Raw genomic sequence first — 57,671 nt, 5'->3', positions numbered from 1 at the left:
AAACGCAGCGCATGCGGATCCTGCCAGCGATTACCGAGGCCGTCGGCGTAGTCGCCCATGAAACGCGGCTCGATGCACGCGGCGGGGGTGTCGAGGTATTCGGTAGCGCTCAGTAATAGCGCGGTACTGCGGCGGTTTTCCGGGCTTTCTTCGATGAAGCGACTGGCCTCAAGAATGGCCATGACCAGCGCCCGCGCGGTGTTGGGATATTGCTCGACGAATTCGCGGGTGCAGCCGAGGACTTTTTCCGGGTGGTCGGGCCAGATGCTCTGGCTGGTCGCCAGGGTGAAACCGAGATCCTGCTGCACGGCGCTGGCCGCCCACGGTTCGCCGACGCAAAAGCCGTCGATGCGCCCGGCTTGCAGGTGCGCAACCATTTGCGGCGGCGGCACCACCACGCTGTCGACGTCCTGCAACGGATGAATGCCCTGGCTCGCCAGCCAGTAATAAAGCCACATCGCATGGGTGCCGGTGGGGAAGGTCTGGGCGAAGGTCAGTTTTGCGCGGCTTTGGTGCACATGCTGATCGAGCGCTTCAGGACTGTTCACGCCAGCCTGTTGCAAACCATGGGACAGGTTCAGGCTCTGGCCATTCTGGTTCAGGCCCATCAGCACTGCCATGTCGGTCGGGGCGACGCCGCCGATGCCCAGGTGCACCGCGTAAATCAGTCCGTACAGGCTGTGCGCGGCATCCAGTTCGCCGCTGACCAGTTTGTCGCGCAGGTTGGCCCATGAGGCCTGACGTTTGAGGTTCAGCGTCAGGCCGTAGGGCTGGGCGAAGCCCTGGGTGGCGGCGACCACCACCGAGGCGCAGTCGCTCAGCGCCATGAAGCCGAGATTGATCGCGCTCTTTTCCGGCGCATCGCTGCCATTGACCCAGGCCAGCGGCCCCAAGGACGTTTCGTTCATACGCTACCTCAAAAAAAACGTCGTCCCGGATTCTGCGCAGGCAAAACCCGGGGACGACGCCATTGTCCTGGCCTGCGCGCCGTCATTGGTCGGCAGACTGATGAGCGGGGTGGTGCAAGGCATATGCCAGTCGCCTGATTCGCGCAGGCGCCTCGCGCCGGGGGACGATGCCCGGCTATAATCGCCGCCTCTTTTCGCCGCCCGAGTCATTGCCGCCCATGTACACCCTGGCCCGTCAGCTGTTGTTCAAACTTTCCCCGGAAACCTCCCACGATCTGTCGCTGGATCTGATCGGCGCGGGTGGACGTTTGGGCCTCAACGGCTTGCTGTGCAAGGCACCGGCGAAAATGCCGGTGACCGTCATGGGGCTCGAATTTCCGAACCCGGTGGGGCTGGCGGCAGGTCTGGACAAGAACGGCGCGGCCATCGATGGCTTTGCGCAACTGGGTTTCGGTTTTGTCGAAATCGGCACCGTGACCCCGCGTCCGCAGCCGGGTAACCCGAAACCACGAATCTTCCGCCTGCCGGAAGCCGAGGCGATCATCAACCGCATGGGTTTCAACAACCTTGGTGTGGACAACCTGCTGGCGCGGGTCGCTGCGGCGAAATACCAGGGCGTGCTGGGCATCAACATCGGCAAGAATTTCGACACCCCGGTCGAGCGTGCGGTCGACGATTACCTGATCTGCCTGGACAAGGTTTACGCCCACGCCAGCTACGTCACCGTCAACGTCAGCTCGCCGAACACCCCGGGCCTGCGCAGCCTGCAGTTCGGCGACTCGCTCAAGCAATTGCTTGCGGATCTGGCCACGCGCCGCGCCGAACTGGCTCTGCGTCACGGTAAGCATGTGCCGCTGGCGATCAAGATCGCGCCGGACATGACCGACGAAGAAACTGCGCAGGTCGCCCAGGCGTTGATCGAAACCGGCATGGATGCGGTGATCGCCACCAATACGACTTTGAGTCGTGTCGGCGTCGAAGGCATGGAGCATGGCGACGAGGCGGGCGGTCTGTCGGGTGCGCCGGTGCGTGAAAAGAGCACCCATACCGTGAAAGTGCTGGCGGGCGAATTGGCCGGGCGTTTGCCGATCATTGCTGCGGGCGGGATTACCGAAGGTAAACATGCGGCGGAGAAGATCACGGCCGGTGCAAGCCTGGTGCAGATCTATTCGGGCTTCATCTACAAAGGCCCGGCGCTGATTCGTGAATCGGTGGATGCGATCGCCGCGTTGCGAAAATAACACCGGTCCCTGTAGGAGCTGCCGAAGGCTGCGATCTTTTGATCTTGATCTTGATCTTGATCTTGATCTTGATTTGAAAAGATCAAAAGATCGCAGCCTTCGGCAGCTCCTACGGGTTATGTGCTCGGCACAAAAATGCAGGTATTAAAAAGGGCTCCTCGAAGGAGCCCCTGGGCCGTAGCCCGCCGTCCGGGAAGGACGTGCGTGGTTAATTCATTGCAAATTCAGATTGTCGTGTCGGAATAAATGCCCTGTGTCAGCCGACGGCGTGAAGTTCGTTGAGTCTGTGGATTCCCGCAGTGCCGGTCATACCGTCCCAGTTGTCGCCGCGTCCTTCTCGCCAGCCGTTGATCCAGGCTTGACGTACCGACGGTAGAGTAAATGGGCAAAGCTCACGGGATTTGCCACCAACGCCATATTGATATCCGCGCAAAAATGCTCTTTCCAACGGATCACGCTTAAGTCTTCTCATAGGGTGTTTCCCTCACTTGTTGACTGTAGTGTCGCGTTGACCTCAATTGAGGTCTGGCAGAAAAAACCTGCCATCGTGCGGCTCGCTGCCGGCGTGGCGAGCCAAGGTGTTGACGCCGTTGCGACGTCAACCTGTGCTCAGTTCTAACCAATGAGTCACACCGAGGGAATGATCGTTTTGTCATAAGCACGTAACGTAAAGGATGCTATGGCGATAAGTAACCGCGTATTTATTCAACGTTCAATGCGCAAACCCCGGTATGATCGGCGCCCCGCTGACTTAGGGGGTTAATCCTTTAGTGAGAATGACCCACGTTTGCGCTTGGGTAATATTCGACGAAGGGTCGCTTTCAGTCTTTTTGTTGCACCAACTTTTTTATCTGTCCCGGCATCTAAGCTCTTTTAACCCGAGCAGCGGGGATGGAACGGCACACCTTCGTGCCACGCGGGCGCTCTTTCAGAAAAGCGCCTGATTGAAAACCGGGTCGGCAATGCGTTGCCGGCCCACTAGCCAAAGGCTCTGGAATTACCATGTCCGATCGTTTCGAACTCTTCCTCACTTGCCCCAAAGGCCTTGAAGGCCTGCTCATCGAGGAAGCCGTCGGGCTTGGCCTTGAAGAAGCGCGCGAGCACACCTCCGCCGTGCGTGGCATGGCGACCATGGAAACCGCTTATCGCCTGTGCCTCTGGTCGCGTCTGGCCAACCGGGTGTTGCTGGTGCTCAAGCGTTTCCCGATGAAGGACGCCGAAGACCTCTACCACGGCGTGCTCGACATCGACTGGCAGGATCACATGCTCAGCGACGGCACCCTGGCCGTCGAATTCAGCGGCCACGGCTCGGGCATCGACAACACCCACTTCGGCGCGCTGAAAGTCAAAGATGCCATCGTCGACAAACTGCGCACGCCACAGGGCGATCGTCCATCCATCGACAAACTCAACCCGGACCTGCGCATTCACCTGCGTCTGGATCGCGGCGAAGCGATTCTGTCCCTCGACCTGTCCGGCCACAGCCTGCACCAGCGTGGCTATCGCTTGCAGCAGGGCGCGGCGCCGCTGAAGGAAAACCTCGCGGCGGCAATCCTCATCCGTTCCGGCTGGCCGCGAATTGCCGCCGAAGGTGGCGCACTGGCTGACCCGATGTGCGGTGTCGGTACGTTTCTCGTCGAAGCCGGGATGATTGCCGCCGACATGGCGCCGAACCTGCGTCGCGAGCAGTGGGGCTTTACCGCGTGGCTCGGTCACGTGCCGGCACTGTGGAAAAAACTCCATGAAGAAGCCGTCGAGCGTGCCGCCGCCGGTCTGGCCAAACCGCCGCTGTGGATTCGCGGTTACGAAGCCGATCCACGATTGATTCAGCCAGGCCGCAACAACGTTGAACGTGCCGGCCTCAGCGAGTGGATCAAGATCTACCAGGGCGAAGTGGCGACCTTCGAGCCGCGCCCGGATCAGAACCAGAAAGGTCTGGTCATCTGCAACCCGCCGTACGGCGAGCGTCTCGGTGACGAAGCCAGCCTGCTGTATCTCTACCAGAACCTCGGCGAGCGTCTGCGTCAGGCCTGCCTGAACTGGGAAGCGGCGGTGTTCACCGGCGCCCCGGATCTGGGCAAGCGCATGGGTATCCGCAGCCATAAGCAGTATTCGTTCTGGAACGGCGCGCTGCCGTGCAAACTGCTGCTGATCAAGGTTTTGCCGGATCAGTTCGTCACTGGCGAGCGCCGCACTCCGGAACAGCGTCAGGCCGAGCGCGAGCAAGCGGCTTACGACCAGACCCCGGACGAGCCGCAAGAGCGCAAGTTCAACAAGAACGGCAACCCGATCAAGCCGACGCCGGCCCCGGCGCCAGTGATCGAACAGCCGCGCCTGAGCGAAGGCGGGCAGATGTTTGCCAATCGCTTGCAGAAAAATCTCAAGGCGATGGGCAAGTGGGTCAAGCGCGAAGGCATCGATTGCTACCGCGTCTATGATGCCGACATGCCGGAATACGCGATGGCCATCGACCTGTACCACGACTGGGTGCACGTTCAGGAATACGCCGCGCCGAAATCCATCGACCCGGAAAAAGCCTCGGCGCGCATGTTCGATGCGCTGGCGGCCATTCCGCAGGCGTTGAACGTCGACAAGAACCGCGTGGTGGTCAAGCGCCGCGAGCGGCAGAGCGGCACCAGGCAGTACGAGCGTCAGGCGGCGCAGGGCAAGTTCGTCGAGGTCAATGAAGGTGGCGTGAAGTTGCTGGTCAACCTCACCGACTACCTCGACACCGGCCTGTTCCTCGATCACCGGCCGATGCGCATGCGCATCCAGAAAGAGGCGGCCGGCAAACGCTTCCTCAATCTGTTCTGCTACACCGCGACCGCCAGCGTGCACGCGGCCAGGGGTGGCGCGCGCAGCACCACCAGCGTCGACCTGTCGAAAACCTATCTGGACTGGGCGCGGCGCAACTTGTCGCTGAACGGTTTCTCGGACAAGAACCGTCTGGAGCAGGGCGATGTGATGGCGTGGCTGGAAAGCAGTCGCGACGAATACGACCTGATCTTCATCGACCCGCCGACGTTCTCCAACTCCAAGCGCATGGAAGGCATCTTCGATGTGCAGCGCGATCAGGTGCAGTTGATCGACTTGGCGATGGCGCGGCTGGCACCGGGTGGCGTGCTGTATTTCTCCAACAACTTCCGCAAGTTCCAGTTGGAGGAAAACCTCGCCGAGCGTTATGCGGTCGAGGAAATCAGCGCGCAGACCATTGATCCGGATTTCGCCCGCAATACCAAGATCCACCGCGCCTGGAAAATCACGGCTCGTTGACGCTTTCACTGGTTGGATCCACAGAGCCTTGATTTTTAACGGCTCGGGGGATCCAGCGGTGCTGGCTAAATTAGTGGCTAATAGCTATAACTCACACACCGCCAATGGGGTTTTCCCGCAAATCTGGCGGAGTGAGTCGTGCTTATGCCGTTGCACCCCGTGCGCCCGAAAATCCTCGGTTTCATCAGCGAAGACGTTTCAGCCTGGCTGGTCGCGCTGTTGGTATTGCTCGCCGGCGGGATTCTCACCGGGCTGCTCGCATGGGGCACCTTCAACCAGTTTCAGCAACAATCGCGTCAGCGCTTTCAACTGCTGGCCAATGAACGCTACAGCCGCATCGCCGAACGTTTTCAGGATCAGGAGCAACGTCTCGATGGTCTGCGGCGGTTCTTCGCCAACTCCGAATCGGTGTCCCGCGCTGAGTTCGATGGTTACTCTCGACCCTTATTGCTGCGCACCCAAGCCTATACCTACGCGCCGCGAGTCAGCGGTGCCGAACGGACCGCGTTCGAACAGCAGGTGCGTGATGAGGGCCTGAGCGAGTTCACCATTCGCGAACTGGACGCCAAAGGCGAATTGCAACTGGCGGCGCCGCGCGACGAATACGTGCCGGTGCTCTACACGCAAACCCAAAGCCGACTGGCGCCACCGCTGGGCTACGACTTGCTCGCCCAACCCTTGCGCCGCGAAACCCTGCAACGCGCCGACCAGCTCGGCAGCATGGCGGTGTCGCAACCTATGCATCTGGTCGGGATCGAGCCGTCGTACGCGCGTGGTGTGCTGCTGCTGGCGCCGGTCAGTCGCGCTGGAGAGTCGCAGCCGTTCGGCTATGTGATGGCGGTGATCAGCATGCGCCAGTTGCTCGCCGACGGATTGCCCGATGCCCTGCACGATTATCTGTCGGTGCGCATTCTCGACCTGTCGACCCAGGATCAGCACGAAGCGCTGTTCGAATCGAGCAACGAGGCGGTGCCCGGCGATCTGGCGGCGACGCGCTTGCTGCGCATGGCCGACCACGACTATCAGGTCGATATCCTGCCGAGCGAAGCGTTCATGCAGGCCAACCATTCGTCGGTGGGCAGCGTGATCATTCTGGGCGGCTTGCTCAGCGCGCTGCTCAGCGCCTTGCTTTACGTGCTGGTCAGCCAGCGCCAGCGCGCGGTGCGCCTGGTCGAGGTGCGCACCCAGGAGTTGCACGAGCGCGAGCAGGAATTGCGCGGCACCCACGGTCAACTGCGCGGCGTTCTGAATGCCGCCACTCAGGTCGCGATCATTGCCACCGACCTGCGCGGGGTGATCAACACCTTCAACCCCGGCGCCGAGCAAATGCTCGGCTACAGCAGCGCCGAAGTCGTTGGGCGCATGACCCTGGAGAACCTGCATTTACCACGGGAACTGGCGGCGCGTTCGGCCGAGTTGAGTGCGCGCTACGGCAAAAGCATTCCGACTTGCCACGCGATGCTGGTCGAGGGCGGCGAGGTCGGCGGCCATGAAGCGCGCGAGTGGACGCTGGTGCGCAGCGACGGCAGTCATCTGCCGGTGAACATGCTCGCCACCCCGGTGCTTGACGAACAAGGCCTGTGGGTCGGTCATCTGGCGATCTGCATCGACATCACCGAGCGCAAACGCGTGCACGAAGTGCTGGCAGCACGCGACACATTGCTGAAGAAACTCAGCGCCCATGTTCCCGGTGGCATCTACCAATTCAAGATGGAATTCGACGGACGCTTCAGCGTGATCTACGCCAGCGATGGCATCCGCGAAATCTACGAGCTGGAGCCGGATGTGCTGCTGCTCGACTCCGAGGCGATCTTCAGTCGTATCCACCCGCAGGATGCGATTCGCGTGCGCAGCTCGATCCGCGAATCGGCGGAAAACCTCAGTCCTTGGCGCGAGGAGTACCGCGTGCAACTGCCCGAGCGCGGTCTGCGCTGGGTGCGCGGCGAGGCGACACCGGAAGAGCTGCCGGGCGGCGGAGTGCTGTGGCACGGTTATATCTCGGATATCTCCGATCTCAAGCGCGTGGAAGAGGAATTGCGCGCGTTGTCGATCACCGACTCGCTGACCGGCATTCACAACCGCCGCTATTTCCAGGAACGCCTGACCACCGAAATGGCCCGGGTCGAGCGTGGCGGCGGTGAGTTGTCGGTGATCATGCTCGACATCGACCACTTCAAACGCATCAACGATCAGTTCGGCCACGCCGTCGGCGACCGCGTGCTGCAGGCAGTCTGCGAGCGGATCGGCCATCGCCTGCGCCGCACCGACGTGTTCTGCCGTTTGGGCGGTGAAGAGTTCATGGTGCTGTGCCCGGACATCGACGGCGAACACGCCTACATGCTGGCGATGGAGTTGTGGGAAGGTTTGCGTAGCGCGCCGGTGGACGTGGTCGGCTTGGTCACCGCGAGTTTCGGCATCGCCAGCTGGCGCCCGGGGGAGGGCGCAGATGCGCTGTTGCTGCGCGCTGACTCAGGGGTTTACGCGGCGAAGCAGAATGGCCGGGATCGGGTTGAGCGGGAGATGAGCTGAGCCGCTGATGCTCGATACACCACAAACCTGTGGGAGCTGGCTTGCCAGCGATAGGGTTATTCCAGTCAGCATATTCGGTGACTGACAGTCCGCTATCGCTGGCAAGCCAGCTCCCACAGGGTTTTGTGGTGTGGCTTGGATTGGGTTACAGCACCGAAGCGGTCTGCGGCAGTTTCGGCTGTTTGTACAGATCCAGCAGCACCTGATCGAGCACCGACGAGGCGCCGAACGGGGCCTTGTCGTTGAGGATCGCCACTACCGCCCAGGTATTGCCATTCACATCACGGCTGAAACCGGCGATCGCGCGCACGGTGTTCAGGGTGCCGGTCTTGACGTGGGCTTCGCCGCGCATCGCCGTGGTTTTCAGGCGTTTGCGCATGGTGCCGTCGGTACCGGCAATCGGCAGCGAGCTGATGTATTCGGCGGCGTACGGGCTGTGCCAGGCGGCCTGCAGCATGTTGGCCATCTCACGCGCGCTGACCCGCTCGGCCCGCGACAGACCGGAGCCGTTCTCCATCACCAGATGCGGCGCGGTGATGCCTTTCTTCGCCAGCCACTGACGCACCACGCGTTGCGCAGCCCGGGCGTCGTCACCGTCGGCATCGTTGCGGAAACGCTGGCCAAGACTGAGGAACAGCTGCTGGGCCATGGTGTTGTTACTGTATTTGTTGATGTCGCGGATGATCTCGGCCAGATCCGGCGAGTACGCGCGGGCGAGCAGTTTGGCGCCGCTCGGCGTCGGTGCCAGACGATCCTTGCCCTGGATGCTGCCACCCAGCTCCTTCCAGATCGCCCGCACGGCGCCGGCGGTGTAGGTCGCGTGGTCGAGCAACGACAGGTAGGTCTGCGAACTGCAGCCTTCGCCCAACTGGCCGCCGACGGTTACGGTCACGCTGCCATCGGCCTGCGGCACCGGGTTGTAGCGCACGCCGCCGGTGCATTGCTTGGACGGCAGCGCCTTGACGGTGTTTTCGATACGAATGCTGGCAATCGGCGGCTCAACCGAAATCAGTACGCGGCCACCGTCATTGCGCGCGACGAAGCGCAGGGCCTTGAGGTTGACCAGCAATGAGTCGGGCTTGACCAGGAACGGCTTGTTGTCGTCGTTGCCGTCATCGTTGAATTCCGGCAATTGCGGCTGCACGAAGAAGTTGCGGTCGAGGATCAGGTCGCCGGTGATCTGGGTCACGCCGTTGGCGCGCAGGTCGCGCATCAACAGCCAGAGTTTCTCCATGTTCAGCTTCGGGTCACCGCCACCCTTGAGGTAGAGGTTGCCGTTGAGAATGCCGCCGCTCAGGTCGCCGTCGGTGTAGAACTCGGTTTTCCACTGATGGTTGGGGCCGAGCATTTCCAGCGCCGCGTAAGTGGTGACCAGTTTCATTGTCGAGGCCGGATTGACCGAGACGTCGGCGTTGAACACGGTCGGCGTGCCCGGACCGTCGAGCGGCACCATCACCAGCGACAGCGCAGTGGGCTGCAACTTGCTGGCCTTGAGGGCTTTTTCGACGTTCGGGGTGAGGGAAGTGTTGATGGTGGCAGCGGAGACAGGCAGGGCCAGAGGCAGAAGAAGGCCGGCGAGAAACAGTGGACGCAACGATTTGATCATATGCAATAAAACCCTGCAAAAGAGGGGAAAAAAGACGAGGACATGGATGAAAAGGCCCTCAGTGGTCATGAAAGTGTCGGCATTATGCCCCAAGCTGTAACAGCTTGTGCCGTGTCGCGACCGGCCAATCGCTTATTTTTTTACAGGCGGTCAGCCGCAGCGACCAGAGAGTCGGGCAATCGCCGGCTTAAACTGGTAAAGTGCCGGCCGTTATTACTTAAGAGGATTGTTCCAATGGCGACTAACCGTTCCCAGCGTCTGCGCAAAAAACTGTGCGTTGATGAATTTCAAGAGCTGGGTTTCGAACTGAACCTGGATTTCAAAGAAGATTTGGCTGATGAAGCCATTGATGCTTTCCTCGACGCGTTCCTCAAAGAAGCCATGGAAGCCAACGGTCTGGGTTATGTTGGCGGCGACGACTTCGGTCTGGTGTGCCTGCAGAAGCGTGGCTCGGTCAACGAAGAGCAGCGCGCTGCCGTTGAAGCCTGGCTGAAAAACCGCTCCGAGCTGACCAAGTACGAAGTCAGCCCGCTGCTGGACGTGTGGTATCCGGAAAAGCCGATCAACGCGGCTAAGTGATACTGAAAAAACGGCGACCTTCGGGTCGCCGTTTTTTTTCGTGGATCAAAAGATCGCAGCCTCGTTTCACTCGTCAGCTCCTACCTGTTCGCGATCCCCTGTAGGAGCTGTCGAGTGCAACGAGGCTGCGATCTTTGCTTCTAGGCTTTACGCCAATTCAAAATCACCAGCGTCAAAACCCCCGCCACAATCCCCCAAAACGCCGAACCAATGGAAAACAGTGTCAGCCCCGACGCCGTGACCATGAAGGTGATCAACGCCGCTTCCCGTTCCTTCACCTCGTTCATGGCAATGCTCAAGCCATTGATGATCGAGCCGAACAGCGCCAGCGCGGCAATCGACAGCACCAGTTCTTTCGGCAACGCCGCAAACAATGCCGCCAACGTCGCGCCGAAGACCCCGGCAATCCCGTAGAACACCCCGCACCACACCGCTGCGGTGTAGCGCTTGTTGCGATCTTCATGGGCATGCGGGCCGGTGCAGATCGCCGCGCTGATCGCCGCGAGGTTGATGCCGTGGGAGCCGAACGGCGCCAACAGCAGCGAGGCAATGCCGGTGGTGGTGATCAGTGGCGAGGCCGGGACGTTATAGCCATCGGCACGCAGCACGGCGATGCCGGGCATGTTCTGCGAGGTCATCGCCACCACGAACAGCGGAATGCCGATGCTGATGGTCGCGGCCAGGGAGAAGTGCGGCGTGGTCCAGACCGGGGTGGCCACTTCCAGGTGAAAGCCGCTGAAATCCAGCAGCCCCATGAAGCCCGACAGCGCAGTGCCGATCAGCAGCGCCGCGAGCACGGCATAGCGTGGTGACAGGCGCTTGACCAGCAGATAAGTGAAGAACATCCCCAGCACCAGACCGGTACGGTGTTGCGCGGCGACGAAGATTTCGCTGCCGATCTTGAACAGGATCCCTGCCAGCAGAGCTGCCGCCAAAGAGGCCGGGATCTTTTTTACCAGCCGTTCGAAGCTGCCGGTCATGCCGCAGATCGTCACCAGCACCGCGCAGGTGATGTAGGCGCCGATTGCCTCGCCATAACTGACGCCGCCCAGGCTGGTGATCAGCAACGCCGCGCCGGGGGTCGACCAGGCGATGGTGATCGGTGTGCGATAGCGCAGCGACAGGCCGATCGAACACACCGCCATGCCAATCGAAATCGCCCAGATCCACGAGGAAATTTGTCCGCTGGTCAGCCCGGCCGCTTGCCCGGCCTGGAACATCAGCACCAGCGAACTGGTGTAACCGGTCATCATCGCGATGAAACCGGCGACGATGGCGGAAGGCGAAGTGTCGGCCAGAGGGCGCAGGCGGGCGTGGGTGGCGTCGGTCATGACGGCGGTGTTCCTTATACCAATGGAGATGTCCGCCACAACACATCCCCTGTAGGAGCTGCCGAAGGCTGCGATCTTTTGACTTTGATTTTAAGAAGCAAGATCAAGAGATCGCAGCCTTCGGCAGCTCCTACATAAGGGGATTGTGCGTAGAAGGCGGATTCTGCGATCAAGCCTAAACTCAAACGTAACTCAGTGTTGCAATACAGCCGCAGGCGCAAACAGCCGTACAGTCGTGTTGCCACCATTCATTGTGTACAATCGCGCTGTTTTTTACGCGATACTTGCCAGCGACCTACTGTGCCGTATTACAGTCACGGTCTATTCGCCGCAGTTTTCCCGACTCGAGTGCCCATGAACGAACAGTTGCAACCCCTCAAGAAACAACCGCGAGCAGGCAAAGCCGGCCGCAGCGGAACCCAGGACGATATTGTCTACGCGCATATCTTCGAGGCCATCCTCGAACAGCGTCTGGCGCCCGGCACCAAGTTGAGCGAAGAAGCGCTGGGGGAAATCTTCGGGGTGAGCCGCACCATCATTCGCCGCGCACTGTCGCGTCTGGCCCATGAAGGCGTGGTGCTGTTGCGGCCGAACCGTGGCGCCGTCGTCGCCAGCCCGAGCGTTGAAGAGGCGCGTCAGGTGTTTCTCGCCCGGCGTCTGGTCGAGCGGGCGATCACTGAACTGGCGGTGCAACATGCCACTGCCGAGCAGATCGCCGAACTGCGGCAGATGGTCAACGACGAGCGCGACAGCTTCTCCCGTGGCGATCGTGGTGCCGGTATTCGACTGTCGGGCGAATTCCACCTGAAGCTGGCGGAAGCGGCAATGAACGCACCGTTGATCAGCTTCCAGCGCAGCCTGGTGTCGCAGACCTCGCTGATCATCGCCCAGTATGAAAGCGGCAACCGCTCGCATTGCTCGTACGACGAACACACGCAGTTGATCGACGCCATCGAAAAGCGCGACGGCGAACTGGCGGTGAACCTGATGATGCATCACATGGATCACATCGACAGCAAGCTCAACCTCGACGAGGAAGGCGCGTCGGATGATCTGCATGCGGTGTTCTCGCATTTGTTGCAGACCAAGAAGCCGGGGCGTCCAGCGGCCAAGCTCTGATCTGAAACCGAGTCGCCCCAATCGCTGGCAAGCCAGCTCCCACAGGTTTCTCGGTGTATCGCAGATTTGGTGAACCCCACAAAACCCTGTGGGAGCTGGCTTGCCAGCGATAGCTCCCTGACCGGCATCAAAAATCCCCCGGGGTAAACACCACCGGGGATGATCGTTCCCACGCTCTGCGTGGGAATGCCTCTAGGGACGCTCCGCGTCCAGTGACGCGGAGCGTCACGGGCTGCATTCCCACGCAGAGCGTGGGAACGATCAGGGCGAAGAGGTTAGCGCTGATGCACCAGCGCCCCCGCCGCATACGTCTGCGCCACCGTGCGGTCATCCCCCAGCGTCATCAACACAAATAACGTCTCGGCAATGTTATTGGACTGCTTCAAACGATAACTCAGCAGCGGCGTGGCGTTGTAATCCAGCACCAGGAAGTCGGCATCCGAACCCGGTTGCAGGTTACCGATCTTGTCTTCCAGGCGCAGCGCCCGCGCACCACCCAGGGTCGCCAGATACAGCGACTTGAACGGGCTCAACCGCGCGCCCTGCAGTTGCATGACCTTGTAGGCTTCGTTGAGGGTTTGCAGCAGCGAGAAACTGGTACCGCCGCCGACGTCGGTGCCGAGGCCGACATTGAGCTTGTGCTTTTCGGCCATCGGCAGGTTGAACAGGCCGCTGCCGAGGAACAGGTTCGAGGTCGGGCAGAACGAGATCGCCGAGCCGGTTTCCGCCAGTCGCGCGCATTCTTCGTCACACAGGTGCACGCCGTGGGCGAATACCGAGCGTTCGCCGAGCAATTGGTAATGATCGTAGACGTCGAGGTAGCCCTTGCGCTCCGGGAACAGCTCCTTGACCCACTCGATCTCCTTGAGGTTTTCGCTGATGTGGGTCTGCATATACAGATCCGGGTATTCAGTCAGCAATTGCCCGGCGAGGGTCAGTTGTTCCGGGGTGCTGGTGGGGGCGAAGCGCGGTGTCACCGCATAGTGCAAGCGGCCCTTGCCGTGCCAGCGCTCGATCAGCGCCTTGCTGTCGACGTAGCTGGATTCGGCGGTATCGACCAGATAATCCGGGGCATTGCGGTCCATCATCACCTTGCCGGCGATCATGCGCAGATCAAGCTTTTCCGCCGCTTCAAAAAACGAATTGACTGATTGCGGGTGCACGCTGCCGAACACCAGCGCCGTGGTGGTGCCGTTGCGCAGCAGTTCCTTGATGAAAATGTCCGCCACTTCGTCGGCGTGAGCCTTATCACCAAACTGGCTTTCGCACGGAAAGGTGTAGGTGTTCAGCCAGTCGAGCAGTTGCTCGCCATAGGAGCCGACCATGCCGGTCTGCGGCAGGTGAATGTGTGTGTCGATAAACCCCGGTGTGATCAGCGCATCCTGATAATGGTTGATCTCGATATCCGCCGGCAGGGTTGGCAGCAGTTCGCTGGCGTGGCCGAGGGCGCTGATCTTGCCATCGTCGATCACCAGCAGGCCGTCCTCGAAATATTCATAGGAGGCTTCGATGCCGACTTCGGCAGGGTCGGCGATGCTGTGCAGGATGGCGGCGCGGTAGGCTTTGCGAGTCAGAGGCATGAGGGTTCTCTAATCAGTTTGAGGCTTTGAGTTTGGCGGCCTGACTGCGGCGCGAGGCGGGCAGCAGTCGGGCAATCGGTTCGGCGCGGGCGCTGTGCTGGCCGAAATTGGCGTTGTAAGTGGCGATGATTTCGCCGGCGATGGAGATGGCGATTTCCACAGGCAGTTTGCCTTTGACTTCGCCGATGCCCATCGGGCAGCGCATGCGCTGCACCACGCTCGGGTCGAAACCACGATCGCGCAGGCGGTGTTCGAACTTGGCGCGTTTGGTTTTCGAGCCGATCAGGCCGAACCAGGTGAAATCGTTGCGCTTGAGAATCGCCGCGGTCAGTTCCAGATCGAGCTGATGGTTGTGGGTCATGACGATGCAGTAGCTGCCGGCGGGCAGATCATCGACTTCGTCCACCGGCTCTTCGCTGACGATTTTACGCACGCCGTGGGGGATGTGTTCGGGGAACTCGGCCTCGCGCGAATCGATCCAGCGCACCCGGCAGGGCAGGCTGGCCAGCAGCGGCACGAGGGCGCGACCGACGTGGCCTGCACCGAACACGGCAATCTGCGCCTGCACCTGACCCATCGGTTCGAACAGCAACACCGTGGCGCCGCCGCAACACTGGCCGAGGCTGGCACCGAGGCTGAAGCGCTCCAGATGGGTGTCCTGCTTACCGCTGGCGAGCATCTCGCGGGCGATCTGCATGGCTTTGAATTCCAGATGCCCGCCACCGATGGTGTCGAACAGGCGGTCGGCACTGACGACCATTTTCGAGCCGGCGTTGCGTGGCGTCGAGCCGAGTTCTTCGATGATCGTCACCAGCACACAGGGCTCGCCCTGATTCTGCAGGTCGGCGAGGGCGTCGATCCAGTTGTACATACACACCTCTCAGATCGTTCCCACGCTCTGCGTGGGAATGCATCACTGGACGCTCCGCGTCCGCTGTTCAGGATGCGACGCAGAGCGTCGCGGGCTGCATTCCCACGCAGAGCGTGGGAGCGATCATCAAACAACCGCGGTTTCAGCTTCGACAGCCTTCACCGCTTTGAGCTGGCGCATCTGCTCGCAGCCCCACAACACCCGCTCCGGCGTGGCTGGCGCGTCGATTTTCGGCTGATGCTGATAATCACCGAGACTCGCCACCGCGTCCTTGATTGCGCACCACGCGGCGATCCCGAGCATGAACGGCGGTTCACCGACGGCTTTGGAATGGAACACTGTGTCTTCCGGGTTCTTGCGGTTTTCCACCAGTTTCACCCGCAGATCCAGCGGCATGTCCGCCACCGCCGGGATCTTGTAGCTGGCCGGGCCGTTGGTCATCAGCTTGCCCTTGTTGTTCCAGACCAGCTCTTCCATGGTCAGCCAGCCCATGCCCTGGACGAAACCGCCCTCGACCTGACCGATGTCGATCGACGGGTTCAGCGAGGCGCCGACGTCGTGCAGGATGTCGGTGCGCAGCATCTTGTACTCGCCGGTCAGGGTATCGACGATCACTTCGCAGCAGGCTGCGCCGAAAGCGAAGTAATAGAACGGACGCCCACGGGCCTGACTGCGGTCGTAATAGATTTTCGGGGTCTTGTAGAAGCCAGTGCTCGACAGCGAGACCTGATTGAAATACGCCTGCTGGATCAGCGCTTCGAAGGTCAGAATCTGCTCGCGCACCCGCACGTGGCCGTTGCGGAATTCGACGTCTTCTTCGCTGACCTTGTAGTGCCGCGCGGCGAACTCGACCAAGCGTTGCTTGATGGTCTGTGCTGCGTTCTGCGCGGCTTTGCCGTTCAGGTCGGCGCCGCTGGAAGCAGCGGTCGGCGATGTATTCGGCACTTTGTCGGTGTTGGTCGCGGTGATCTGCACACGTTCGATTTCGACCTGGAACACTTCCGCCACGACCTGGGCGACTTTGGTATTCAGGCCCTGGCCCATTTCCGTACCGCCGTGGTTCAGGTGGATGCTGCCGTCGGTGTAGATGTGGATCAGCGCACCGGCCTGATTGAGGAAACTGGCGGTGAAGGAAATGCCGAATTTCACCGGAGTCAGCGCCAGACCTTTTTTGAGGATCGGGCTGTTGGCGTTGTAGCGACGGATCGCTTCGCGGCGCTCGGCGTACTGGCTGCTTTCTTCCAGTTCGGCGGTCATCTCTTCGAGCATGTTGTGCTCGACGGTCTGGTAGTAGTGGGTGACGTTGCGCTCGGTCTTGCCGTAGTAGTTGGCCTTGCGCACCGCCAGCGGGTCGAGCTTCAGGTGCCGGGCAATCGCGTCCATCACTTCTTCGATGGCGACCATGCCTTGCGGGCCACCGAAACCACGATAAGCGGTGTTCGAGGCGGTGTTGGTCTTGCAACGGTGGCCGTTGATGGTTGCATCACCGAGATAGTAAGAGTTGTCCGAGTGGAACATCGCCCGGTCAACGATCGAAGCAGACAAGTCCGGCGAGCAGCCGCAGTTGCCGGCCAGCTCCATGTTGATCCCGTGCAGACGGCCGCTGCTGTCGAAGCCGACGTCGTATTCAACGTAGAACGGGTGGCGCTTGCCGGTCATCAGCATGTCTTCGACGCGCGGCAGGCGCATCTTGGTCGGTTGGCCGGTGAGGTGCGCGACCACCGCGCACAGGCACGCCGGGCTCGCGGCCTGGGTTTCCTTGCCACCGAAACCACCGCCCATGCGGCGCATGTCGACAACGATCTTGTTCATCGACACGTCGAGCACTTCGGCGACCAGTTTCTGCACTTCGGTCGGGTTCTGCGTCGAGCAGTAGACGATCATGCCGCCGTCTTCAGTGGGCATCACCGAGGAGATTTGTGTCTCCAGATAGAAGTGCTCCTGGCCGCCGATGTGCAACGTGCCCTGAATACGGTGTTCCGCCGTGGCCAGTGCAGAGGCCGAGTCGCCGCGCTGGTGGGTGTGGCTGTCGAGCACGAAATGGCGTTTGCGCAGGGCTTCGACGACGTCGAGCACCGGTTCCAGATCTTCGTATTCGATGATCGCCGCCATTGCTGCCTTGCGCGCGGTCTCCAGGTCTTTCGCCGCGACTGCCAGCACCGGCTGGCCGACGAACTGCACGTCATCGATGGCCAGCAGCGGGTCGCCCGGCATCAGCGGGCCGATGTCTTTCAGGCCCGGCACGTCTTCGTGGGTAATGACAATGCGCACGCCTTCGAAGGCGTAGCACGGCGACGTGTCAATGCTGAGGATTTTCGCGTGGGCGCGGTCCGACAGGCGCGCATACAGGTGCAACTGGTTGGGGAATTCCAGGCGATCGTCGATGTACTGCGCTTCACCGGACACATGCTTGGCGGCGCTGTCGTGCTTGACGCTGCGGCCGACACCGGTGGTCAGATCCTTGGCGAACAATTCGGCCAATTCAGCCTGGGTCTTCTCTACGGCGTGATGATTAGACATAAGCGGTCACCCGAGTCTCGATGTGCGGTGTTTGCAGTTCGATGAAGTATTTGCGCAGCAGGTTCTGCGCGCTGAGCAGGCGATATTCCTTGCTGGCGCGGAAGTCCGAGAGCGGTGTGAAGTCTTCGGCCAGCGCGGCGCAGGCGCGTTCGATCACGGCATTGTTGAACGGTGCACCTTGCAGCACGGCTTCGCAGTGCGCAGCGCGTTTCGGAATCGCCGCCATGCCGCCGAAGGCCACCCGAGCGTCGCTGATTACGCCATTTTCCACGCGCAGATTGAAGGCAGCGCAGACGGCGGAGATGTCGTCGTCCAGGCGCTTCGACACTTTATAGGCGCGGAACAACTGCTCGGCGCTGGCGCGCGGGACGATGATTTTTTCGATGAATTCGCTTTCCTGACGCGCGGTGACGCGGTAGTCGATGAAGTAATCTTCCAGGTTCAAGGTGCGGCGGGTTTCGCCTTTGCACAGCACGATCTGCGCGCCGAGGGCGATCAGCAGCGGTGGCGAGTCACCGATCGGCGAGGCGTTGCCGATGTTGCCGCCGAGGGTGCCTTGATTGCGGATCTGCAACGAGGCGAAGCGGTGCAGCAGTTCGCCGAAGTCCGGGTACTCGGCATTCAACGCTTCGTAGCAGTCGGAGAGGGCGGTGGCGGCGCCGATTTCGATGCGGTCATCGAAGGTTTCGATGCGCTTCATTTCGGCGACGTTACCGACATAGATCATCACCGGCAGGGTGCGGTGGAACTGGGTGACTTCCAGCGCCAGATCGGTGCCGCCGGCGAGCAGGCGGGCTTGGGGATAAGCGTCGTAGAGATCGGCTAGGTCAGCGACGGTCAGCGGCACCAGGCAGCGCTTGTCGCCGCTGTTGAGTTCGCCGATATCGGTCGGCGCGATGGCCTTGAGGCGGGTAATGGTCTCGGCTTCGCGGGCGTCGAACTGATCCGCAGGCTTGGCGCAGCAGGATTGTTCGGCAGCGGCGAGAATAGGGCGGTAGCCAGTGCAGCGGCAGAGGTTGCCAGCCAGCGCTTCGTGAGCCTTGGCCTGATCCGGCGCATCGCTGTTCTTTTGCAGGGCGAACAACGACATGACGAAACCGGGGGTGCAAAAGCCGCACTGCGAACCGTGGCACTCGACCATGGCTTTCTGCACGCTGTGCAGTTCGCCTTTGTGCTTGAGGTCTTCAACGCTGATCAGTTGTTTGCCGTGCAACGACGAGACGAAAGTCAGGCACGAGTTGAGGCTGCGATAGCGAATATGTTCACGCCCCGTGTCATCGGTCTGCAACTCGCCAACCACCACGGTGCAGGCGCCGCAGTCACCGCTGGCGCAACCTTCTTTGGTGCCGGGCTTGCCCACGTGTTCGCGCAGGTAATTGAGCACAGTCAGATTCGGGTCCAGGGCGTGCTCGCTACGGAGTTCCTGGTTAAGTAAAAACTGGATCACGGAAGGCCTCGCAGACTCATTATTGTTGTTAACCGACGTGAACCGAATTTAGCAGGTCTGACTTTTCGGTCAATGGTTTTCTGACTTAAAGGTCAGGAAAATCCGTTTCGTCGATCAACAGCGTGTCTATTCAGTATTGACCTTCATCGGTCACTGCGCTTTTTTGCGGGATTCGTGCCAAAAACCGCTGAGTGGGCACTCCGCCATGACCGTGCATTTGCGCTACACTGCGCCGCTTGTGCAGATCGATAGAGTTTGAAGGACAACCATGACGTTCAAGGCGCCGGACAGCCTCGCCGAGCAAATCGCTCACCACCTCGCCGAACGCATCATTCGTGGCGAAATGAAGCCAGGAGAGCGCATCCAGGAACAGAAGGTCACGCTGGCGCTCAACGTCAGCCGCGGTTCGGTCCGCGAAGCCTTGCTGATCCTCGAGCGCCGTCACCTGATCGCGATCCTGCCGCGTCGTGGCGCCCACGTTACCGAGCTGACGCCGCACAAGGTGCAGAGCCTGTGCACGCTGATGAGCGAGTTGTATATCCTGCTTGGCAATTCGGTGGCCAATGGCTGGCAAGTGCAGTCGGACATGGCGCCGTTCGTGCAGATCCAGCAGCGCCTGACCGCCAATTACGAACGCGGCGATATCCGCAGCTTCGTCGATGACAGCTTTGCGGTGATGCGCGCCGCCTATCCGTTTGCCAACAATCCGTACCTGCAAGAAACCGTCGAGAACCTCCAGCCGGCGATGAGTCGCGCGTATTTCCTCGCCCTCGAACAGCGCAAGGCGGAAATGAGCGAATTCCTCGAACTGTTCGAACGCTTGCTCGCCGCCGTACTCGCCCGTGATTTGCCGCAGATCCGCATCGTGCTCACGGCGTATGCCCAGCGCAGCTGCGATCTGGTGGTGTCTGCGCTGACGGTTGCCTGAGCGTGCGGCTGAAGTGCATCAAACTGGCGGGGTTCAAATCCTTCGTCGACCCGACCACGGTGAACTTCCCCAGTAATATGGCGGCGGTCGTCGGGCCGAACGGTTGCGGCAAGTCGAACATCATCGACGCCGTGCGCTGGGTGATGGGCGAAAGTTCGGCGAAGAACCTCCGTGGCGAGTCGATGACCGACGTCATCTTCAACGGTTCGACCAGCCGCAAACCGGTAAGCCAGGCGAGCATCGAACTGGTGTTCGACAACTCCGACGGCACGCTGCTCGGCGAATACGCCGCCTATGCGGAGATTTCCATTCGCCGCAAAGTCACCCGCGACAGCCAGACCACTTATTATCTCAACGGCACCAAATGCCGTCGGCGCGACATCACCGATATATTCCTCGGCACCGGCCTCGGCCCGCGCAGCTACTCGATCATCGAACAGGGGATGATCTCCAAGCTGATCGAATCCAAGCCCGAAGACTTGCGCAATTTCATCGAAGAAGCCGCCGGCATCTCGAAATATAAAGAGCGCCGCCGCGAGACCGAGAACCGCATCCGCCGCACTCACGAAAACCTCGCCCGTCTGACCGACCTGCGCGAAGAGCTGGAACGCCAGCTCGAACGTCTGCACCGTCAGGCCGAGGCGGCGAAAAAGTATCAGGAACTCAAGGCCGAAGAGCGTCAGCTCAAGGCGCAACTTTCGGCCCTGCGCTGGCAGGATCTCAACGAGCAGGTCGGCCAGCGCGAGTCGATCATCGGCAATCAGGAAGTCAGTTTCGAAGCGCTGGTCGCTGAACAGCGTAATGCTGATGCGGCCATCGAACGCCTGCGCGACGGTCACCACGACCTGTCCGAGCGCTTCAATCTGGTGCAGGGCCGCTTCTATTCGGTCGGCGGCGACATCGCCCGGGTCGAGCAGAGCATTCAGCATGGCCAGCAGCGGTTGCGCCAGTTGCAGGACGATCTGAAAGAAGCCGAGCGCGCGCGTCTGGAAACCGAGTCGCACCTGGGCCACGACCGCACGTTGCTGCTGACCCTCGGCGAAGAACTGGACATGCTCACCCCCGAGCAGGAAGTCACCAGTGCCGCCGCCGAGGAAGCCGCTGCGGCCCTCGAAGAAGCCGAAACCACCATGCACGGCTGGCAGGAGCAGTGGGATGCTTTCAACCTGACCGCTGCCGAACCGCGCCGTCAGGCTGAAGTGCAGCAGTCGCGGATCCAGCAGCTGGAAAGCAGCATGGAGCGTCTGGCCGACCGGCAGAAACGTCTCGCTGAAGAGCGCGCGTTGCTGTCCGCCGACCCGGAAGACGCGGCGATCATGGCGCTCAACGAGCAGCTCGCCGAGTCCGAAGCGACCCTCGAAGATTTACAGACCAGCGAAGAAGCGCAAGTCGAAAAGCTTGAACAACTGCGTCAGGAATTACAGCAAGCGTTGACCGCACAGCAGCAGGCGCAGGGCGATCTGCAGCGGCTCAACGGTCGTTTGGCGTCGCTGGAAGCCTTGCAGCAAGCCGCGCTGGATCCGGGCACCGGCACCGCCGAATGGTTGGAGGAACACAACCTCGCCGAGCGTCCGCGTCTGGCCGAAGGCCTGAAGGTCGAGGCAGGTTGGGAACTGGCGGTGGAAACCGTGCTCGGCGCCGATCTGCAAGCGGTGCTGGTCGACGATTTCAGCGGCTTCGATCTGTCCGGATTCACCCAGGGCGATCTGCGCCTGCTCAGCCCGGCCAGCGATGGCGTGCGGGTGGCGGGCAGTCTGCTGGACAAAGTCGAGGCGCAGATCGATCTGTCGCCGTGGCTTGGTCAGGTCAAACCGGTCGACAGCCTTGAACAGGCGCTGGCCTTGCGCGGCCAGTTGAGCGCCGGGCAGAGCCTGATCAGTCGCGATGGCTATTGGGTCGGTCGGCACTTCTTGCGTGTACGTCGCGCCAGCGAAGCGGAAAGCGGCATGCTCGCCCGTGGCCAGGAAATCGAAGACCTGCAGCTGGAGCGCGAAGAGCGCGAAGCCACGGTCGAGGCCATGGAGACCCGCCTGCAAACCCTGCGCGCGCAACAGCGCCAGCAGGAAAACGGCCGCGAACATCTGCGCCGCTTGCTGCAGGACGAAGCGCGCCAGCAAGGCGAACTGAAAGCACAATTGTCCGCCGGCAAGGCCAAGGCCGAGCAACTGACATTGCGCCGCACCCGTCTCGATGAAGAACTGGTCGAACTCGCCCAACAGCGCGAGCTTGAGCACGAACAGGTCGGCGAAGCGCGCATGCAATTGCAGGAAGCACTGGACGCCATGGCGCTCGACACCGAGCAGCGCGAGTTGCTGCTGGCCCAGCGCGACAGCCTGCGCGAACGCCTCGATCGCGTGCGTCAGGAAGCGCGGCAGCACAAGGATCACGCCCATCAACTGGCCGTGCGTCTCGGCTCGTTGCGCGCCCAGCACGACTCCACGCGCCAGGCGCTGGAACGTCTGGAAATGCAGGCCGAGCGCCTGACTGAAAAGCGCGAACAGTTGAGTCTGAATCTGGAGGAGGGCGAGGCGCCGCTGGAAGAGCTGCGCCTCAAGCTCGAAGAGTTGCTCGACAAGCGCATGACCGTCGACGAAGAACTTAAGACTGCGCAGATCGCCCTGGAAGACGCCGATCGTGAATTGCGCGACGCGGAAAAACGCCGCACCCAGGCCGAGCAGCAATCGCAATTGATTCGCGGCCAGCTCGAACAACAACGCATGGAATGGCAGGCGCTGACCGTACGGCGCAAGGCTTTGCAGGATCAATTGCTCGAAGATGGCTACGATCTCAACGGCGTGCTCGCCACATTGACCGCACAAGCCAGTGAACGCGAAGCCGAAGAAGAACTCGAACGCATCAACGCACGGATTCAGCGCCTGGGTGCGATCAACCTCGCGGCCATCGATGAATACACGCAACAATCGGAGCGTAAACGTTATCTGGATGCGCAGGACGCCGATCTGGTCGAGGCGCTGGAGACCCTGGAAAACGTCATCCGCAAGATCGATAAGGAAACCCGTAACCGTTTCAAAGATACCTTTGATCAGATCAACGGTGGTTTGCAGGCACTTTTCCCGAAAGTTTTCGGTGGCGGGCGCGCGTATTTGGAACTGACGGGCGAAGATCTACTCGATACAGGGGTGACGATCATGGCGCAGCCGCCCGGGAAGAAGAACAGCACCATCCATTTGCTTTCCGGCGGCGAAAAAGCCCTGACTGCACTGGCCCTGGTTTTTGCCATCTTCAAGTTGAACCCGGCGCCGTTCTGCATGCTCGATGAGGTTGACGCGCCACTGGATGACGCTAACGTTGGACGCTACGCACGCCTGGTCAAAGAGATGTCGCAGACCGTGCAGTTCATCTACATCACCCACAACAAGATCGCCATGGAAATGGCCGAGCAGTTGATGGGTGTGACGATGCATGAACCGGGCTGTTCGCGACTGGTGGCGGTGGATGTCGAGGAGGCGATGGCGATGGTGGACGCCTAGCGGCGCAGCTGCAGGTTACAAGCTCCAAGCTGCAAGTGGACGGCTTGTGGCTTGGAGCTTAAAGCTTGTAGCTGCGAAGCCTTTGATCGTGCTAGTTTAATGTCAATTTTTCGTATACGTGGGCAAAACGCCTGTCAGAACATAGAGTTGGCGCCACGTTTTAAAGCGGTTTACGCAGTGTAAACCCCTTATTTTTCAGCATTTTTTATAGAGGCACGGGATTACATGGAAATCGGTCTGCGCGAGTGGCTGATCGTCATCGGCATCATTGTGATAGCCGGTATTCTTTTCGATGGCTGGCGCCGTATGCGCGGCGGCAAGGGAAAGCTGAAATTCCGTCTCGACCGGAGCCTGTCCAATCTGCCGGACGAGGACACCAGCGCCGAGCTGTTGGGCCCGGCCCGCGTCCTGGATACGCACAAAGAGCCGCAACTGGACGAGCACGATCTGCCGTCGGTGAGCATGCCCAACCGCGAAGCCCGCGAGCCGCGTGAATCCGGCTCGAAACGTGGCAAGCGCGGCAGCAACGGCCCGGCGCAGGGCGACTTGAACCTCGACCTCGATCTGGACGGCGGCCCGAGCTTCAGCAGCCGTGACGACGATTTCGCCGAAGACAGCAAGCCTGCAGCGGCCGTGGCGGAAAAAGATCAGCCGCAAGCCGAAGAAGTCCTGGTGATCAGCGTGATCTGCCGCGACCCGGCCGGCTTCAAAGGCCCGGCGCTGCTGCAGAACATTCTCGAAAGCGGCCTGCGTTTCGGCGAGATGGACATTTTCCACCGCCACGAAAGCATGGCCGGCAACGGCGAAGTGCTGTTTTCCATGGCCAATGCGGTCAAGCCGGGCATCTTTGATCTGGACGACATCGACCACTTCAGCACTCCGGCGGTGAGCTTCTTCCTCGGTCTGCCAGGCCCGCGTCATCCGAAGCAGGCCTTCGACGTGATGGTCGCGGCAGCCCGCAAGCTGTCCCAGGAACTGAACGGCGAACTGAAAGACGACCAGCGCAGCGTACTGACTGCGCAGACGATTGAGCACTACCGTCAGCGCATCGTCGAATTCGAACGCCGCGCCCTGACCCAGAAGCGCTAAGGCCACATCAAAAGATCGCAGCCTTCGGCCTGTAGGAGCTGACGAGTGCAACGAGGCTGCGATCTTCTGGCACCGCCGCCGATAATGGAATAAAACTGGAGCAGCCTCGGCTGCTCTTTTGCTTTATGAGAGAACACCCATGACCGCCGCCAAAACCCGCATTCTAGAGCTGCGCGCTGAGCTGGATCAGCACAACTATCGCTATCACGTTCTCGACGAGCCGAGCATTCCCGATGCCGAGTACGATCGCTTGTTCCACGAGCTCAAGGCACTGGAAGCGGCCAACCCGGAACTGATCACCAGCGATTCGCCGACCCAGCGCGTCGGCAGCATGGCGCTGACTGCGTTCACTCAAGTGCGTCACGAAATCCCGATGCTCAGCCTCGGCAACGCTTTCGAAGAATCCGACATGCGCGAGTTCGATCGCCGCGTCAACGAAGGCCTCGACGTGCCGGCCGGCGATCTGTTTGGTGGCGGCGCGGCGGTGGAGTACAGCTGCGAGCCGAAGCTCGATGGCCTGGCGGTCAGCCTGCTGTATCAGGATGGTTTGCTGGTGCGCGGCGCCACCCGGGGCGATGGCACTACGGGCGAAGACATCAGCGTCAACGTGCGCACCGTGCGCAATATTCCGCTGAAGTTGCACGGCGAAGGCTGGCCGGCGACGCTGGAAGTGCGCGGTGAAGTGTTCATGTCCAAGGCCGGTTTCGAGCGCCTCAATGCTTCGCAACTTGAAATCGGCGGCAAGACCTTCGCCAACCCGCGCAACGCGGCAGCAGGCAGCCTGCGCCAGCTCGATTCGAAGATTACCGCCAATCGTCCGCTGGAATTCTGCTGCTATGGCATCGGTCAGGTGTCTCACGATATCGCCGACACCCACATCGGTAACCTCAAGCAGTTGCAGAAGTGGGGCATGCCGATCAGTCACGAACTGAGGCTGGCCAAGGGCATCGATGAGTGCCTGGAGTATTACCGCGACATCGGCGAGCGCCGTAACTCGCTGGCCTATGAAATCGATGGCGTGGTGTTCAAGGTCAACAGCATTGCCGACCAGCGTGAACTGGGCTTCCGCGCCCGCGAGCCACGCTGGGCGATCGCACACAAATTCCCGGCGATGGAAGAACTTACCGAGCTGCTCGACGTGGAATTCCAGGTCGGCCGCACCGGTGCGGTGACTCCGGTGGCGCGTTTGAAACCGGTAAAGGTCGCCGGCGTCACCGTGGCCAACGCCACGTTGCACAACATGGACGAAGTCGCGCGGCTGGGCCTGATGATCGGCGACACGGTGATCATCCGCCGCGCCGGTGATGTGATTCCGCAAGTGGTGCAAGTGATCACCGAGCGTCGCCCCGATGACGCGCGCCCGGTTGCCATTCCTCAAAGCTGCCCGGTGTGCGGCTCGCACGTAGAACGTACGCGACTGGTCAAGCGCAGCAAGGGCAAGGAAACCTTCAGCGAAGGCGCGGTGTATCGCTGCGTCGGCCGACTGGCCTGTGGTGCGCAACTGAAACAGGCGATCATTCACTTCGTCTCGCGCCGGGCCATGGATATCGAAGGCTTGGGCGACAAGAGCGTCGAGCAACTGGTCGACGAGGGTCTGGTCAATTCGCCGGCTGATCTGTATGCGCTGAAATTCGACGACATCGTCGATCTGGAAGGCTTCGCCGAGGTATCGAGCAACAAGCTTCTCAAAGCCATCGAGGACAGCAAGCAACCGAGCCTGGCACGTTTCATCTACGCCCTCGGCATTCCCGATGTCGGTGAAGAAACGGCCAAGGTGCTGGCGCGCTCGCTGGGTTCACTGGAGCGCGTGCAACGGGCCTTGCCGCATGTGCTGACCTACCTGCCGGATGTCGGCCTGGAAGTGGCGCACGAGATCCACAGTTTCTTTGAGGATGCGCACAACCAGCAGGTCATCAGCGAATTGCTCGGCCATGGTTTGCAGATTCAGGATCAAGGCGAGTTGGGCGCCGAATTCGCCGCCAGCACTACGCTGGGCGGCTTGCTCGACAAACTGCACATTCCCTTCGTCGGCCCCGGTGGTGCGCAGAAACTGGCCGATCGCTTCGGCTCGCTGGAAGCGGTGATGAACGCTGACTGGCTGGACATGCGCCAGGCATTGCCGGAGAAGCAGGCCAACTCGGTGCGCGAGTTCTTCGCCTCGCCTGAGCATCGGCAACTGGCCGAGCAGGCCGAGCAGCAGCTGCGCGATTTCGGCATGCATTGGCAGAGCGAGAAAAAAGTTGTCGAAGGTCTGCCGCTGTCCGGCGAAACCTGGGTGCTGACCGGCAAGGTCGAGTTGATGAGCCGGGATGTGGCCAAGGATCATCTGGAAAGCCTGGGGGCCAAGGTCGCCGGTTCGGTGTCGGCGAAAACCCATTGCGTGGTCGCAGGCCCGGGTGCCGGGTCGAAACTGACCAAGGCCAATGAGCTGGGCGTGAAGGTCATGGACGAAGAGACGTTTATCGCTTTCCTCAAAACCCACTGTATTTCCGTATGACCTTTTTCTCACGCCCCCTCAACTGATCGTTCCCACGCTCCGCGTGGTAACGCATCCCGTGACGCTCTGCGTCACAGCGGACGCGGAGCGTCCGGGGCGGCATTCCCACGCGGAGCGTGGGAACGATCAGTCAAGAAAGTGCGGGAACGATCTTCGCGCCAGGATGATCTAGTCTTGGCCAGTCCCAGGGAGAGATCGCCATGCACCGCTTTTTCGAGCAGCTCAGTTCCCGCATCATCGCGCCGTTCGTGGCCGGATCCTCGCGCAACAGCAAAGTCTGGCCGTGCCGTTGCGGCCAGTCGCTGTTCTTTCGCAACAGTCAGTGCCTGGCCTGTAACGCCTTGCTCGGCTATCAACCTGAAGAAAGTCGCCTGACCTCGCTGCAGCCGGGGCCGGAAGAGGGCACCTGGACGCTCGACGCCGATCCCGACGCCGGACTGTTCCGTCGCTGCGCCAACCTCGACATGCCCGCCGCGTGCAACTGGCTGCTGCCGGCCAACGATCACGACACCTTGTGCATCGCTTGCAGCCTCAACCGCACCATTCCCGACCTGTCCGTCGCGGAAAATCCCGAACGCTGGCGCAAGGTCGAAATCGCCAAGCGTCGACTGGTCGCGCAACTGATCACCCTCGGCCTGCCGGTCATCCCGAAAACCACGGATGAAGAAACCGGGCTGGCGTTCGACTTCATCGGTGTTGACCTGGAAGGCAACGCGCCGATGACCGGCCACGCCAATGGCCTGATCACCCTCGATATCAAAGAGGCCGACGACGCGCACCGTGAGCAGGTCAGGGCAGCGATGCACGAACCTTACCGCACGCTGCTCGGGCATTTTCGCCATGAGGTCGGCCACTACTACTGGGATCGCCTCATCGCCAACGGCCCTTGGCTGGACGCGTTCCGCAATCTGTTCGGCGACGAGCGCGCCAGTTACGCCGAGGCGCTGGACCGGCATTACCAGCAAGGCGCGCCGCTGGACTGGCCGCAGCACTACGTCAGCGCCTACGCGACCATGCATCCATGGGAAGACTGGGCGGAAACCTGGGCGCATTACCTGCACATGATGGATGCGGTCGACACGGCGCTGGGCTTCGGCATGAGCGCGCGGGAAATGGACTTCGACTATCAGCCATTTCCGACTAGCACCCTGTACGACCCCGAGCATCCCGGCGGTGGCGCTTTCCTGTCGTTCGTCAATGCGTGGATCGAACTGGCCGGCATGCTCAACGAACTGTCGCGCAGCATGGGCCAGCCGGATTTCTACCCGTTCGTACTGCCGGCGGCGGCGATCGCCAAGCTGCACTTCATTCATCTGGTGATCCAGCAGGCGGGCGGCAGGGCGGATGAGGTGCTGGCCTTGTAGGTGTCGCAGGCCGTGATGTTTATGTCCTTGAAGCCGTTCAGGTTTTTTATCTGCAACCAACGGTTGTAAGTTCATCTCAGACAGGTACAATGGCGCGGCTCGCCGACAGGCAAGCGTCGTTATGGTGACCCCATCGGTCCCCCCGCAACGATTACCCGTGAACCTGGTCAGATCCGGAAGGAAGCAGCCACAGCGGGAACATTGTGTGCCGGGGTGTGGCTGGTGGGGGCACCACCTTAACGAACCAACCAAGGCTTCAAAGAGAACTGCATGGGTTTCGCCCACTGCGGTTTTTTTATGCCTGCGATTTGGCCAGTGGCGTTGATCCGCCATCAGAAACGCGCGGCTCAGCCGCGCGCCGCCCCGGTACCCGTGCGGCTGTTGAAGGCGAACAGTGGCATACTCCCTCGCCTGGCATTGAGAGGTAAGGCAAGTGGGTGAAATCGACGATCTGACCCGGGAAAAGCTGCGCGAATGGCAGTTGCGTCGTCTGGAAGTCAAAACGCAGATGCAGGATCAGCCCGAGCGCACGCTGGAGCTGTCGCGAGTGCTCGACCTGATGGATGAGGAGCACGCTGCGATTCTGGCGGCTTCGACCGTGTTCAATGCGGCTGAAGAAGCTGCGCAGCCGGTCGCGGTGCAGGACCAGCCGGCCGTCACTGAATCGGTGGCCGGCCAGTACGACCTGCAACTGCACGCCAGCGCGCAAAACCCTGAACACCTGCGCAAACTGCTGGAAATGGCGCTCTACGAAGTGCAGGCGCAGATCGATGCGGGGGCGGTGGCCAGCGGCACTGAACGACGCGGCATGTCCGGCACGCTCGGCGGCTACTCCTTCGAACTGCGGATCAGCCCCGAGGCCAGCCGTGAGGGAAACTTGCCGCAGTCCCATGAAATGCACGACGAGAATGACCAGGACTGATCTGGTGTTGTATTAAAGCCCAGGCGGCGAGGTTGTATGCACCCGGAACATTTTGATTTGGCCACCCCGGTATTTCTGCCCATCACCCATGATGCGTGTACGGCGCTGTTGCAGCCCGAGGGTGACGCGACACTGGCCAGCCTCAGCGACCCGGAACTGGCGGCAGTGCTGGTCATTCAGAACCTCGCCCAGGCCACGGAACAGGATTTGAGCGCCAGCGCAGCGGAGAAGATCCTCGCCAGACTCATTGACTGGTCTGTCACCTCTCGGCGCTCCGGATCGGCGGGACTGCTTGCAGAGGCGCGGCGTCTGTTCGATTCGCGCAAATTGTATTTCGGCCTCAATGCGCTCAAAGGCCTGAACTTGCGCTTTCTCATGGCCGATGAAGTCGCCGCGCAGGCATTTCTGTTGCCCGGCGGGCAGTGGGATGTGGACTACAAGATCCGCCATCAGCAACAGAACAACCCGTTTCGCCAGCAAATGGTCACGCCCCGCGAACGGGAGCACTGGTTAAGCGCGGCGCAGGACAAACTGCTGCGAACCTTCCGAGCCAACCTCGACGAAGACCTGCACGTGCAGGGCTATGCGGGCATCGGCAAGAGCTACATGCTCAGCGCACTGATCGAATGCCTGCGCTCGAAACGCACACTGGTGCTGGCGCGCACCCCGGCGAAACTGGCGACGCTGCGCAAGCACATCGTGCAGGTCCACGACACGGAAATTGGTCAGACGTTTTTCGACTTTGCCCAGGCCCAGCTGCTTGGCCCCCGGTTTCATATGGCCAAGGCGCCCGCGCGGATTCCGAGCAAGCCGGCGCTGGCGCAGGAACTGAATATCTTCGGCTTTCGCCACCACGACGGGCCGGGCACCCTCGAGGTTTGTCTGCGCGTGCTCAAGCTGTACTGCGCCTCAAGAGATCACACGCTGTCCGCCAGGCACTTGCCGCACTTCCAGCAGCCCTTGACCGGCGCAGACTCGCAAGCGCTGCTGGAATACTCCAGTCGCCTGTGGGTGTATCTGGAAGCCAATCCGGCCTGGGCCAGCCAGAGCGGTTTTCCCACGTTGCTCATGATCAAGCGCGCCAGTCTGGCCGGTTGCCGCGTCCCGCCGCGCTACACCCATGTGATCATCGACGAAAGCCAGGATGTGCCGGCGTCGTTGCTGCAAATCATCGAGCGCGGGCAGCAGGTGCTGATCACCCTCGGCGATGAGTATCAGCAGGCCACGGGCGAGGCGCCCAAGCGCAAGCGTGAAGTTCGCCAGAGTGATATCTGCTATTCGGTGCGCTCGGGGCGCAATGTCGAGCGCCTGGTCAATCCGCTGATCTCGCGCCACACGCACAAGAGCAAAGTGCCGTTCGAAGGCGCTCGTCACGCCGACGTCGATATCGAGTACTACCCGCAAGCCTTCGTGCCGCCCGAAGGTTGCGTGGTGCTGACCGCGTCACCGTGGGACACGATGATGTGGGCCATCCACCTGCACGATTGCAATTGCGCCTTCAGTTTCCCCGACCGGGAAGCGCAGGACGACATCAAGCATTTCATGACCACCGCCATTGAGCTGTTCCGGCGCGATTTCTACAATGCCGTGTCCAGCGAGAAAGGACCGCACCCGTATTTCAGCGACATGGCTGATTGGCAGCAGGTGCGCGCCGCCAACCAGTTCGATGAAGCTTTCTTGTGGATCGAGGCGCAGTTGCAAAACGGCTTCATGATTGCCGACCTGACGCGACTGAGCCAAAAGATCATCGAGCCGGGCAAGGCCTGTCTGTTGATGATGGCCGAGCGGGCTGGCGGCATGGAGTTCAGGCGCGTGCTGTTGACCCGGACGTTGCTCAGTAACGAGAAATTCAAGGATGCCTACGAGTTCGATCAGCGCATCTGCGCGGTGTACATCGCCGTGTCCCGTGCCCGGCAGCAGCTCTATCTGCCTTACGACGTGGTCGAGTGGATCGATTATCACCACAGCCGTGAGCCGAAATTCCGCGAATCGCACGGTTATTGACCCGGCCCACATGGGGTTAGGGTGTGGTTGAAGAGGCGCCGGTGTAGAGCCGGATAATGTCGTCGATCTCGCCGGACATTTTCATCCGCAGCAACGTGCGCAGGATCCGCTGCACCGGCACGTTCGGATCATTCCTCACATAGCAGCCGATATTCTGTTCCTGCAGCACCGCGACCCCTTGCAACTGCTGCTCCGGCAACAGGCGCTGATTGATCCAGTCCAGCGTCCACTGATTGCTCACCGCATAGCGATATCGCCCGGCTAGGAGCTTTTCCAGTACCTGTTCCTGATTGCGCGCGTCTTCGCGTTGCAACTGGTCGGCGTCGAACAGCGGTTGCAGGGTAGGGTAGCTGTAGCCGAGAACGGTGCCGATGGCCTGGCGCGGTAGCTGGGCGGGATTGATCTGCGCCGGTTGTTCCTTGCGGCTGATCAGCAGGTCGCGCTGAAACCACAACGGCACGCTCCAGATGTAATCGCCGGACTGATTCGGCAGCCACGACTGTGCGGCATAGCAGCGCACGTCGATGTCGCCGTGCTCCATGGCGCTCTGAACCCGCGCGCGCGGCAGGACGACGAATTGCGCTGGCGCGCCGACCTGGGTCGCCAGGCTGAGCAGGACGTCATGCAGGATGCCCTGGGTCGGTCTGCCGCCTTGCAGTTGCACCATCGGCATCGCCCAACTGTCCGGCACGGCGAAGCGCAACGGCGCTTGCGCTGCCATCGCGTTGAGGCTGATACCCAGCAATGCCGCCACGGCCCACCGCATAGACGCTCCGGTAATTCCCCATCCCGAGCTGATAAAAGCCTCTGCTGATGCAGCTTAGCCATATTAGACGAGGACACCGGATGCAATTTTGCCCTTGCTCCGCTAGCATTAGCCGCTTCTGCTTCCTTCGCTGCGACGGTTTTCGATGAGTTATCAGGTTCTTGCACGTAAATGGCGTCCACGCTCGTTCCGCGAAATGGTCGGCCAGACCCATGTGCTCAAGGCTCTGATCAATGCCTTGGACAGCCAACGGCTGCACCACGCCTACCTGTTCACCGGGACGCGCGGGGTCGGCAAGACCACCATCGCGCGGATCATTGCCAAGTGCCTGAACTGCGAGACAGGTATCACCTCCAGTCCCTGCGGCGAGTGCTCGGTGTGCCGCGAGATCGATGAGGGGCGTTTTGTCGACCTGATCGAGATCGACGCCGCCAGCCGCACCAAGGTCGAAGACACCCGCGAACTGCTCGATAACGTGCAGTACGCGCCAAGTCGTGGGCGCTTCAAGGTCTACCTGATCGACGAAGTGCACATGCTTTCCAGCCATTCCTTCAATGCGCTGTTGAAAACCCTCGAAGAGCCGCCGCCCTACGTCAAGTTCATCCTGGCGACCACCGATCCGCAGAAACTTCCGGCAACGATTCTTTCGCGTTGCCTGCAGTTCTCCCTGAAGAACATGACGCCCGAGCGTGTGGTCGAGCACTTGACCCACGTTCTGACCGCGGAAAACGTACCGTTCGAAGACGATGCACTGTGGCTGCTCGGCCGTGCTGCTGATGGCTCGATGCGTGACGCCATGAGCCTGACCGATCAGGCCATCGCGTTCGGTGAAGGCAAAGTGCTCGCCACCGACGTGCGCGCGATGCTCGGCACGCTGGATCACGGTCAGGTCTATGACGTGCTGCATGCGCTGATCGAAGGCGACGCCAAGGCGCTGCTCGAAGCCGTGCGGCATCTGGCCGAACAAGGCCCGGACTGGAACGGCGTGCTCTCGGAAATTCTCAACGTGCTGCACCGCGTGGCCATCGCTCAGGCGCTGCCGGAAGGCGTCGACAATGGCCACGGCGACCGTGATCGCGTATTGGCTCTGGCCCAGGCGTTGCCGGCCGAAGATGTGCAGTTCTATTACCAGATGGGCCTGATTGGGCGCCGCGATTTGCCGCTGGCGCCGGACCCGCGAGGCGGTTTCGAAATGGTCTTGCTGCGAATGCTCGCGTTCCGCCCGGCGGATACGGCGGACGCGCCGAGGCAACCGCTAAAGCCAGTGGGGATCAGCCAGGCCACAGTTGATTCCGCAAACTCAGTGGCTGCCGCGCCCAAGCCTGCGCCGGTGGTCGCTGCGGCTGCGGCTGCTGCGCCAGCACCCGCGCCCGCACCAGTAGCAGCGCCGGCTGCCGAGCCAGAACCGGTTGTGCCGGTTGTCGAAGCGCACCCGGAGCCTGAGCCAGTCGCCGTCGAAACCGTGGTCGATCTGCCATGGAACGACCCGGTGGAAGCCGAGGCCGAGCCTGCGCCCGTTCAGCAACCCGCTGTCGAACCAGTGTTGGAAACTGCTGGCGAGCAGCCTGAATTGCCGCCGATGCCGCTGCCGACCCCGGACAGCGTGGTGCCGGATGCGCCGGAGTGGGCCGCTGCGCCAATTCCCGAGCCGTCCGTCGCCGAGGTCGATGCCGCTACGCCGGGCATGGACATGGACGACGAACCGCCGCTGGATGAAGACTACATCGAGCCGGACATGGATTCGGCCTACAGCTACCTCGACGAACTGGCCAGCGAACACGCCGCCGATCCTGAGCCTGAACCCGAGCCGGAACCTGCCGCCGCGCCGGCCACCGGCCTGGCCCTGCAATGGCTGGAGCTGTTCCCGAAGCTGCCGATTTCCGGCATGACCGGCAGCATCGCCGCCAACTGCACATTGATTGCGGTCGACGGCGACCACTGGCTGATGCACCTTGACCCGGCCCACAGCGCCCTGTTCAACGCCACGCAACAGCGTCGTCTCAACGACGCGTTGAACCAGTTCCACGGGCGCACGCTGACCCTGACCATCGAGCTGATCAAGCCTGAGCAGGAAACCCCGGCCCAGGCCGCCTCGCGCCGCCGCGCCAATCGCCAGCGTGAGGCGGAGGAATCGATCCACGGTGATCCGTTCATCCAGCAGATGGTTCAGCAGTTCGGCGCGGTGGTGCGAAGCGATACTATTGAACCTGTCGACGCCTTGGTCACCCAAGGCTAATAACTGAAGGTGCTCGGCCAAGATGGCCGGGCGCTGTTTTATCCAAGTACGTTTGAGGTGATTCCCATGATGAAAGGTGGCATGGCCGGCCTGATGAAGCAGGCGCAGCAGATGCAGGAAAAAATGGCCAAGATGCAGGAAGAACTGGCCAACGCCGAAGTCACCGGCAAGGCCGGCGGCGACATGGTCACCGTGGTGATGACCGGTCGTCACGACGTCAAAAGCGTGAGCATCGACCCAAGCCTGGTCGAAGGCCTGAGCGAAGACGACAAAGAAATGCTGGAAGCCGTGGTCGCCGCCGCCGTCAACGACGCCGTGCGCAAGATCGAAGCCAACAGCCAGGAAAAAATGGGCAGCATGACCGCCGGCATGAACCTGCCAGCGGGTATGAAACTGCCATTCTGATTCGCCTTTGGGCGGCAGATGAGCTACACAAAATGCCAGGCATCGCGCCTGGCATTTTTGTTTCTGAGCGGCGCGGATCGTTCCTGCGCTCTGCGTGGGAATGCCTCTGGGGACGCTCCGCGTTCCAGCTTGCGATCGGGACGCGGAGCGTCCCGGGCTGCATTCCCACGCAGAGCGTGGGAAAGATCAGTGGGAGCGAGCCTCGGTCAAAACTGCAGAAACATCGAACACACCACCGCTACCAAGGTCTGCTCCCTATACACCGAATTCCCCATTCACAGGAGACGCTGACATGTCCGACCCTCTCACCCTCAATCAACGCTTCGTCCTCGCCTCGCGCCCGACCGGCGCGCCGACCCCGGAGAACTTTCGTCTCGAGCGCGAGGCGCTGCCGGATCTGCAGGACGGTCAAGTCCTGCTGAAAACCCTGTACCTCTCTCTCGACCCGTACATGCGCGGACGTATGAGCGACGCACCGTCCTACGCTGCGCCAGTGCAAATCGGCGAAGTCATGACCGGTGGTGCGGTCAGCCGGGTCGAGCAGTCCAATCACCCGAAATTCCACACCGGTGATCTGGTGGTTGGCGCCACCGGTTGGCAGAGCCACAGCATCAGCGACGGTCGCAACATCATGCCGATCCCCGCTGGCCTGCCGAGCCCGTCGATGGCCCTCGGGGTGCTGGGTATGCCGGGCATGACCGCGTACATGGGCCTGATGGACATCGGCCAGCCGAAAGAAGGCGAAACCCTGGTGGTGGCTGCGGCGTCCGGCGCCGTCGGCTCGGTGGTCGGGCAAGTGGCGAAGATCAAAGGTCTGCGCGCGGTCGGTGTGGCCGGTGGGGCCGAGAAGTGCAAATACGTCGTTGAGGAGCTGGGTTTTGATGCCTGCATCGACCACAAGGCCGACGACTTCGCCGAGCAATTGGCCAAGGCCTGTCCCAACGGCATCGACATTTATTATGAGAACGTCGGCGGCCATGTCTTCGACGCAGTCTTGCCGTTGCTCAATCCCAAGGCGCGCATTCCGTTGTGCGGCCTGATCGCCGGCTACAACGCCGCCGAAGCGCCGACCGGCCCGGATCGCCTGCCGATGCTGCAACGCACATTGCTCACCAAGCGTGTGCGTATTCAGGGCTTCATCGTCTTCGACGATTACGGTGATCGTCAGCCGGAATTCATCAGCCACATGGTGCCGTGGGTACGCGACGGCAAGGTGAAATTCCGCGAGGACGTGGTCGAAGGCCTGGAGCAGGCGCCCGAGGCGTTCATCGGTCTGCTGGAAGGGCGCAACTTCGGCAAACTGGTGGTCCGGGTCGCCCAGGACTGAGGATTTGACGCTGGCCAGAGGCGCGGGTATAAACCGCGTCTCGTTGTTTAGTCGGACTGTTTACCCATGAGCTTCAGCCCCTTGATTCGCCAACTGATCGACGCTCTGCGCACTTTGCCGGGCGTGGGTCAGAAAACCGCTCAGCGCATGGCGTTGCAGTTGCTCGAACGTGATCGCAGCGGCGGTACGCGCCTGGCCCAGGCCTTGAGCCAGGCCATGGAAGGCGTCGGCCATTGCCGCCAATGCCGTACGCTGACCGAAGACGATCTGTGCCCGCAATGCGCCGACCCGCGCCGCGATGACACGCTGCTTTGCGTAGTCGAAGGGCCGATGGACGTTTATGCGGTGGAGCAGACCGGCTTCCGTGGCCGCTATTTCGTGCTCAAGGGGCACTTGTCGCCGCTGGATGGCCTGGGGCCGGAAGCGATCGGTATTCCGCAACTGATGGCGCGGATAGAAGAGGCGGGGACCTTTACCGAAGTCATCCTCGCCACCAACCCGACAGTGGAAGGCGAGGCGACGGCGCACTACATCGCGCAGTTGCTCAACAACAAAGGCCTGGTCGCCTCGCGGATTGCTCACGGCGTGCCGCTGGGCGGTGAGCTGGAGCTGGTCGACGGCGGCACGCTGGCGCATTCGTTTGCCGGGCGTAAACCGATTTCCCTCTAAAAATCAAAAGATCGCAGCCTTCGGCAGCTCCTACAGGGAACGCATTCCAATGCAGGAGCTGCCGAAGGCTGCGATCTTTTGATCTTCTGCATCTTGAATACCAAGCAAGCGCTCGGTTAACGTCGGCGAACCCTTCCGTGGAGCTCGCCCATGCCTGCCTTTCAGGAATACTTCGACCCCAGCCACCAATTGGTCCGCGACAGCGTCAGACGTTTCGTCGAACGCGAGATCCTGCCGGACATCGATCAGTGGGAAGAAGCCGAAAGCTTTCCCCGTGAGCTGTACCTCAAGGCCGGTGCGGCGGGCATTCTCGGTATCGGCTATCCCGATGCGCTCGGCGGCAGCCATGAAGGCGATCTGTTCGCCAAGGTCGCCGCCAGTGAAGAGCTGATGCGCTGTGGCTCTGGTGGCCTGGTGGCGGGGCTGGGTTCGCTGGATATCGGTTTGCCGCCGATCGTCAAATGGGCGCGGCCTGAAGTTCGCGAGCGGGTGGTACCGCTGGTGCTCAGCGGCGAGAAAATCAGCGCGCTGGCAGTCACCGAGCCCGGCGGCGGCTCCGACGTCGCCAACCTGCAAACCCGCGCCGTGCGTGACGGTGACTGCTACCGGGTCAGTGGCAGCAAAACTTTCATCACCAGCGGTGTGCGCGCGGATTTCTACACCGTCGCGGTGCGTACCGGTGCGCCGGGGTTCGGCGGTATCAGCCTGTTGCTGATCGAGAAGGGCACGCCGGGTTTCAGTGTCGGTCGGCAATTGAAGAAAATGGGCTGGTGGGCGTCGGACACCGCTGAATTGTTCTTTGACGATTGCCGCGTGCCTGTAGGAAACCTCATTGGCGGAGAGAACATGGGCTTCGCCTGCATCATGGGCAATTTCCAGAGCGAACGGCTGGCGCTGGCGCTGATGGCCAACATGACGGCGCAATTGGCGCTGGAGGAAAGCCTGAAGTGGGCGCGCGAGCGTGAGGCGTTCGGCAAACCCATCGGCAAATTTCAGGTGATCAAACATCGCCTCGCCGAAATGGCCACGGCGCTGGAAGTGTCGCGCGAGTTCACTTACCGGCAAGCGGCGAAAATGGCGGCGGGGCAGAGCGTGATCAAGGAGATTTCCATGGCGAAGAACTTCGCCACCGACACCTCGGACCGGATCACCACCGAAGCCGTGCAGATTCTTGGCGGGCTCGGTTACATGCGTGAAAGCCTGGTGGAGCGGCTGTATCGGGATAACCGCATTCTGTCGATTGGCGGCGGGACGCGGGAAGTGATGAATGAAATCATCAGCAAGCAGATGGGGCTCTAAAAGCGAAAGATCGTCCGATGCATGATCGTTCCCACGCTTTGCGTGGGAATGCAGCCCGGGACGCTCCGCGTCCCTATCGCAAGCTGGAACGCAGAGCGTCCCTAGAGGCGTTCCCACGCGGAGCGTGGGAACGATCAATCTTTAGATCTTGATTATTTATCGGTCAAAGCAAACTGCGTCAGGCAAAACGTCGGGATACCCATATCCTCAAGACGCTGCGAGCCTTGCAGCTCTGGCAGATCAATGATCGCCGCCGCTTCATGCACCCGCGCGCCCATGCGGCGAATCAGGTTGGCCGCTGCGATCAGCGTGCCGCCGGTAGCGATCAGGTCATCGAACATCACCACCGAATCGCCTTCACACAGGCTGTCGGCGTGCACTTCCAGAAACGCTTCGCCGTATTCGGTCGCATAACCTTCGGCCAGTACGTCCGCCGGCAGTTTGCCTTGCTTGCGGAACAGCACCAGCGGCTTGTTCAACTGGTAGGCCAGTACCGAACCGATCAGGAAACCACGGGCATCCATGGCGCCGATGTGGGTGAAGTCGGCTTCGACATAGCGGTGGGCGAAGCTGTCCATCACCAGGCGCAGGGCCGTCGGCGACTGGAACAGCGGGGTGATGTCGCGAAAGATCACGCCCGGTTTCGGAAAGTCGATCACGGGGCGGATCAGGGATTTGATGTCGAAGGAGTCGAAGACCATCGGGGTGTCCTGGCAGGGCTGCAAACGGCGCAGTATACCCGCGGCTGAAACGATTCGCTCAACCGCGGGTCGTGATCAGCCTTCGATCGAGCCGCCGGCCAGCGCGCACAACTGGATCGGGTCGAGAATGTGAATCTCCTTGCCCTCGGCGGCAATCAATTCGTTCTGCTGAAAACGGGTGAACACCCGCGACACGGTTTCCACCGCCAGGCCCAGGTAATTGCCGATTTCATTGCGCGACATGCTCAGACGGAACTGATTGGCCGAGAAGCCGCGCGCGCGGAAGCGGGCCGACAGGTTGACCAGGAAAGTGGCGATGCGCTCGTCGGCGGTCTTCTTCGACAGCAGCAGCATCATTTGCTGATCGTCGCGAATCTCGCGGCTCATCACCCGCATCAACTGGCGGCGCAGTTGTGGTAATTGCAGTGCGAGTTCGTCGAGGCGCTCGAAGGGGATTTCGCAAACCGAAGTGGTTTCCAGCGCTTGGGCCGAGACCGGGTGTTTTTCGGTGTCCATGCCCGACAGTCCGACCAGTTCGCTCGGCAGGTGGAAGCCGGTCAGTTGTTCTTCGCCGGCATCGCTCAGGCTGAACGTTTTCAGCGCGCCGGAGCGGACTGCATAAACGGAATCGAAGGTGTCGCCCTGGCGGAACAGGAACTCGCCCTTCTTCAGCGGGCGGCCGCGTTTAACGATTTCGTCGAGCGCATCCATGTCTTCCAGATTCAGAGAAAGTGGCAGGCAGAGCGGGGCCAGGCTGCAATCCTTGCAGTGGGCCTGGTTGTGAGCGCGCAGTTTGACTGGCTCGGACATTTCTTCAATCCTTGTGGGAAAACACACATAAGCCGTAAGGGTAACCCACGGAAGGACATTCAGGCCAGCACGCGGCGGCGTTGTCCTACAGACATAAAGCCGCAGCACCGCCGGCCGATAACCCACTATCAGTACTCATCCAAGGAAGGCCCCGATGACCGCCATTGGCACGCTAAGCCCCGGTAGCAGCGGCATTGCTGCTTCGCCGGAGCTAACCGGTCCCGACGCTGCAATCGACCGCGACGACGCCTTGTCGAATGCGGCAACCCCGACCTTGGTCGAGGGCGTCAAAGTGTCGCTGTCCGGCGCGGCCATCGCCAAATCCGCCGCTGTCGGCGGCGAAAACAGTGACATCGACAACAGTGGCTTGCCGGAGAACATCCAGCAGTTGCTGAAGATGATTCGCAAGATCCAAAAAGAAATCATCGAGAAAAAAGCCCGCATGGCGGCGGTCATGTCAGACAGAACCCTCTCCAACGAGGAAAAGATCAACAAGCTCGCCGCATTACGTGGCGCCATCGCCGCCCTCAACAGCGGCCTGATCACCGCCAACCTTTCCTTGTCGAAAGTCATGAACCAGTCGGCGCTCAATCCTGACCAGAACCTCAAGGTCGGCTCGTTGCTGACCAAGCCTTAAATCACTCGCGAGAAACGCTGGCGGTTCTGCTGCTCCAGGTACGCATCGAAGACCATGCACACCGAGCGCACCAGCAATCGACCCGCCGGCAACACCTCGATGCGCTCGCGCTCGAACCTGATCAGGCCATCCTCGGCCATGCCTTGCAACTGCGGCCAGAGCGCGCCGAAGTAGCCTTGAAAATCGATGTTGAACTGCTGCTCGATCTCGGCGAACTCGAGTTTGAAATTGCAGATCAGCTGCTGAATCACTGCGCGGCGCAAGCGGTCGTCGGCGTTGCACACCAGACCGCGACTGGTCGCCAGTTGTGCGCTGGCCAGGCTGTTCTGATACGCGTTGAGGTCGCTGCTGTTCTGGCAGTACAGATCGCCGATCTGGCTGATCGCCGACACGCCCAGACCAATCAGGTCGCAATGGCCATGGGTGGTGTAACCCTGGAAGTTGCGTTGCAGGGTGTGCTCTTCCTGAGCGATGGCCAGTTCGTCATCAGGCAGGGCGAAGTGGTCCATGCCGATGTAGCGGTAGCCGGCAGCGGTCAGTTGCTCGATGGTGCGCTGGAGCATTTCCAGCTTGTGCGCCGGGCTCGGCAGTTCGCTGCTGTTGATTCGCCGTTGCGGCATGAAGCGTTCCGGCAGGTGCGCGTAGTTGAATACCGAGAGGCGATCCGGTTGCAGGCTGATCACTTCCTCGACGGTGCGGGCGAAATTGTCCGGTGTCTGCTTCGGCAGGCCGTAGATCAGATCAATGTTGATCGAACGAAATTGCAGGGTTCGCGCCGCATCGATCACCGCGCGGGTTTCTTCCAGGCTTTGCAGGCGATTGACTGCGCGCTGCACCGCCGGGTCAAGGTCTTGCAGGCCAATGCTGACCCGGTTGAAACCCAGTTCGCGCAGCAGGCCCATGGTCGACCAGTCGGCTTCGCGGGGGTCGATTTCGATGCCGTAATCGCCCGAATCATCGTTGAGCAGATTGAAATGCTTGCGCAGGTGCGCCATCACCTGGCGCAATTCGTCGTGGCTGAGAAAGGTCGGTGTGCCGCCACCGAAATGCAGCTGCTCGACGGTTTGCGCCGGGTCGAGGTGGCAGGCAATCAACTGGATTTCCTGCTCGAGCCGTTGCAGATACGGTTGCGCGCGGCCGCGGTCCTTGGTGATGACCTTGTTGCAAGCGCAGTAGTAACAAATGTTGGCGCAGAACGGCACATGCACGTACAGCGACAACGGCCGCTGCGCCTTGCGGCTGTCGCGCAGGGCATGGAACAGGTCGAAAGTGCCGACCTGACCGTGAAATTGCACGGCGGTCGGGTACGAGGTGTAGCGTGGCCCCGCCAGATCGTAGCGGCGGATCAGATCAGAGTCCCAACGAATGGCGTCGAGCATGCGGGCATTCCCCCGGATAGGCTGGCAGTGTGGCGAGTCTATCGGGGGGCGGCGATGGGGCTGTTGATTTGCATCAACAGCACAAGGTCAAAAGCTCGCAGCCTTCGGCAGCTCCTACCTTGGAATGCGACCTCCTGTAGGAGCTGCCGAAGGCTGCGATCTTTTGCTTTTAGTGACCCATAAGCCAATGCTGATGCGGCCCGGGCAAGGTCCACAGGCCAAACAGAATCACCAGCAAGCCCCCCGCCATGCGCACGCTGCGTTTGCGCAAGATCGCCGTCACCCGTTCAGCCGCCAGCCCGGTGGCGAGCAGTACCGGCCAGGTGCCGAGGCCGAAAGCGAGCATCAGCAACGCACTGTCCAGCGCATTGCCCTGACTCGCGCTCCACAGCAAGGTGCTGTAAACCAGCCCGCACGGCAGCCAGCCCCACAGCGCACCGAGCAGCAAGGCACGCGGCAGGCTGGAAACCGGCAGCAAGCGATTTGCCACCGGTTGAATAAAGCGCCACAAGCCACGCCCTACAGCTTCGATACGCGTCAACCCGCTCCACCAACCGGCTAGGTACAAACCCATGGCGATCAGCAGCAATCCGGCCAGTACGCGCATGAACAGCGCCGCCGGGCTGTTGGCGACTGCCCAGCCGGCCACGCCGATGAGCAGTCCCGCCGTGGCATAACTGAGAATCCGCCCCAGGTTATACGCCAGCAGCAGATGAAAGCGCCGGCTGCGCTGCTCTTTGGGAATCGCCAGGGTCAGCGCGCCCATCAGGCCGCCGCACATACCCAGACAGTGGCCGCCTCCGAGCAGGCCGAGAATCAGCGCCGAGACCAGCAGGGGCGCCAGTTCAAGCATGGGGCGGCGCCTTGTCGTCCGGTTTGCCGGCGTTGGCTTCGTCCACCGCGGCGGTGTGGTTGGGATCCTGATCGTCAAAAAGGATGCTGTGCGCCGGGCCGTCGAGGTCGTCGTACTGACCGCTGTCCACCGCCCAGAAGAAGATGTACACGGCGATGGCGACGATGAGCAAGGCAGCGGGAATCATCACATAGAGAGCTGGCATCGGTAACTCCAGGCCCGCGCGGCTCAGGCCGGCAGCGGGCGGGTTTGTGTCGGGCTGCCGGCGGCCGGCGCGCTCGGCAGACGAGTCAGGCGCAGGGCGTTGAGCACCACGGTCAGCGAACTGATCGACATGCCGACCGCCGCCCACACCGGAGTGATCCAGCCGAGGGCCGCGAACGGCAACATGAGGCCATTGTACAGCGCTGCCCACAGCAGGTTTTCGATGATTACCCGGCGCGTGCGCCGCGCCAGTGTGAAGGCTTGCACCAGGGCGTCGAGGCGGTTGGACAGCAACACCGCATCGGCGCTGGTTTTCGCCAGATCGGTGGCCGAGCCCATGGCCACGCTGATATCGGCCGCAGCCAGCACCGGCACGTCGTTGACGCCGTCGCCGAGCATCAGCACCTTGCGCCCTTCCTTGTGCAGTTGTTGCAGCACTCGCAGTTTGTCATCGGGGCGCAAGCCGCCACGGGCCTCGTCGATGCCCAGTTCGGCGGCGACACTGGCGACCATCGGCGAACTGTCGCCGGACAACAGCAAGGTGCGCCAGCCCCGCGCTTTGCAAGCCGCGAGCAGAGCGGGGGCATCGTCACGCAGGCGATCATCGAGCACCAGCCACGCCAGCGGCCCGTGGGTGTCGGCGAGCAGCAACCATTGTCCGGCTTCATCAGGCATTGACGGCAGTGCCGCGCCGCTCAGGGCGCAGGCAAATTCGGCCTGACCGATGCGCAAGCGTTGCTCACCGACCACGCCTTCCAGGCCCAGCCCCGGTGTGCTGTGCACGTCCTCGGCGGCCAGCGGCGCACGCCCGAAAGCGCGGGCAATCGGGTGTTCCGAACGGTTTTCCAGCGCAGCGGCAAGGCTCAGGCATTGCTCGCTGTCGAGCGCGCCGAGCGGGCGAATCGAGCGCAGCACCAAGCGACCTTCAGTGAGCGTGCCGGTCTTGTCGAAGATCACTGTGTCGATCTGGTTCAAGCCTTCCAGCACATGGCCGCGTGTCAGCAGCAGGCCGAGTTTGTGCAGGGTGCCGGTGGCGGCAGTGAGGGCGGTCGGCGTCGCCAATGACAGCGCGCACGGACAGGTCGCCACCAGCATGGCGAGGACGATCCAGAATGCCCGTGAGGAATCCAGCTGCCACCACAGCAGGCCGATCACTGCCGCCGCGATCAGCGACAACAGGAGGAACCATTGCGCGGCGCGGTCGGCGATTTCTGCCAGACGCGGTTTCTCCGCCTGAGCGCGATCGAGCAGGCGCACGATCGCGGAGAGACGCGTGTCCTGTCCCAGCGCCTGCACTTCGACGGTCAATGCGCCTTCGACATTGAGCGTGCCCGCAGTGACCGCATCACCGAGCGTGCGCGGCTGTGGCAGGTATTCGCCAGTCAGCAGCGATTCGTCGATGCTCGACTGGCCGTCGATGATCTTACCGTCAGCCGGCAGAATCGAGCCTGGCTGCACCAGAATCCGCTCGCCCACACGCAACTCACTGAGCAGGATGCGTTCGCTCTGGCCATCGCTATCCAGGCGCAGGCACGAGGCCGGCAACAGGTTGACCAGTTGCGCAGTGGCGGCAGCGGTGCGTTCGCGGGCGCGACGTTCCAGATAGCGTCCGGCGAGCAGAAACAGCGCGAACATGCCGACCGCATCGAAGTACAGCTCGCCGACCCCGGTGATCGACGTCCAGATTCCGGCGATGTAAGCACTGCCGATCGCCAGCGACACCGAGACGTCCATGGTCAGGTGGCGGGTGCGCAAATCGCGCATCGCGCCTTTGAAGAACGGCGCGCAGCTGTAGAACACGATCGGTGTGGTGAGAAACAGCGCGACCCAGCGCAGGATCGTGTGCAGCTCCGGGCTGAGGTCGATGTTGAATTCCGGCCAGGTAGCCATGGTCGCCATCATCGCCTGAAACCACAGCAAACCGGCGACGCCGAGTTGGCGCAGGGCCAGGCGATTCTCGCTGGCCAGTTGTTCGCTGGCGCGATCGGACTGGTACGGGTGGGCGGCGTAACCGATGTGGCGCAGCTCGGCGAGGATCTGGCTCAGCGGCAGTTGTGCATCGGCCCAGCGTACGTGCAGGCGATGGTTGGACAGGTTCAACCGCGCTTCGGCGACGGCGGGCAGGGTGCGCAGGTGTTTCTCGATCAGCCAGCCGCAAGCGGCGCAACTGATGCCTTCCATCAACAGGGTGGTTTCGGCTAGATCGCCTTCGTGGCGCACGAAGGGTTGCTGCACGTCGGCGCGGTCGTACAGCGCCAGTTCATCCGTCAGTTGCACCGGCAGCGCTTCGGGATTGGCCGAGGCTTCGCTGCGATGCTGGTAATAGCTTTCCAAACTACCGGCGACGATGGCTTCGGCCACCGCCTGGCAGCCCGGGCAGCAGAATTCCCGGGCCTGCCCGAGGACGACGGCGGTGAAGCGGCTGCCGGACGGGACGGGCAGGGCGCAGTGGTAGCAGGGGGTTGGACTGGTCATGGTGCGTGTTCCGATGATCGTTCCCACGCTCCGCGTGGGAATGCCTCCCCGGACGCTCCGCGTCCGCTTCGGCTGGGACGCGGAGCGTCCCTGGCTGCGTTCCCACGCAGGGCGTGGGAACGATCAGAGTAAAAGGCTTATTTTTTCAGGTCTTCCGCACCCTGCAATGGCTCATCACCCAGCAGCAGCTCCTTGTCATGGCTGACCAGCTCTTCTTCGAACATGCGCCACACGTGCTCATCCTGGCTGCCAAGCAACTCGACAAACCGTCGCCCTTCAACCTTGTCGCTCAACTGGCCGATGTAGCGCCCGCTCTCGCTGCCACTGCGGGTCAAAACAATCTTGCGATCCTTCTCCGGCTGGGTCGGCGAGATCAGGTTCAGTTCCAGGGTTTGCGGCTGGCTGTCACCGTTCAAGCGCAGATCGACTTCCCCGGTTACATCATCCAGATGCACCGCTGCACGCAGCTTCAGGGTTTGCGCCAGCAGCTCGCGATCCAGTGAACGGTTGATGCCTTTGCCCGCTTCGTAATAGTTGTCGTTGACCAGGTTGTCCGGGTTGTTCACCGCGATGGTCACCATCGACAGGGTCAAGGCCACCGAGCAGGCCAGAATCGCGATGATGATCCACGGCCAGAGGTGCTTGTACCAGGGACTTGCGGCGTTTGCAGCGGGCATGTTCAAAATTCTCTCAACGGATTTGTGGGCCGATGAATCGGCTCTTGGCTTCAACGTGGACGCTTTCGTCATCGGCATCCTTGAGGATGAATTTCACCTCGTTGGTGCTCGATGGCAGTTGTTCCGGTGCGCTGGATAACTCGACCGGCATGCTGACGATATCGCCGGCGGCCACCTTGATCTCGCGCTTGCCTTGCAGGCGCAGGTCCGGCAGGCCTTCGGCTTGCAGCAGGTAAGTGTGGTCGCGCTGATCCTTGTTCATGATCTTCAGGCTGTAGACGTTTTCGATCCGGCCTTCAGCGTTTTCGCGGTACAGCACGCGGTCTTTGCTGACGTCGAAACCGACCAGCGAACGCATGAAGAACGCGGCGACCAACAGGCTGATCATCGCCAGCAGCACTACGGCGTAGCCGATCAGGCGCGGTCGCAGTTTATGGGTTTTCTGCCCCGACAGGTTGTGTTCGGTGGTGTAGCTGATCAGCCCGCGTGGGTAATCCATCTTGTCCATGATGCTGTCGCAGGCATCGATGCACGCAGCGCAGCCGATGCACTCGATCTGCAGGCCATCGCGGATGTCGATGCCGGTCGGGCAGACCTGCACGCACATCGTGCAGTCAATGCAATCGCCCAGCCCCAGCGCCTTGTAGTCGATGCCTTTCTTGCGTGGGCCACGGCTTTCGCCACGGCGCGGGTCGTAGGAAACGATCAGCGTGTCCTTGTCGAACATCACGCTCTGGAAGCGCGCATACGGGCACATGTAGATGCACACCTGCTCACGCAACCAGCCGGCATTGCCGTACGTGGCGAGGGTGAAAAAACCGACCCAGAAATACGACCAGCCATCGGCCTGACCGGTGAAAAATTCGATGACCAGTTCGCGGATCGGCGAGAAGTAGCCGACAAAGGTCATGCCGGTGACAAAACCGATCAGCAGCCACAGCGAGTGCTTGGCCAGTTTGCGCAGGAATTTGTTGGCGCTCATCGGCGCCTTGTCGAGCTTGATGCGCTGATTGCGGTCGCCTTCGGTGACCTTTTCGCACCACATGAAAATCCACGTCCACACGCTCTGCGGGCAGGTATAACCGCACCAGACGCGCCCGGCGTACACGGTGATGAAGAACAGGCCGAACGCGGCAATGATCAACAGCCCCGAGAGCAGGATGAAATCCTGTGGCCAGAAAGTCGCGCCGAAGATGAAGAACTTGCGCTCCGGCAGGTTCCACCACACTGCCTGGTGACCGCCCCAGTTCAGCCATACCGTGCCGAAATACAGCAGAAACAACGCCGCACCGCCGAGCATCCGCAGATTGCGGAACAGGCCGGTGAAAGCCCGGGTGTAGATTTTTTCTCGTGAGGCATAAAGATCGACGCTGTTGTTCGCGTTCTTGCTCGGCGGCGTGACGTCGTGTACCGGAATCTGATTGCTCATCATTGCATCCCACGGCAGTGGAAAAATGCCTCGGTCGATACGTGCCAACCGAAGTCAAAAAGGGCTGTTGCAGTAGCGTGATGATACGCCTGCCGCTCTGGCTCAAGGGTGCGACCTTTGGTCGCGTTGGGTAAAAAATGCGGATGGTGTAGCGATTGCGCAAAAGCCTGACGCAGATCAATTGACTTGTTGAGTATGGACGCTTTTGCCGAAGCGGCTAGTTCATCTTTTCAATCGCTTGTTCAAGCAACAACCGTCGATGTCGCAAGTTGAACGACAAATCGTCCGTTATTGCCACTGCGGCTTCAAGAGGCCGCGGATTTGAATTGGGCTGCATGTTGCAAGTTATCGGGGTTGAAACATATAAACTTGATTGTTGTTTGTGAATGCTTTGAAGTTTTAGCTGTGTTCGCATAAGTTTTGCTCTCGCGAAATTCTTTTGCGTATTGATAGTTAACTTAAATGGAATTTAAAAGCATGAATTTGAATAATCTCAAGAGCATCTTTGTGGGTGCCTGGATGTTAGCTTCGGCTATTACCGTTCAGGCCACTACTGACATGCCGAAACACATGGTGTTTGCTTCAGATACTCAATATCCGTGGACGGACAAGACCGATCGCCGCATCCCCGAATCCGATTCCGAATTCAAGGAACGCTCGAAATGGCTGGTGGAAACCCAACTTGCGAGCATTGCCGAATTTAGAAATCAACACGGTTCTCAAGCGCAGGTTCCCTTGATGATCAATGGTGATATAACCGCATTCGGGCATGGCTGGCAGCGCTCGTTCATGAAGGATCTGCTGGATAAATATTTCAAGGGCGAATATCTCTACGGGCTTGGTAATCACGACTATGAAAACAATGTCGATGATTGCTTTAGCAATAGCTGTGCGGCAGGAAGTATCGTCGAGTTCAAGGAGCATCATGAAGGTAAGGTCGATAACTTTGATCTGAAGATTACCAGTGGCTTTCTGAGCAAGACCTATTCGGGCAGTCTCGCCTATTCGAAAAATATCGGCGAAGTGCATATGGTTCAGCTCAACAACGAACCGACCTATACCGCCCGGATTGCTCATCCATTGAACCCGACGACGTTCGAAATCAACGATGCGCTGGATTGGCTCGAGACGGATCTCAGGCTGGCGCGAGCGTCGGGCTACGCCATCATCATCAACATGCATAAACCGTTGAACCACATGGGAAGCCAGGCGCAACAGAAACGCTTCTACGACATGGTTAACAAATATCGAGTGACAGCGATTTTTGCCGGCCATTTGCACGAGGACGGAGGTGATGCCTATCAGCAAGGTAACGTGCCCATGTACCTGAGTGGCAGTACCTCTCAGCAAACCTATCTGATTGCCAGTTTCACTGAGGATCGCAAGCAACTCCAGGTGTACCTGGTGAAGAACAACCAATGGCGCAATCGAACGTTGATCGACACCACTGTGGTGCATTCAATCTTCGCCCAACGCCCCTGACAAAAGCCCCGCCGCTGATAGGGCGGGGTCTTCATCAATCAGGTGTTGGCAGCGATCCATGGGTTGATCAGATTGACGCCGCTGTGTTGGAAGTCCGCAATGTTGCGAGTTACCAGCGTAAGCCCGTGTACAAGCGCGGTGGCGGCGATCAAGGCGTCGCATTCATTGCTGCGGTCGGGAACATGCAATCGTGCGCACCGGGTGGCGACGCTGCTATCGACCGGCAGGATTCTGCCAGAGAACGCCGGTTTGACGTGATGTTCCAGCCAGTTGCGCAGCAGCTGGCCTTGTGAAGGGTCACGACGTTCGATACGCAGGACGCCCGTTTCCAGTTCCAGCACAGTGATTGCGGATAGATACAGGCTGGCTGGGGAAATGCTGTTTGCCCATTTCACCACATGCCTGTCGGCTTGGTTTTTGCGCAACTCGGAAACTACATTGGTATCCAGTAGAAACATCAGGAAAGGTCCACGCTGCGAGGAGTGATGACGGCGCGCTCGGGTTCGAATTCGATTTCAAGCGCATCCGGCATCGCCAGTAGCTCAACGATGCTGGTCTGGCAACCGGTCAGTTTCTGGTACTCCTCGATGCTGAGCAACACGTGGGCAGGCCTGCCTCGGTCAGTAATGATCACTGGACCTTGATGCGTGGCTTTTTTGGCTGCACTGGTGTCCTGGTTGAACTCGCGGCTGGAAATAGTGGTGATGGCCATCATGTTTGGCCTCCTGAAATTCTGATGTAGGAACGTTACTACCTTAAGATTTCCCCCGCAATCGGAAAGGCGGGTAGAGGACGATCGGTTTGTCGCTTTCATAAGGGCACCGGCGAAGGCGCCTCCCGCCAAGGCGTGAGGCGCTGGATATAGGGCGTAAATCGGTGTTTTTGCTGTCCTTTTCAGAGCAATCTACCGCCGCCGAGGCCGTCGAGTCCGCCACCGTTACCGGGGCTGTTCATGGTTTTCTGCGATACCTCGAGTAACGGTTTCACAGATGATCGTTCGAACCCTGCCCTATGGGTAGAGCCGGATTGAGGCTGATTTTGCAGTGTGCTTTGGTCATCTTTCGACATTGGGGCTTCATCCTTGAAGTAGTCCGATATGGTTTATCGGGGCGAAAAAAACCTACCGTGTTTATCAGCTCAGATCCATTGAGCAAGCGTTTCGAGTCATGAATGCCAGCATGCAAAAAGGCCCCGCCAATTCTCATTGGCGGGGCCTTTTTTGCTTCAAGCGTTGGCTTTACTCAGCCTTTGCCTCCGGCGCTTTTTCACCATGGGACAGGCTGTAAACATACGCCGCCAGCAGGTGCACCTTGTCGTTGCCCTGCAGTTGTTCCTGCGCCGGCATCTGGCCCTGACGGCCGTAGCGGATGGTTTGCTGCAGTTGCGCGAAGCTCGAGCCGTAGATGAATGCGCCCGGGTGTGTCAGGTCAGGCGCGCCCATGGCCGGGGTGCCTTTACCGGCAGGGCCGTGGCAAGCCACGCAGTTGGCGGCGAAGAGTTTCTGGCCGTTGGCCGGGTCGGCCTTGGTGCCTTCCGGCAATTTACGGCCATCGAGGTTGGTCACCACGTAGGCAGCCACATCGGCCACGCCTTGCTCGCCGATCACTTCAGCCCACGCCGGCATCACCGCGTGGCGACCGCCCATGATGGTGGTCTTGATGGTTTCCGGCTCACCGCCCCAGCGCCAGTCGGCGTCGGTCAGGTTGGGGAAGCCATAGGCGCCCTTGGCGTCGGAACCGTGGCACACCGAGCAGTTGGACGCGAACAGACGGCCGCCCATCTTCAGTGCTTGCGGATCCTTGGCGACTTCTTCGATCGGCATCGCCGCGAACTTGGCGAAAATCGGACCGAAGCGAGCGTCCGAACGGGCCATTTCCTTTTCCCACTCGTGGACGCCGGTCCAGCCGGTCTGGCCGTTGGCGAACGCGGTCTGCTTCTCGGTATCCAGATAGTTGTAGCCCGGCAGCAGACCTTTCCAGTTGCCCAGACCCGGGTACAGCACCAGATAACCCAGGGCAAAAATGATGGTGCCGACGAACAGCATGAACCACCATTTCGGCAGCGGGTTGTCGTACTCCTCGATCCCGTCGAAGGAGTGGCCGACCGTCTCGTCCGTCTGTTCGCTACGCTGGCCCTTGCGGGTCGACAGCAGCAGCCAGGTCAGGGCGAAGATCGTACCGAGACTGAGGACTGTGACGTACAGACTCCAGAATGTAGTCATTCTTTGTTACTCCTAGAAGCTTGCTCGACGTGCTTGATGGCTTCGGGATCATCGGCAAAAGGCAGCATGGTCGCATCGTCGAATTCCGACTTGCGCTTGGGGCTGAACACCCACAAGGCCAGACCGATGAAGGCCACCATCACGACCACGGTGCCCAGGCCTCGAATCATCCCGATATCCATCAGATTCACCGTTTGCTTTTGATGATGGTGCCCAGGCCTTGCAGATAGGCCACCAGCGCGTCCATTTCGGTTTTGCCCTTCACGGCATCCTGTGCACCGGCGATGTCTTCGTCGGTGTAAGGCACGCCGAGGGTGCGCAAGACTTCCATTTTTTTCGCGGTTTCCTTGCCGTCGAGCTTGTTTTCCACGAGGAACGGGTAAGCCGGCATTTTCGACTCGGGGACCACGTTGCGCGGGTTGTACAAGTGCGCACGTTGCCAGTCATCGGAGTAACGACCGCCCACGCGGGCCAGGTCCGGACCGGTACGTTTGGAACCCCACAGGAACGGGTGGTCCCAGACGCTTTCACCGGCAACCGAATAGTGGCCGTAGCGTTCGGTTTCAGCGCGGAACGGACGGATCATCTGCGAGTGGCAGCCGACACAACCGTTGGCGATGTACACGTCGCGGCCTTCCAGTTCCAGCGCCGAGCGCGGCTTCATGCCCTCGACCGGCTTGTTGGTGACGTCCTGGAAGAACAGCGGAACGATTTGGGTCAGGCCACCGACGCTGACGGCGATGACCATGAAGAAGGCCAGCAGGCCAATATTCTTCTCGACAGCTTCATGCTTCATCAGTGAGCTCCAACGACGGCAATCTTGGCGGCGGCTTCGGCTTCAACCGGATCCGACGCACGAACGGTGCGGTACACGTTGTAAGCCATCAGCAGCATGCCGCTGGCAAAGAAAGCACCGCCCAGCGCGCGGACGATGAAGCCCGGGTGGCTGGCCTGCAGCGCTTCGACGAACGAGTAGGTGAGGGTGCCGTCATCGTTGATTGCACGCCACATCAGGCCCTGGGTGATGCCGTTGACCCACATCGAGGCGATGTAGAGCACGGTGCCGATAGTGGCAAGCCAGAAGTGCGCATTGATCAGCCCGGTGCTGTGCATTTGCGCCCGGCCGAACAGTTTCGGAATCATGTGGTAGATCGCGCCGATCGAGATCATCGCTACCCAACCGAGGGCGCCGGCGTGTACGTGGCCGATGGTCCAGTCGGTGTAGTGCGAGAGCGAGTTGACGGTCTTGATCGCCATCATCGGCCCTTCGAAGGTCGACATGCCGTAGAACGCCAGCGACACCACGAGGAAGCGCAGGATCGGGTCGGTGCGCAACTTATGCCAGGCGCCCGACAGGGTCATCATGCCGTTGATCATGCCGCCCCAGCTTGGCGCCAGGAGGATGATCGACATCGCCATGCCCAGCGATTGTGCCCAGTCCGGCAGGGCGGTGTAGTGCAGGTGGTGCGGGCCGGCCCAGATGTACAGGGTGATCAGCGCCCAGAAGTGCACGATCGACAGACGATAGGAATAGATCGGGCGTTCGGCCTGTTTCGGCACGAAGTAGTACATCATCCCGAGGAAACCGGTGGTCAGGAAGAAACCCACCGCGTTGTGGCCGTACCACCACTGGATCATCGCGTCAGTGGCACCGGAGTAAGCCGAATACGACTTGAACAGGCTGACCGGCAGCGACATGTGGTTGACGATGTGCAGCATCGCGGTGACGACGATGAACGCGCCGTAGAACCAGTTGCCAACGTAGATGTGCTTGGTTTTGCGCTTGGTGATGGTGCCGAAGAACACCAGACCGTAAGTGACCCAGACAATTGCCAGCAAAATGGCGATCGGCCATTCCAGCTCGGCGTATTCCTTGGTGGTGGTGTAACCCAGCGGCAAGGTAATGATTGCGCCGACGATGACCGCTTGCCAGCCCCAGAAGGTGAAGGCCGCGAGGCTGTCGGAAATCAGTCGCGTCTGGCAGGTTCGCTGCACGACATAGTAGGAAGTGGCAAACAGTGCACAACCGCCGAAGGCGAAAATCACCAGGTTTGTGTGCAACGGGCGCAAGCGTCCAAAGCTCGTCCACGGCAGACCGAAGTTCAGTTCCGGCCAGACCAGTTGCGAGGCGATGAAGACACCGAGCCCCATGCCAAGGATCCCCCAGACCACCGTCATGATGGCGAACTGGCGGACTACCTTATAGTTATAAGCAGTCGGACTGATTGCTGTGCTCATTCTAAGGTTCCACGGTTTGGGTATTTTTATAGGGATAAAATCGGCCGCAAGTATGTATAAAGCAGGGGGTCATTGCAACGCGCCATGACCTGGGTCAATGCTTTCCAACGCTGATTCTGCGGCCTTTCCATGCGCCGCGTAGGGTCAAAAATGGCCTCTGACAAAATGTCGCAGTGCGCGTAAAAAGCCCGCAATCCGGATCGCCGTCAACGGTGCCCGTTCACAGGTTGTGATCGGGGGATTGAGGGCAATCGGCGCAACAGCCGTTATCTACCTGCGTTTGCGGCGAATCCATCAACCGGTTCACGGCGCGCGTCGTTCGGGATTGATCTGGAAACCGACTTCATCTGGTCCGCTTCGATGAAGCGTAGACCCGAATCCGGGGTTCCGAAAGGAGAGGGCGTGAGGGGTGCGACAAAAAGAAGCAGCTACGAGCTGCAAGCTGCAAGCGACAAGTGGGTACAAGTCGCTTACAGATTTGTATACATAGATGTTGCTTTTACTTGGAGCTTTCAGCTTGAAGCTTGCCGCTCAATTGCTCATCATTTTTCGAAAGGCTGTACACATAAGCGGCAAGCAATTGCACTTTATCGTTGCCTAGCAATTCGTTCTGCGCTGGCATATGCCCCTGACGACCATGGCGGATGGTCTGTTCCAGTTGGGTCAGGCTGGTGCCATAAATGAAGCCGGCCGGATGGGTCAGGTTGGGTGCGCCCATCGCCGCAGTGCCCTGGCCGGTGGCGCCATGACAGGCAACGCAAGTGGTACTGAACGCTTGTTGCCCGGCTTGCAGATCTGCCTTGCTGTCGGCAGGTAGCGGCAGGCCGGCCAGTTCGTGGCGCACATAAGCGGCAACGTTTTTCACCCCGGCCTCACCGAGCACTTCGCCCCAGGCCGGCATCGCCGCCATGCGGCCACCCATGATGGTGGTCTTGATCGTCTCGGCATCGCCGCCCCAGCGCCAGTCGCTGTCAGCAAGGTTAGGGAAGCCGAACGCGCCCTTGGCATCCGAGCCGTGGCACACCGAGCAATTGGAGGCGAACAGACGACCGCCCATTTTCAGCGCCTGCGGATCCTTGGCCACTTCTTCCAGGGGCATGGCGGCGAATTTGGCGAAGATCGGACCGAACCGGGCGTCCGCCTTGTTCATTTCCTTTTCCCACTCATGCACGCCGGTCCAGCCATCCTCGTAACCGGGCAGGATGCCTTTCCAGTTGCCCAGGCCCGGATACAGAACCAGATAGCCCACCGAGAACACCAGCGTGCCGGCGAACAGCATGAACCACCACTGCGGCAGCGGGTTGTCGTACTCCTCGATGCCGTCGAAGCTGTGGCCCATGGTCTGGTCGACGCTGCCCTTGGTCTCGCCCCGACGGGTGCCGATCAGCAGCCAGGTCAGGCCGATCAGGCTGCCAATGGTCAGTACGCAGATCCACGTACTCCAGAAGGTGGTCATGGCCGGGTACTCCTTGTTTCAGGGGCTGAAATTGTTTCGGATAGTGGCTCGTCGGCGAACGGCAGCAGGCGCGCTTCGGCGAATTCCGGGGTGCGCTTGCGGTTGAACACCCACAAGGTCAAACCGACGAAGGCGATAAACACCACGACCGTGCCGAGGCCGCGGATCAGGCCTGCACTCATTTCAATGACCATGGCTCACCTCTTGCTCTTGATCGCAGTGCCGAGCACTTGCAGATAGGAAACGAGGGCGTCCATTTCGGTCTTGCCCTTGAGGCTGGCGACCGCGCCGCTGATGTCGTCGTCGGTGTACGGCACGCCGAGGGTGCGCATGGTTTTCAGCTTGGTTTCGGTGTGGCTGCTGTCGACCGCTTGGGTGACCAGCCACGGATAGGCCGGCATCTTTGATTCCGGCACAACGTTGCGCGGGTTGTACAAGTGCGCGCGGTGCCAGTCATCCGAGTAGCGCGCACCAACCCGGGCGAGGTCCGGACCGGTACGTTTCGAACCCCACAGGAACGGGTGATCCCAGACGCTTTCGCCGGCAACCGAGTAGTGCCCGTAGCGTTCGGTTTCGGCGCGGAACGGGCGGATCATCTGCGAGTGGCAACCGACGCAGCCTTCGCGGATGTAGATGTCGCGGCCTTCCAGTTGCAGCGCGGTGTAGGGCTTCATGCCTTCCACCGGTTTGTTGGTGACGTCCTGGAAGAACAGCGGGACGATCTGGGTCAGGCCGCCGATGCTCACGGCGAACACCATCAGCAGCATCAGCAGGCCGACGTTCTTTTCAATCGTTTCGTGTTTCATGGCGGACTCCTCAGGCCATCTGCGCGGCAGCGACGACGTCGGCAGGCTGCGAGGCCCGCACGGTGCGCCAGGTGTTGTAAGCCATCAGCAACATGCCGCTTAAGAAAATCGCCCCGCCGATCAGCCGCACGACAAAGCCCGGATGGCTGGCCACCAGGGTTTCGACGAAGGAGTAGGTCAGCGTGCCGTCCTCGTTGACTGCGCGCCACATCAGGCCCTGGGCGATGCCGTTGACCCACATCGAGGCGATGTAGAGCACGGTGCCGATGGTCGCGAGCCAGAAATGCGCGTTGATCAGGCCAACGCTGTGCATCTGCGCCTTGCCGAAGATTTTCGGGATCATGTGGTACAGCGCGCCGATCGAAATCATCGCCACCCAGCCGAGCGCGCCGGCGTGAACGTGGCCGATGGTCCAGTCGGTGTAGTGGGAGAGGGCGTTTACCGTCTTGATGGCCATCATCGGGCCTTCGAAGGTCGACATGCCGTAGAACGCCAGCGACACCACGAGGAAACGCAGGATCGGGTCGCTGCGCAACTTATGCCACGCGCCCGAGAGGGTCATCATGCCGTTGATCATGCCGCCCCAGCTCGGTGCCAGCAGGATCAGCGACATCACCATGCCCAGCGATTGCGCCCAGTCCGGCAGCGCGGTGTAGTGCAGGTGGTGCGGGCCGGCCCAGATGTACAGGGTGATCAGCGCCCAGAAGTGCACGATCGACAGGCGATAGGAATACACCGGACGCTCGGCCTGTTTCGGCACGAAGTAATACATCATGCCGAGGAAGCCGGCGGTGAGGAAAAAGCCCACAGCGTTGTGGCCGTACCACCACTGCACCATGGCGTCGGTTGCACCGGCGTACACCGAGTAGGACTTGGTGAAACTCACCGGCAACTCGAGGTTGTTGACGATGTGCAGGATCGCCACGGTGATGATGAACGCGCCGAAGAACCAGTTGCCCACATAGATGTGTTTGGTTTTGCGCTGCATGATCGTGCCGAAGAACACGATCGCATAGGCGACCCAGACGATGGTGATCAGGATGTCGATCGGCCATTCCAGTTCGGCGTATTCCTTGGAGCTGGTGTAACCCAGCGGCAGGCTGATCGCCGCCAACAGGATCACCAACTGCCAGCCCCAGAAGCAGAACGCGGCGATTTGCGGCGCGAACAATTGCGTCTGGCAGGTGCGTTGCACCGAATAAAAAGAGCTGGCGAACAGCGCGCAGCCACCGAAGGCGAAGATCACCGCGTTGGTGTGCAGCGGGCGCAGACGGCCGAAACTGGTCCAGGGCAAATTGAAGTTGAGTTCCGGCCAGACCAATTGCGCCGCGAGAAAAACCCCGAGGCCCATGCCGACGATGCCCCACACCACCGTCATAATGGCGAATTGGCGGACCACCTTGTAGTTGTAGGCGGTACTGATAGAAGTGTTCATGGTTCCCCATCCACGGTTCAGCCGAAGTGAGCGCGCGCAAACGACGCGAATCCTTCGCCTGGAGTTATAGGCAGACTAAAAGCGAGGCAAGCATGGACAAACAGCACAAGGCCAGTATTGACGGGGATCAATGGGCGCAGTGTGTGCTCGATCATGGGTGGCTATGGGATGCCGCTGTTGGTGAGGCTTCGGCAACGCTGATTCTGGCCCACGGGGCGGGGGCGCCGATGGACAGCGAGTGGATGAACGACATGGCTAGGCGCCTTGCCGGGCTTGGGGTCAACGTGTTGCGCTTTGAGTTTCCGTATATGGCGCAGCGGCGGGTGGATGGGGTGAAGCGGCCGCCGAATCCTGCGCCGAAACTGTTGGATTGCTGGCGGGAGGTGTTTGCGCTTGTGCGGCGTCATGTCGCTGGGGTTTTGGCGGTTGGCGGCAAGTCGATGGGCGGGCGGATGGCGAGTCTGGTGGCGGATGAGTTGGGGGTGGATGCGTTGGTATGTCTGGGGTATCCGTTTTATGCGGCTGGGAAGCCGGAGAAGCCGCGGGTTGAGCATTTGGCTGGGTTGAAGACGCGGACGTTGATTGTGCAGGGGGAGCGGGATGCTCTGGGGAATCGCGAGGCGGTTGCGGCTTACAGCTTGTCACCGAGTATTGAGGTGACTTGGCTGGCGGCAGGGGATCATGATTTGAAGCCGCTGAAGGTTTCTGGGTTTACGCACTCCGATCATTTGGCGGGTGCTGCGCAGAAGGTGGCTGAATTTCTCCGTGACTGATTTTGAGTCGGGCCGGATTTTGCGTTGCATGAAGATCGGCTCCCTTTCCCCCTCGCCCCCTTGGGGGCGGTCCGACGTTTCGGGAGGGTTAGGG

General features: G+C 60.8%; 47 protein-coding genes and 1 other RNA gene (1 of these 48 running past the window's edge). 21 read left to right on the top strand and 27 right to left on the bottom strand.

The features are described 5' to 3' along the window. Positions 1–908 carry the 5' portion of a CmpA/NrtA family ABC transporter substrate-binding protein gene (locus D8U60_RS20415; protein ID WP_130900784.1) on the bottom strand. The gene continues 304 nt to the left of window position 1, outside the view, so the window shows 908 of its 1,212 coding nt (coding positions 1–908); the start codon lies at positions 906–908; its stop codon lies beyond the left edge, outside the window. Between the two features lie 218 nt (positions 909–1,126). Between D8U60_RS20415 and D8U60_RS20410 the strand changes: the two genes are divergently transcribed. Then, a complete protein-coding gene (locus tag D8U60_RS20410) occupies positions 1,127–2,149 on the top strand; it encodes a quinone-dependent dihydroorotate dehydrogenase (protein ID WP_122881602.1) in 1,023 nt (340 codons plus the stop codon). A gap of 256 nt (positions 2,150–2,405) precedes the next feature. Here D8U60_RS20410 and D8U60_RS20405 read toward each other — a convergent pair whose 3' ends face one another. Then, positions 2,406–2,621, bottom strand: a complete 216-nt coding sequence (locus D8U60_RS20405; RefSeq protein ID WP_003223300.1) for a ribosome modulation factor — start codon at positions 2,619–2,621, stop codon at positions 2,406–2,408. A gap of 530 nt (positions 2,622–3,151) precedes the next feature. Between D8U60_RS20405 and rlmKL the strand changes: the two genes are divergently transcribed. After that, positions 3,152–5,422, top strand: a complete 2,271-nt coding sequence (gene rlmKL, locus D8U60_RS20400; protein ID WP_130900783.1) for a bifunctional 23S rRNA (guanine(2069)-N(7))-methyltransferase RlmK/23S rRNA (guanine(2445)-N(2))-methyltransferase RlmL — start codon at positions 3,152–3,154, stop codon at positions 5,420–5,422. A gap of 144 nt (positions 5,423–5,566) precedes the next feature. After that, positions 5,567–7,951, top strand: a complete 2,385-nt coding sequence (locus tag D8U60_RS20395; RefSeq protein ID WP_122750995.1) for a diguanylate cyclase — start codon at positions 5,567–5,569, stop codon at positions 7,949–7,951. A 145-nt stretch (positions 7,952–8,096) separates the two neighbouring features. On the opposite strand, the gene dacB is transcribed toward D8U60_RS20395, so the two are convergent. Further along, a complete protein-coding gene (dacB, locus tag D8U60_RS20390; RefSeq protein ID WP_024012313.1) occupies positions 8,097–9,557 on the bottom strand; it encodes a D-alanyl-D-alanine carboxypeptidase/D-alanyl-D-alanine-endopeptidase in 1,461 nt (486 codons plus the stop codon). 234 nt (positions 9,558–9,791) lie between these two features. Between dacB and D8U60_RS20385 the strand changes: the two genes are divergently transcribed. Next, positions 9,792–10,136, top strand: a complete 345-nt coding sequence (locus tag D8U60_RS20385) for a YggL family protein (protein WP_130900782.1) — start codon at positions 9,792–9,794, stop codon at positions 10,134–10,136. A gap of 140 nt (positions 10,137–10,276) precedes the next feature. Here the strand turns inward: D8U60_RS20385 and D8U60_RS20380 are convergent, their stop codons facing one another. After that, on the bottom strand, positions 10,277–11,467 hold the full coding sequence (locus D8U60_RS20380) for a benzoate/H(+) symporter BenE family transporter (protein ID WP_130900781.1): 1,191 nt from the start codon (positions 11,465–11,467) through the stop codon (positions 10,277–10,279). Positions 11,468–11,821: 354 nt separating this feature from the next. On the opposite strand from D8U60_RS20380, the gene D8U60_RS20375 reads away from it, so the two are divergent. Then, positions 11,822–12,586, top strand: coding sequence for a GntR family transcriptional regulator (locus D8U60_RS20375; protein ID WP_007918375.1), 765 nt, complete (start codon positions 11,822–11,824; stop codon positions 12,584–12,586). Between the two features lie 275 nt (positions 12,587–12,861). Here the strand turns inward: D8U60_RS20375 and guaD are convergent, their stop codons facing one another. The 4 genes from guaD to xdhA form a co-directional block, all read right to left on the bottom strand. After that, positions 12,862–14,166: a guanine deaminase gene (gene guaD / locus D8U60_RS20370; protein ID WP_122506510.1), complete on the bottom strand. Its 1,305-nt coding sequence runs from the start codon at positions 14,164–14,166 to the stop codon at positions 12,862–12,864. A gap of 13 nt (positions 14,167–14,179) precedes the next feature. Next, positions 14,180–15,037 carry a xanthine dehydrogenase accessory protein XdhC gene (gene xdhC, locus D8U60_RS20365; protein WP_024012316.1) on the bottom strand — a complete coding sequence of 286 codons (858 nt, stop codon included), beginning with the start codon at positions 15,035–15,037 and terminating at the stop codon, positions 14,180–14,182. Positions 15,038–15,163: 126 nt separating this feature from the next. Further along, positions 15,164–17,557 (bottom strand): xanthine dehydrogenase molybdopterin binding subunit, encoded by a 2,394-nt coding sequence (gene xdhB, locus D8U60_RS20360; RefSeq protein ID WP_130900780.1) that lies wholly within the window; start codon positions 17,555–17,557, stop codon positions 15,164–15,166. Next, entirely contained in the window at positions 17,550–19,004 is a 1,455-nt protein-coding gene (gene xdhA / locus D8U60_RS20355) for a xanthine dehydrogenase small subunit (protein ID WP_130900779.1), read from the bottom strand. The genes xdhB and xdhA overlap by 8 nt, the downstream gene beginning before the upstream one ends. 268 nt (positions 19,005–19,272) lie before the next feature. Here xdhA and D8U60_RS20350 point away from each other — a divergent pair, with 268 nt between their 5' ends. The 8 genes from D8U60_RS20350 to D8U60_RS20315 all read left to right on the top strand — a co-directional run bounded on the left by D8U60_RS20350 (position 19,273) and on the right by D8U60_RS20315 (position 31,299). Further along, positions 19,273–19,932 carry a GntR family transcriptional regulator gene (locus D8U60_RS20350; RefSeq protein WP_039763015.1) on the top strand — a complete coding sequence of 220 codons (660 nt, stop codon included), beginning with the start codon at positions 19,273–19,275 and terminating at the stop codon, positions 19,930–19,932. Between the two features lie 2 nt (positions 19,933–19,934). Beyond that, positions 19,935–23,423, top strand: coding sequence for a chromosome segregation protein SMC (smc, locus tag D8U60_RS20345; protein ID WP_130900778.1), 3,489 nt, complete (start codon positions 19,935–19,937; stop codon positions 23,421–23,423). Positions 23,424–23,648: 225 nt separating this feature from the next. After that, positions 23,649–24,512: a cell division protein ZipA gene (gene zipA, locus D8U60_RS20340; RefSeq protein ID WP_016773851.1), complete on the top strand. Its 864-nt coding sequence runs from the start codon at positions 23,649–23,651 to the stop codon at positions 24,510–24,512. Positions 24,513–24,651: 139 nt separating this feature from the next. Then, complete coding sequence (ligA, locus tag D8U60_RS20335; RefSeq protein ID WP_130900777.1) at positions 24,652–27,009, top strand: NAD-dependent DNA ligase LigA; 2,358 nt, start codon at positions 24,652–24,654, stop codon at positions 27,007–27,009. 200 nt (positions 27,010–27,209) lie between these two features. Next, the gene (locus D8U60_RS20330) at positions 27,210–28,373 is read left to right on the top strand and encodes a putative zinc-binding metallopeptidase (protein WP_122611253.1); all 1,164 of its coding nucleotides are present in this window, start codon (positions 27,210–27,212) and stop codon (positions 28,371–28,373) included. A 131-nt stretch (positions 28,374–28,504) separates the two neighbouring features. After that, an RNA gene (ffs, locus tag D8U60_RS20325) (signal recognition particle sRNA small type) lies at positions 28,505–28,601 on the top strand. 205 nt (positions 28,602–28,806) lie between these two features. Beyond that, positions 28,807–29,295, top strand: a complete 489-nt coding sequence (locus D8U60_RS27700) for a hypothetical protein (protein WP_177435486.1) — start codon at positions 28,807–28,809, stop codon at positions 29,293–29,295. Between the two features lie 36 nt (positions 29,296–29,331). Next, entirely contained in the window at positions 29,332–31,299 is a 1,968-nt protein-coding gene (locus tag D8U60_RS20315) for a hypothetical protein (protein WP_130900776.1), read from the top strand. A 16-nt stretch (positions 31,300–31,315) separates the two neighbouring features. Here D8U60_RS20315 and D8U60_RS20310 read toward each other — a convergent pair whose 3' ends face one another. Continuing rightward, positions 31,316–32,065 carry a transporter substrate-binding domain-containing protein gene (locus D8U60_RS20310; RefSeq protein ID WP_073474002.1) on the bottom strand — a complete coding sequence of 250 codons (750 nt, stop codon included), beginning with the start codon at positions 32,063–32,065 and terminating at the stop codon, positions 31,316–31,318. 145 nt (positions 32,066–32,210) lie between these two features. On the opposite strand from D8U60_RS20310, the gene dnaX reads away from it, so the two are divergent. The 5 genes from dnaX to D8U60_RS20280 all read left to right on the top strand — a co-directional run bounded on the left by dnaX (position 32,211) and on the right by D8U60_RS20280 (position 38,001). Next, positions 32,211–34,301, top strand: coding sequence for a DNA polymerase III subunit gamma/tau (gene dnaX / locus D8U60_RS20305; protein ID WP_130900775.1), 2,091 nt, complete (start codon positions 32,211–32,213; stop codon positions 34,299–34,301). Positions 34,302–34,367: 66 nt separating this feature from the next. Then, positions 34,368–34,706, top strand: a complete 339-nt coding sequence (locus tag D8U60_RS20300; RefSeq protein WP_003223337.1) for a YbaB/EbfC family nucleoid-associated protein — start codon at positions 34,368–34,370, stop codon at positions 34,704–34,706. Between the two features lie 292 nt (positions 34,707–34,998). Then, entirely contained in the window at positions 34,999–36,033 is a 1,035-nt protein-coding gene (locus D8U60_RS20290) for an NADP-dependent oxidoreductase (RefSeq protein ID WP_024012324.1), read from the top strand. A gap of 66 nt (positions 36,034–36,099) precedes the next feature. After that, the gene (gene recR / locus D8U60_RS20285) at positions 36,100–36,702 is read left to right on the top strand and encodes a recombination mediator RecR (RefSeq protein WP_016773861.1); all 603 of its coding nucleotides are present in this window, start codon (positions 36,100–36,102) and stop codon (positions 36,700–36,702) included. 150 nt (positions 36,703–36,852) lie between these two features. After that, positions 36,853–38,001, top strand: coding sequence for an acyl-CoA dehydrogenase family protein (locus D8U60_RS20280; protein WP_130900773.1), 1,149 nt, complete (start codon positions 36,853–36,855; stop codon positions 37,999–38,001). 152 nt (positions 38,002–38,153) lie between these two features. Here the strand turns inward: D8U60_RS20280 and D8U60_RS20275 are convergent, their stop codons facing one another. Continuing rightward, positions 38,154–38,702: an adenine phosphoribosyltransferase gene (locus tag D8U60_RS20275; protein ID WP_007918333.1), complete on the bottom strand. Its 549-nt coding sequence runs from the start codon at positions 38,700–38,702 to the stop codon at positions 38,154–38,156. 75 nt (positions 38,703–38,777) lie between these two features. After that, on the bottom strand, positions 38,778–39,512 hold the full coding sequence (fnr, locus tag D8U60_RS20270; RefSeq protein WP_016773865.1) for a fumarate/nitrate reduction transcriptional regulator Fnr: 735 nt from the start codon (positions 39,510–39,512) through the stop codon (positions 38,778–38,780). 154 nt (positions 39,513–39,666) lie between these two features. On the opposite strand from fnr, the gene D8U60_RS20265 reads away from it, so the two are divergent. Further along, a complete protein-coding gene (locus D8U60_RS20265) occupies positions 39,667–40,149 on the top strand; it encodes a hypothetical protein (RefSeq protein WP_122611258.1) in 483 nt (160 codons plus the stop codon). Here D8U60_RS20265 and hemN read toward each other — a convergent pair. From hemN to ccoG, 6 genes are all read right to left on the bottom strand, one after another. Next, positions 40,146–41,528 (bottom strand): oxygen-independent coproporphyrinogen III oxidase, encoded by a 1,383-nt coding sequence (gene hemN / locus D8U60_RS20260; protein ID WP_130900772.1) that lies wholly within the window; start codon positions 41,526–41,528, stop codon positions 40,146–40,148. The genes D8U60_RS20265 and hemN overlap by 4 nt on opposite strands. 169 nt (positions 41,529–41,697) lie before the next feature. Next, complete coding sequence (locus D8U60_RS20255) at positions 41,698–42,381, bottom strand: sulfite exporter TauE/SafE family protein (RefSeq protein ID WP_130900771.1); 684 nt, start codon at positions 42,379–42,381, stop codon at positions 41,698–41,700. After that, the gene (gene ccoS, locus D8U60_RS20250; protein WP_039763029.1) at positions 42,374–42,586 is read right to left on the bottom strand and encodes a cbb3-type cytochrome oxidase assembly protein CcoS; all 213 of its coding nucleotides are present in this window, start codon (positions 42,584–42,586) and stop codon (positions 42,374–42,376) included. The genes D8U60_RS20255 and ccoS overlap by 8 nt, the downstream gene beginning before the upstream one ends. A 23-nt stretch (positions 42,587–42,609) precedes the next feature. Continuing rightward, entirely contained in the window at positions 42,610–45,060 is a 2,451-nt protein-coding gene (locus D8U60_RS20245; protein WP_130900770.1) for a heavy metal translocating P-type ATPase, read from the bottom strand. 137 nt (positions 45,061–45,197) lie between these two features. Next, on the bottom strand, positions 45,198–45,737 hold the full coding sequence (locus D8U60_RS20235; RefSeq protein WP_056784237.1) for a FixH family protein: 540 nt from the start codon (positions 45,735–45,737) through the stop codon (positions 45,198–45,200). A gap of 13 nt (positions 45,738–45,750) precedes the next feature. Beyond that, positions 45,751–47,166: a cytochrome c oxidase accessory protein CcoG gene (gene ccoG / locus D8U60_RS20230; protein WP_016773872.1), complete on the bottom strand. Its 1,416-nt coding sequence runs from the start codon at positions 47,164–47,166 to the stop codon at positions 45,751–45,753. A gap of 519 nt (positions 47,167–47,685) precedes the next feature. Between ccoG and D8U60_RS20225 the strand changes: the two genes are divergently transcribed. Further along, positions 47,686–48,648 carry a metallophosphoesterase gene (locus D8U60_RS20225; RefSeq protein ID WP_241663559.1) on the top strand — a complete coding sequence of 321 codons (963 nt, stop codon included), beginning with the start codon at positions 47,686–47,688 and terminating at the stop codon, positions 48,646–48,648. A gap of 38 nt (positions 48,649–48,686) precedes the next feature. Here the strand turns inward: D8U60_RS20225 and D8U60_RS20220 are convergent, their stop codons facing one another. The 10 genes from D8U60_RS20220 to ccoN (D8U60_RS20175) form a co-directional block, all read right to left on the bottom strand. After that, positions 48,687–49,106 carry a type II toxin-antitoxin system VapC family toxin gene (locus D8U60_RS20220; RefSeq protein WP_122705779.1) on the bottom strand — a complete coding sequence of 140 codons (420 nt, stop codon included), beginning with the start codon at positions 49,104–49,106 and terminating at the stop codon, positions 48,687–48,689. Beyond that, positions 49,106–49,360, bottom strand: a complete 255-nt coding sequence (locus D8U60_RS20215) for a type II toxin-antitoxin system Phd/YefM family antitoxin (RefSeq protein WP_038861980.1) — start codon at positions 49,358–49,360, stop codon at positions 49,106–49,108. The genes D8U60_RS20220 and D8U60_RS20215 overlap by 1 nt, the downstream gene beginning before the upstream one ends. Before the next feature lie 525 nt (positions 49,361–49,885). Beyond that, positions 49,886–50,869, bottom strand: coding sequence for a cytochrome-c oxidase, cbb3-type subunit III (gene ccoP / locus D8U60_RS20210; protein WP_071171608.1), 984 nt, complete (start codon positions 50,867–50,869; stop codon positions 49,886–49,888). Beyond that, positions 50,866–51,051, bottom strand: a complete 186-nt coding sequence (locus D8U60_RS20205; RefSeq protein ID WP_016775513.1) for a CcoQ/FixQ family Cbb3-type cytochrome c oxidase assembly chaperone — start codon at positions 51,049–51,051, stop codon at positions 50,866–50,868. The genes ccoP (D8U60_RS20210) and D8U60_RS20205 overlap by 4 nt, the downstream gene beginning before the upstream one ends. Before the next feature lie 5 nt (positions 51,052–51,056). Further along, entirely contained in the window at positions 51,057–51,665 is a 609-nt protein-coding gene (gene ccoO / locus D8U60_RS20200; RefSeq protein WP_007917161.1) for a cytochrome-c oxidase, cbb3-type subunit II, read from the bottom strand. Continuing rightward, positions 51,665–53,107 carry a cytochrome-c oxidase, cbb3-type subunit I gene (gene ccoN, locus D8U60_RS20195; RefSeq protein ID WP_024012334.1) on the bottom strand — a complete coding sequence of 481 codons (1,443 nt, stop codon included), beginning with the start codon at positions 53,105–53,107 and terminating at the stop codon, positions 51,665–51,667. Before ccoN (D8U60_RS20195) ends, ccoO (D8U60_RS20200) begins: the two co-directional genes overlap by 1 nt. Positions 53,108–53,606: 499 nt before the next feature. Further along, positions 53,607–54,563, bottom strand: a complete 957-nt coding sequence (gene ccoP / locus D8U60_RS20190; RefSeq protein ID WP_122611262.1) for a cytochrome-c oxidase, cbb3-type subunit III — start codon at positions 54,561–54,563, stop codon at positions 53,607–53,609. Next, the gene (locus D8U60_RS20185) at positions 54,560–54,757 is read right to left on the bottom strand and encodes a cbb3-type cytochrome c oxidase subunit 3 (protein WP_130900767.1); all 198 of its coding nucleotides are present in this window, start codon (positions 54,755–54,757) and stop codon (positions 54,560–54,562) included. Before D8U60_RS20185 ends, ccoP (D8U60_RS20190) begins: the two co-directional genes overlap by 4 nt. A gap of 3 nt (positions 54,758–54,760) precedes the next feature. Further along, entirely contained in the window at positions 54,761–55,369 is a 609-nt protein-coding gene (gene ccoO, locus D8U60_RS20180) for a cytochrome-c oxidase, cbb3-type subunit II (protein WP_003223389.1), read from the bottom strand. A gap of 10 nt (positions 55,370–55,379) precedes the next feature. Continuing rightward, positions 55,380–56,804: a cytochrome-c oxidase, cbb3-type subunit I gene (gene ccoN / locus D8U60_RS20175; protein ID WP_024012337.1), complete on the bottom strand. Its 1,425-nt coding sequence runs from the start codon at positions 56,802–56,804 to the stop codon at positions 55,380–55,382. Positions 56,805–56,896: 92 nt separating this feature from the next. Here ccoN (D8U60_RS20175) and D8U60_RS20170 point away from each other — a divergent pair, with 92 nt between their 5' ends. Continuing rightward, positions 56,897–57,577, top strand: coding sequence for an alpha/beta family hydrolase (locus tag D8U60_RS20170; RefSeq protein WP_130900766.1), 681 nt, complete (start codon positions 56,897–56,899; stop codon positions 57,575–57,577). The last annotated feature ends 94 nt before the right edge of the window (positions 57,578–57,671 follow it).

The sequence above is a fragment of the Pseudomonas sp. Sample_11 genome, assembly GCF_004307505.1.
Classification (GTDB): domain Bacteria; phylum Pseudomonadota; class Gammaproteobacteria; order Pseudomonadales; family Pseudomonadaceae; genus Aquipseudomonas; species Aquipseudomonas atacamensis.
Note: the sequence above shows the minus strand (reverse complement) of the source record. Positions and strands in the feature narration are given on the sequence as shown.

What these genes read in the sequence shown, in the direction of transcription:
- D8U60_RS20410 (WP_122881602.1), top strand. Translation starts at nt 1,127, where the DNA reads ATGTACACCCTGGCCCGTCAGCTGTTGTTCAAACTTTCCCCGGAAACC.
- D8U60_RS20405 (WP_003223300.1), bottom strand. Translation starts at nt 2,621, where the DNA reads ATGAGAAGACTTAAGCGTGATCCGTTGGAAAGAGCATTTTTGCGCGGA.
- rlmKL (WP_130900783.1), top strand. Translation starts at nt 3,152, where the DNA reads ATGTCCGATCGTTTCGAACTCTTCCTCACTTGCCCCAAAGGCCTTGAA.
- D8U60_RS20395 (WP_122750995.1), top strand. Translation starts at nt 5,567, where the DNA reads ATGCCGTTGCACCCCGTGCGCCCGAAAATCCTCGGTTTCATCAGCGAA.
- dacB (WP_024012313.1), bottom strand. Translation starts at nt 9,557, where the DNA reads ATGATCAAATCGTTGCGTCCACTGTTTCTCGCCGGCCTTCTTCTGCCT.
- D8U60_RS20385 (WP_130900782.1), top strand. Translation starts at nt 9,792, where the DNA reads ATGGCGACTAACCGTTCCCAGCGTCTGCGCAAAAAACTGTGCGTTGAT.
- D8U60_RS20380 (WP_130900781.1), bottom strand. Translation starts at nt 11,467, where the DNA reads ATGACCGACGCCACCCACGCCCGCCTGCGCCCTCTGGCCGACACTTCG.
- D8U60_RS20375 (WP_007918375.1), top strand. Translation starts at nt 11,822, where the DNA reads ATGAACGAACAGTTGCAACCCCTCAAGAAACAACCGCGAGCAGGCAAA.
- guaD (WP_122506510.1), bottom strand. Translation starts at nt 14,166, where the DNA reads ATGCCTCTGACTCGCAAAGCCTACCGCGCCGCCATCCTGCACAGCATC.
- xdhC (WP_024012316.1), bottom strand. Translation starts at nt 15,037, where the DNA reads ATGTACAACTGGATCGACGCCCTCGCCGACCTGCAGAATCAGGGCGAG.
- xdhB (WP_130900780.1), bottom strand. Translation starts at nt 17,557, where the DNA reads ATGTCTAATCATCACGCCGTAGAGAAGACCCAGGCTGAATTGGCCGAA.
- D8U60_RS20350 (WP_039763015.1), top strand. Translation starts at nt 19,273, where the DNA reads ATGACGTTCAAGGCGCCGGACAGCCTCGCCGAGCAAATCGCTCACCAC.
- zipA (WP_016773851.1), top strand. Translation starts at nt 23,649, where the DNA reads ATGGAAATCGGTCTGCGCGAGTGGCTGATCGTCATCGGCATCATTGTG.
- ligA (WP_130900777.1), top strand. Translation starts at nt 24,652, where the DNA reads ATGACCGCCGCCAAAACCCGCATTCTAGAGCTGCGCGCTGAGCTGGAT.
- D8U60_RS20330 (WP_122611253.1), top strand. Translation starts at nt 27,210, where the DNA reads ATGCACCGCTTTTTCGAGCAGCTCAGTTCCCGCATCATCGCGCCGTTC.
- D8U60_RS20315 (WP_130900776.1), top strand. Translation starts at nt 29,332, where the DNA reads ATGCACCCGGAACATTTTGATTTGGCCACCCCGGTATTTCTGCCCATC.
- D8U60_RS20310 (WP_073474002.1), bottom strand. Translation starts at nt 32,065, where the DNA reads ATGCGGTGGGCCGTGGCGGCATTGCTGGGTATCAGCCTCAACGCGATG.
- dnaX (WP_130900775.1), top strand. Translation starts at nt 32,211, where the DNA reads ATGAGTTATCAGGTTCTTGCACGTAAATGGCGTCCACGCTCGTTCCGC.
- D8U60_RS20300 (WP_003223337.1), top strand. Translation starts at nt 34,368, where the DNA reads ATGATGAAAGGTGGCATGGCCGGCCTGATGAAGCAGGCGCAGCAGATG.
- D8U60_RS20290 (WP_024012324.1), top strand. Translation starts at nt 34,999, where the DNA reads ATGTCCGACCCTCTCACCCTCAATCAACGCTTCGTCCTCGCCTCGCGC.
- recR (WP_016773861.1), top strand. Translation starts at nt 36,100, where the DNA reads ATGAGCTTCAGCCCCTTGATTCGCCAACTGATCGACGCTCTGCGCACT.
- D8U60_RS20280 (WP_130900773.1), top strand. Translation starts at nt 36,853, where the DNA reads ATGCCTGCCTTTCAGGAATACTTCGACCCCAGCCACCAATTGGTCCGC.
- D8U60_RS20275 (WP_007918333.1), bottom strand. Translation starts at nt 38,702, where the DNA reads ATGGTCTTCGACTCCTTCGACATCAAATCCCTGATCCGCCCCGTGATC.
- fnr (WP_016773865.1), bottom strand. Translation starts at nt 39,512, where the DNA reads ATGTCCGAGCCAGTCAAACTGCGCGCTCACAACCAGGCCCACTGCAAG.
- D8U60_RS20265 (WP_122611258.1), top strand. Translation starts at nt 39,667, where the DNA reads ATGACCGCCATTGGCACGCTAAGCCCCGGTAGCAGCGGCATTGCTGCT.
- hemN (WP_130900772.1), bottom strand. Translation starts at nt 41,528, where the DNA reads ATGCTCGACGCCATTCGTTGGGACTCTGATCTGATCCGCCGCTACGAT.
- D8U60_RS20255 (WP_130900771.1), bottom strand. Translation starts at nt 42,381, where the DNA reads ATGCTTGAACTGGCGCCCCTGCTGGTCTCGGCGCTGATTCTCGGCCTG.
- ccoS (WP_039763029.1), bottom strand. Translation starts at nt 42,586, where the DNA reads ATGCCAGCTCTCTATGTGATGATTCCCGCTGCCTTGCTCATCGTCGCC.
- D8U60_RS20245 (WP_130900770.1), bottom strand. Translation starts at nt 45,060, where the DNA reads ATGACCAGTCCAACCCCCTGCTACCACTGCGCCCTGCCCGTCCCGTCC.
- D8U60_RS20235 (WP_056784237.1), bottom strand. Translation starts at nt 45,737, where the DNA reads ATGCCCGCTGCAAACGCCGCAAGTCCCTGGTACAAGCACCTCTGGCCG.
- ccoG (WP_016773872.1), bottom strand. Translation starts at nt 47,166, where the DNA reads ATGAGCAATCAGATTCCGGTACACGACGTCACGCCGCCGAGCAAGAAC.
- D8U60_RS20225 (WP_241663559.1), top strand. Translation starts at nt 47,686, where the DNA reads ATGTTAGCTTCGGCTATTACCGTTCAGGCCACTACTGACATGCCGAAA.
- D8U60_RS20220 (WP_122705779.1), bottom strand. Translation starts at nt 49,106, where the DNA reads ATGTTTCTACTGGATACCAATGTAGTTTCCGAGTTGCGCAAAAACCAA.
- D8U60_RS20215 (WP_038861980.1), bottom strand. Translation starts at nt 49,360, where the DNA reads ATGGCCATCACCACTATTTCCAGCCGCGAGTTCAACCAGGACACCAGT.
- ccoP (WP_071171608.1), bottom strand. Translation starts at nt 50,869, where the DNA reads ATGACTACATTCTGGAGTCTGTACGTCACAGTCCTCAGTCTCGGTACG.
- D8U60_RS20205 (WP_016775513.1), bottom strand. Translation starts at nt 51,051, where the DNA reads ATGGATATCGGGATGATTCGAGGCCTGGGCACCGTGGTCGTGATGGTG.
- ccoO (WP_007917161.1), bottom strand. Translation starts at nt 51,665, where the DNA reads ATGAAGCATGAAGCTGTCGAGAAGAATATTGGCCTGCTGGCCTTCTTC.
- ccoN (WP_024012334.1), bottom strand. Translation starts at nt 53,107, where the DNA reads ATGAGCACAGCAATCAGTCCGACTGCTTATAACTATAAGGTAGTCCGC.
- ccoP (WP_122611262.1), bottom strand. Translation starts at nt 54,563, where the DNA reads ATGACCACCTTCTGGAGTACGTGGATCTGCGTACTGACCATTGGCAGC.
- D8U60_RS20185 (WP_130900767.1), bottom strand. Translation starts at nt 54,757, where the DNA reads ATGGTCATTGAAATGAGTGCAGGCCTGATCCGCGGCCTCGGCACGGTC.
- ccoO (WP_003223389.1), bottom strand. Translation starts at nt 55,369, where the DNA reads ATGAAACACGAAACGATTGAAAAGAACGTCGGCCTGCTGATGCTGCTG.
- ccoN (WP_024012337.1), bottom strand. Translation starts at nt 56,804, where the DNA reads ATGAACACTTCTATCAGTACCGCCTACAACTACAAGGTGGTCCGCCAA.
- D8U60_RS20170 (WP_130900766.1), top strand. Translation starts at nt 56,897, where the DNA reads ATGGACAAACAGCACAAGGCCAGTATTGACGGGGATCAATGGGCGCAG.